At 40.3% G+C, this 52,504-nt stretch carries 51 protein-coding genes and 2 pseudogenes (1 of these 53 only partly in view); 46 read left to right on the top strand and 7 right to left on the bottom strand.

Annotated elements, in window-relative coordinates; translation table 11 throughout:
• Positions 1–58: 58 nt before the first annotated feature.
• The 3 genes and pseudogenes from DW650_RS06510 to DW650_RS06500 all read right to left on the bottom strand — a co-directional run.
• Positions 59–517: pseudogene (locus DW650_RS06510) on the bottom strand (transposase); the annotation flags it as partial.
• Positions 518–601: 84 nt separating this feature from the next.
• Positions 602–1,048: pseudogene (locus DW650_RS06505) on the bottom strand (IS3 family transposase); the annotation flags it as partial.
• A complete protein-coding gene (locus tag DW650_RS06500; RefSeq protein ID WP_006856824.1) occupies positions 1,048–1,389 on the bottom strand; it encodes a transposase in 342 nt (113 codons plus the stop codon). The pseudogene DW650_RS06505 and the gene DW650_RS06500, both read right to left, overlap by 1 nt.
• A gap of 63 nt (positions 1,390–1,452) precedes the next feature.
• Here DW650_RS06500 and DW650_RS06495 point away from each other — a divergent pair, with 63 nt between their 5' ends.
• From DW650_RS06495 to DW650_RS06425, 15 genes are all read left to right on the top strand, one after another.
• Complete coding sequence (locus DW650_RS06495) at positions 1,453–1,764, top strand: hypothetical protein (RefSeq protein WP_118209388.1); 312 nt, start codon at positions 1,453–1,455, stop codon at positions 1,762–1,764.
• 409 nt (positions 1,765–2,173) lie between these two features.
• On the top strand, positions 2,174–3,730 hold the full coding sequence (locus DW650_RS06490; RefSeq protein ID WP_118209387.1) for an AAA family ATPase: 1,557 nt from the start codon (positions 2,174–2,176) through the stop codon (positions 3,728–3,730).
• The gene (locus tag DW650_RS06485; RefSeq protein WP_118209386.1) at positions 3,723–4,559 is read left to right on the top strand and encodes an HNH endonuclease; all 837 of its coding nucleotides are present in this window, start codon (positions 3,723–3,725) and stop codon (positions 4,557–4,559) included. The genes DW650_RS06490 and DW650_RS06485 overlap by 8 nt, the downstream gene beginning before the upstream one ends.
• A gap of 23 nt (positions 4,560–4,582) precedes the next feature.
• Positions 4,583–5,755 (top strand): protein kinase domain-containing protein, encoded by a 1,173-nt coding sequence (locus tag DW650_RS06480; protein ID WP_243102871.1) that lies wholly within the window; start codon positions 4,583–4,585, stop codon positions 5,753–5,755.
• 193 nt (positions 5,756–5,948) lie between these two features.
• Positions 5,949–6,215 (top strand): hypothetical protein, encoded by a 267-nt coding sequence (locus DW650_RS06475; RefSeq protein ID WP_118209385.1) that lies wholly within the window; start codon positions 5,949–5,951, stop codon positions 6,213–6,215.
• Positions 6,212–6,568, top strand: a complete 357-nt coding sequence (locus tag DW650_RS06470; RefSeq protein WP_118209384.1) for a hypothetical protein — start codon at positions 6,212–6,214, stop codon at positions 6,566–6,568. The genes DW650_RS06475 and DW650_RS06470 overlap by 4 nt, the downstream gene beginning before the upstream one ends.
• A 12-nt stretch (positions 6,569–6,580) precedes the next feature.
• Positions 6,581–7,222, top strand: a complete 642-nt coding sequence (locus DW650_RS06465) for an AbiTii domain-containing protein (protein WP_118209383.1) — start codon at positions 6,581–6,583, stop codon at positions 7,220–7,222.
• Positions 7,223–7,266: 44 nt separating this feature from the next.
• The gene (locus tag DW650_RS06460; RefSeq protein ID WP_118209382.1) at positions 7,267–8,346 is read left to right on the top strand and encodes a hypothetical protein; all 1,080 of its coding nucleotides are present in this window, start codon (positions 7,267–7,269) and stop codon (positions 8,344–8,346) included.
• 158 nt (positions 8,347–8,504) lie between these two features.
• Positions 8,505–8,927: a UPF0158 family protein gene (locus tag DW650_RS06455; protein ID WP_118209381.1), complete on the top strand. Its 423-nt coding sequence runs from the start codon at positions 8,505–8,507 to the stop codon at positions 8,925–8,927.
• 17 nt (positions 8,928–8,944) lie between these two features.
• Positions 8,945–10,207, top strand: coding sequence for a hypothetical protein (locus DW650_RS06450; protein ID WP_243102870.1), 1,263 nt, complete (start codon positions 8,945–8,947; stop codon positions 10,205–10,207).
• A gap of 289 nt (positions 10,208–10,496) precedes the next feature.
• Positions 10,497–12,224 (top strand): methyl-accepting chemotaxis protein, encoded by a 1,728-nt coding sequence (locus DW650_RS06445; protein ID WP_118209379.1) that lies wholly within the window; start codon positions 10,497–10,499, stop codon positions 12,222–12,224.
• A gap of 158 nt (positions 12,225–12,382) precedes the next feature.
• Positions 12,383–12,718 (top strand): hypothetical protein, encoded by a 336-nt coding sequence (locus DW650_RS06440; protein WP_118209378.1) that lies wholly within the window; start codon positions 12,383–12,385, stop codon positions 12,716–12,718.
• A gap of 15 nt (positions 12,719–12,733) precedes the next feature.
• Positions 12,734–13,294, top strand: a complete 561-nt coding sequence (locus DW650_RS06435; RefSeq protein ID WP_199654210.1) for a hypothetical protein — start codon at positions 12,734–12,736, stop codon at positions 13,292–13,294.
• Complete coding sequence (locus tag DW650_RS06430; RefSeq protein WP_117920323.1) at positions 13,291–14,502, top strand: MYG1 family protein; 1,212 nt, start codon at positions 13,291–13,293, stop codon at positions 14,500–14,502. The genes DW650_RS06435 and DW650_RS06430 overlap by 4 nt, the downstream gene beginning before the upstream one ends.
• A gap of 111 nt (positions 14,503–14,613) precedes the next feature.
• Positions 14,614–15,978, top strand: coding sequence for an MATE family efflux transporter (locus tag DW650_RS06425; protein ID WP_118209377.1), 1,365 nt, complete (start codon positions 14,614–14,616; stop codon positions 15,976–15,978).
• Positions 15,979–15,983: 5 nt separating this feature from the next.
• Here DW650_RS06425 and DW650_RS06420 read toward each other — a convergent pair whose 3' ends face one another.
• Positions 15,984–16,655 carry a GGDEF domain-containing protein gene (locus tag DW650_RS06420; protein WP_158576211.1) on the bottom strand — a complete coding sequence of 224 codons (672 nt, stop codon included), beginning with the start codon at positions 16,653–16,655 and terminating at the stop codon, positions 15,984–15,986.
• Positions 16,656–16,884: 229 nt separating this feature from the next.
• Here DW650_RS06420 and DW650_RS06415 point away from each other — a divergent pair, with 229 nt between their 5' ends.
• The 24 genes from DW650_RS06415 (at position 16,885) to recD2 (ending at position 43,736) form a co-directional block, all read left to right on the top strand.
• Positions 16,885–17,502, top strand: a complete 618-nt coding sequence (locus DW650_RS06415) for a histidine phosphatase family protein (protein WP_117920328.1) — start codon at positions 16,885–16,887, stop codon at positions 17,500–17,502.
• Positions 17,503–17,530: 28 nt separating this feature from the next.
• Positions 17,531–19,015: a C69 family dipeptidase gene (locus DW650_RS06410; RefSeq protein WP_118209375.1), complete on the top strand. Its 1,485-nt coding sequence runs from the start codon at positions 17,531–17,533 to the stop codon at positions 19,013–19,015.
• 75 nt (positions 19,016–19,090) lie between these two features.
• Positions 19,091–20,014: a TAXI family TRAP transporter solute-binding subunit gene (locus tag DW650_RS06405; protein ID WP_117920498.1), complete on the top strand. Its 924-nt coding sequence runs from the start codon at positions 19,091–19,093 to the stop codon at positions 20,012–20,014.
• A 53-nt stretch (positions 20,015–20,067) separates the two neighbouring features.
• Positions 20,068–21,255 (top strand): sodium/glutamate symporter, encoded by a 1,188-nt coding sequence (gene gltS, locus DW650_RS06400; protein ID WP_118209394.1) that lies wholly within the window; start codon positions 20,068–20,070, stop codon positions 21,253–21,255.
• Positions 21,256–21,276: 21 nt separating this feature from the next.
• Entirely contained in the window at positions 21,277–21,456 is a 180-nt protein-coding gene (locus DW650_RS06395) for a hypothetical protein (protein ID WP_117920332.1), read from the top strand.
• A gap of 20 nt (positions 21,457–21,476) precedes the next feature.
• The gene (locus DW650_RS06390; protein ID WP_118209374.1) at positions 21,477–22,412 is read left to right on the top strand and encodes a PfkB family carbohydrate kinase; all 936 of its coding nucleotides are present in this window, start codon (positions 21,477–21,479) and stop codon (positions 22,410–22,412) included.
• Between the two features lie 165 nt (positions 22,413–22,577).
• The gene (locus DW650_RS06385; RefSeq protein WP_117920336.1) at positions 22,578–22,832 is read left to right on the top strand and encodes an ArsR family transcriptional regulator; all 255 of its coding nucleotides are present in this window, start codon (positions 22,578–22,580) and stop codon (positions 22,830–22,832) included.
• 152 nt (positions 22,833–22,984) lie between these two features.
• Entirely contained in the window at positions 22,985–23,110 is a 126-nt protein-coding gene (locus DW650_RS20305) for a hypothetical protein (RefSeq protein WP_256451903.1), read from the top strand.
• Positions 23,111–23,370: 260 nt separating this feature from the next.
• Complete coding sequence (locus tag DW650_RS06375) at positions 23,371–23,856, top strand: hypothetical protein (RefSeq protein WP_117920502.1); 486 nt, start codon at positions 23,371–23,373, stop codon at positions 23,854–23,856.
• 30 nt (positions 23,857–23,886) lie between these two features.
• Positions 23,887–24,765 (top strand): YitT family protein, encoded by an 879-nt coding sequence (locus tag DW650_RS06370; RefSeq protein WP_243102869.1) that lies wholly within the window; start codon positions 23,887–23,889, stop codon positions 24,763–24,765.
• A gap of 39 nt (positions 24,766–24,804) precedes the next feature.
• Positions 24,805–25,710, top strand: a complete 906-nt coding sequence (locus DW650_RS06365) for a LysR family transcriptional regulator (protein ID WP_117920340.1) — start codon at positions 24,805–24,807, stop codon at positions 25,708–25,710.
• A 381-nt stretch (positions 25,711–26,091) separates the two neighbouring features.
• Complete coding sequence (locus DW650_RS06360; protein ID WP_186899901.1) at positions 26,092–27,129, top strand: methionine ABC transporter ATP-binding protein; 1,038 nt, start codon at positions 26,092–26,094, stop codon at positions 27,127–27,129.
• Positions 27,119–27,778: a methionine ABC transporter permease gene (locus tag DW650_RS06355; protein ID WP_015521960.1), complete on the top strand. Its 660-nt coding sequence runs from the start codon at positions 27,119–27,121 to the stop codon at positions 27,776–27,778. The genes DW650_RS06360 and DW650_RS06355 overlap by 11 nt, the downstream gene beginning before the upstream one ends.
• A 217-nt stretch (positions 27,779–27,995) precedes the next feature.
• Positions 27,996–28,934, top strand: coding sequence for a MetQ/NlpA family ABC transporter substrate-binding protein (locus tag DW650_RS06350; RefSeq protein WP_118209372.1), 939 nt, complete (start codon positions 27,996–27,998; stop codon positions 28,932–28,934).
• 909 nt (positions 28,935–29,843) lie between these two features.
• Positions 29,844–30,221: an SdpI family protein gene (locus DW650_RS06345; RefSeq protein WP_117920347.1), complete on the top strand. Its 378-nt coding sequence runs from the start codon at positions 29,844–29,846 to the stop codon at positions 30,219–30,221.
• 27 nt (positions 30,222–30,248) lie between these two features.
• Complete coding sequence (locus tag DW650_RS06340) at positions 30,249–30,434, top strand: hypothetical protein (RefSeq protein ID WP_118209371.1); 186 nt, start codon at positions 30,249–30,251, stop codon at positions 30,432–30,434.
• Positions 30,435–31,532: 1,098 nt separating this feature from the next.
• Positions 31,533–32,735 (top strand): FprA family A-type flavoprotein, encoded by a 1,203-nt coding sequence (locus tag DW650_RS06330; RefSeq protein WP_199654208.1) that lies wholly within the window; start codon positions 31,533–31,535, stop codon positions 32,733–32,735.
• Positions 32,736–32,924: 189 nt separating this feature from the next.
• The gene (uvrB, locus tag DW650_RS06325) at positions 32,925–34,907 is read left to right on the top strand and encodes an excinuclease ABC subunit UvrB (RefSeq protein WP_117920353.1); all 1,983 of its coding nucleotides are present in this window, start codon (positions 32,925–32,927) and stop codon (positions 34,905–34,907) included.
• A 20-nt stretch (positions 34,908–34,927) separates the two neighbouring features.
• Positions 34,928–37,792, top strand: a complete 2,865-nt coding sequence (gene uvrA / locus DW650_RS06320; RefSeq protein ID WP_118209368.1) for an excinuclease ABC subunit UvrA — start codon at positions 34,928–34,930, stop codon at positions 37,790–37,792.
• A 466-nt stretch (positions 37,793–38,258) separates the two neighbouring features.
• Positions 38,259–39,254, top strand: a complete 996-nt coding sequence (locus DW650_RS06315; RefSeq protein ID WP_117920356.1) for a rod shape-determining protein — start codon at positions 38,259–38,261, stop codon at positions 39,252–39,254.
• Between the two features lie 99 nt (positions 39,255–39,353).
• Positions 39,354–40,148, top strand: coding sequence for a flagellar hook-basal body protein (locus tag DW650_RS06310; protein ID WP_117920504.1), 795 nt, complete (start codon positions 39,354–39,356; stop codon positions 40,146–40,148).
• A gap of 20 nt (positions 40,149–40,168) precedes the next feature.
• The gene (locus DW650_RS06305) at positions 40,169–40,987 is read left to right on the top strand and encodes a flagellar hook-basal body protein (RefSeq protein ID WP_117920358.1); all 819 of its coding nucleotides are present in this window, start codon (positions 40,169–40,171) and stop codon (positions 40,985–40,987) included.
• A 34-nt stretch (positions 40,988–41,021) separates the two neighbouring features.
• Complete coding sequence (locus DW650_RS06300) at positions 41,022–41,375, top strand: hypothetical protein (protein WP_118209367.1); 354 nt, start codon at positions 41,022–41,024, stop codon at positions 41,373–41,375.
• 147 nt (positions 41,376–41,522) lie between these two features.
• A complete protein-coding gene (gene recD2 / locus DW650_RS06295; RefSeq protein WP_118209366.1) occupies positions 41,523–43,736 on the top strand; it encodes an SF1B family DNA helicase RecD2 in 2,214 nt (737 codons plus the stop codon).
• A gap of 115 nt (positions 43,737–43,851) precedes the next feature.
• On the opposite strand, the gene DW650_RS06290 is transcribed toward recD2, so the two are convergent.
• From DW650_RS06290 to DW650_RS06280, 3 genes are read right to left on the bottom strand one after another with little or no spacing between them, the layout of a single operon-like run.
• Positions 43,852–44,646 carry an ABC transporter ATP-binding protein gene (locus DW650_RS06290; RefSeq protein ID WP_186899915.1) on the bottom strand — a complete coding sequence of 265 codons (795 nt, stop codon included), beginning with the start codon at positions 44,644–44,646 and terminating at the stop codon, positions 43,852–43,854.
• Between the two features lies 1 nt (position 44,647).
• Positions 44,648–45,595, bottom strand: coding sequence for an ABC transporter permease (locus DW650_RS06285; RefSeq protein WP_117920366.1), 948 nt, complete (start codon positions 45,593–45,595; stop codon positions 44,648–44,650).
• A gap of 26 nt (positions 45,596–45,621) precedes the next feature.
• A complete protein-coding gene (locus DW650_RS06280; RefSeq protein ID WP_117920368.1) occupies positions 45,622–46,686 on the bottom strand; it encodes an ABC transporter substrate-binding protein in 1,065 nt (354 codons plus the stop codon).
• Positions 46,687–46,884: 198 nt separating this feature from the next.
• Between DW650_RS06280 and DW650_RS06275 the strand changes: the two genes are divergently transcribed.
• From DW650_RS06275 to glmM, 7 genes are all read left to right on the top strand, one after another.
• The gene (locus DW650_RS06275) at positions 46,885–47,631 is read left to right on the top strand and encodes a ComF family protein (RefSeq protein ID WP_117920370.1); all 747 of its coding nucleotides are present in this window, start codon (positions 46,885–46,887) and stop codon (positions 47,629–47,631) included.
• A gap of 41 nt (positions 47,632–47,672) precedes the next feature.
• Positions 47,673–48,071 (top strand): flagellar protein, encoded by a 399-nt coding sequence (locus DW650_RS06270; protein ID WP_186899896.1) that lies wholly within the window; start codon positions 47,673–47,675, stop codon positions 48,069–48,071.
• A gap of 83 nt (positions 48,072–48,154) precedes the next feature.
• Positions 48,155–48,580, top strand: a complete 426-nt coding sequence (locus tag DW650_RS06265; protein ID WP_117920374.1) for a hypothetical protein — start codon at positions 48,155–48,157, stop codon at positions 48,578–48,580.
• 55 nt (positions 48,581–48,635) lie between these two features.
• Positions 48,636–49,634 (top strand): hypothetical protein, encoded by a 999-nt coding sequence (locus DW650_RS06260; RefSeq protein WP_118209365.1) that lies wholly within the window; start codon positions 48,636–48,638, stop codon positions 49,632–49,634.
• Between the two features lie 39 nt (positions 49,635–49,673).
• Positions 49,674–50,579, top strand: a complete 906-nt coding sequence (cdaA, locus tag DW650_RS06255; RefSeq protein ID WP_370775751.1) for a diadenylate cyclase CdaA — start codon at positions 49,674–49,676, stop codon at positions 50,577–50,579.
• Positions 50,545–51,864, top strand: a complete 1,320-nt coding sequence (locus DW650_RS06250; RefSeq protein ID WP_118209363.1) for a CdaR family protein — start codon at positions 50,545–50,547, stop codon at positions 51,862–51,864. The genes cdaA and DW650_RS06250 overlap by 35 nt, the downstream gene beginning before the upstream one ends.
• A 27-nt stretch (positions 51,865–51,891) precedes the next feature.
• A protein-coding gene (gene glmM / locus DW650_RS06245) for a phosphoglucosamine mutase (protein ID WP_117920382.1) crosses the window boundary here: on the top strand, positions 51,892–52,504 show its 5' portion. Its footprint extends 737 nt past the window's final position; 613 of the gene's 1,350 nt are visible here — the first part of the coding sequence; it begins with the start codon at positions 51,892–51,894; the stop codon falls past the right edge of the window.

Genomic DNA, 52,504 nt, shown 5'->3' with positions numbered 1-52,504 from the left:
CTGGAGTTGTGCAGCATTGTCATTCAGAAGTGAGAGTTAATTTTTCGGGAAGTTCACAATCTGATACCATTCCTTCGCTTACCTCAAATCCATAAATGTCCTCTATGGTTTCTGAAATCTGTCGTGTAGTCATTCCCTTTGCATACATGGAGATAATCTTGTCATCAATCGAAGAAATATCTTTTTGACGCTTTGGAAGTATTTGTGGCTCAAAAGAACTTTGGCGATCCTGAGGCACATCTACCTCAAATTCACCGTATTTACTACGGACAGTCTTGGATTTCGTGCCATTACGATAGTTAGGTTCACCTGATCTTTCATAACGATCATAGCCAAGATGTTCATCCATTTCCGTTTCAAGCATATCTTGAATTGTTCCGGAAAGCAGATCTTTTAAAGCATCCTGAATATCTTCAGCAGATTGGATATCATACTCCTGAAGCAGACCTTGGATAAGATTTCTTTTTCCTTCGGTCATTGGTTTTGGTTTGTAAACTTCTTTTTTTCTGTTTGCCATAATAAAAGGCCTCCTATGATTTTAATATTTTATCATAGAAGACCTTTATAGTGTTGAATTTACAGAGATTTTTTCACAGTCTCACAGTTTTCCATCGGAAGCCTTTATTTCAGTCATATCTGTAATACACTTTTCGAGAGGTTTCTCAGCTGAAAAGTCCCGCTTAATTAAATCATCTGATTTCCGAGCTTCTTTATCTGCTTTGGTAATACCGTTAGGCTTACGCTTCGGTTTATGAGTAAGACCAATTTCTTCCATGACACGATAAACAGTTCTCTCACCAGGAATGTCTACTCCTTCCGGCTGTTTGAGCTGCAACGCCTGATACATACGGATCCTTCCATATGTATCATTGCATTCATCTTCACGGCAAATAGCAACCATCGCATCTGCCAACGGCTGATATTTCCAAGGAGTCGCTTTTGTTTTTAGATATTTATTGAATGCCTGTCTGGAAACATGAAGTGCTCTGCAATAAAAAGAATTTTTACCCTTGATCCTGCCGTCATCCGTTTTGATTGCAATAAACATTAATCTCTGTTTTTTGCTGACTTCCGACGGCTGGCTGCGAAAAAAGCACTTGCTTCCTCAAGAAATTCATTTTCTTCCTTTAAACGACGGATTTCCTTATCCTGCTCTTTCACACGTTTTCTGAGTTCGATAAGCTCATCATTAAGTGATAAAGCATTTTTAGGAGTATGGGATGCTTCTGAAGCGCTAAGGCGTCCTTCTTTAAATGCTTTTACCCAGCAGTAAATCGTGCCATCTGGTATGCCCAGTTCTTTAGCTGCTTTGGCTCCGCCTATTTCCTGAGCAAGCTTAACTGCCTGTGCTTTGTATTCGTTGTCATAGGTTCTTTGATTTCGTGCCATAATGTTTTCTCCTGTTCTCGTATTGATTATATCAAAATCCTTGAGAATGTGGTGTCAACTTTTATGATACAACATCATAATGCAATCATGTGGGTGATTGTAATTATAGATGCCAAGCCAAACACCGCAATATATGAGGTCAAGGAAAAGGTGTGGAAATTTAAAAGCTATGAGCCATTTCCAAGTCAAGTGAAAGCTGTAAATACTATAATAGGAAAGAATATAGTTGGAAAAACGTTGACCGAAGCAATTGATGAGCTTAGACATGATAATGACATTAGAGATGGAATGTGTGATTTCGACAAGCTGATAGAAATTATCACTCATTATGTTGATAAAGAAGGCCATGCCGTAGAGATTGAGCCTAAGTTTTAAAAATAAAAATTGCTCCTAAAAAGAGAAGTGTGGAAGAGGATATATGCATAGTAGCAATAGTTTGCTAAGAAATTTTTTGATGGCAATTTGTTATATATATATGAAGCAATATCCTTTTCTTTCTTAGAAGCGTAATTTATTTAAAGGTATCTTATATATATGATTTTAGACCACTTTTTTTATGAGGCAAAAGCCATCAACAATGGATAAATACTGGCATTGAGGGGGATTAGAAATCGGGAAAGGGTTTCCCGATTTCCGATGCTAATATAATGGAGAAATTTATAAGGCGTTATTGGAATAAAATTATGAGCATTAGGCTATTATAAGAAATTTCATTACAAATGTATCTATGCTATAATGAGTATACGCAATAGTTGTTTATGATTGATTAACAAGGGAGAAGAAAATGAATTTTGAAGTTGTATCTTCAGTAAATGATTGCAAAAACAAAGATACTATATATTTGATTCTGAATAATTGGGATGATTGGTTTACATATTCAACATTATTTAAGGTACGATATATTGATAAAAATGGGATTAAACATAAAATGTCAGGCGTGAAAATTGGACAAAAAGGACAGGGAAGGAGCCCTCGTCTGCCAGAAAAATTTAGCACACTCTCGAAAGATTTTTTTTCATTGGGAGCATGTGAAGATTATTATGATTCAATAAAATCTAATTTTCCAGAGGATAAGCAAAGAGAAGAGATATTTTCTGCATTAAATGATATTGCATTTGATTTGGAACTATTTGATAAAGTAAAAAACTTGGATGTTGTTCAAACATCATTAATGAGAGATTATACTTCTAGAGTTATAAAAAATCAGTTTCATAGAATGACAATGGGAGGAGCATGGTTAACACCATATAAATTTAGCTACTTTCCAGATGGTGAAGTGGATGTTTTTGATGAAAATGTAACTGAATTGGAATTTGAAGTGGAACATGAAAAAATGCCGCCATCCAATATACATGTGTTAATCGGAAAGAATGGAGTTGGTAAAACAACTTTATTGAAGGACATGATAAGTGCATTAGAAGAAACAGGAGAAAATCGTGGGAAATTTCAAACTTGGGGAGAAAAGGGATTTGCAAATATAGTTTATGTTTCATTTAGTGCGTTTGACGGATTTTTTGATATAGAGGATGATATTGTACAATATTCATATATTGGATTGGCAACTAAAGATGGAATTAAAAATATTGATATGCTAGCAAAAGATTTTGCAGGAAGCTTGTTTGAAATATCAAAAGGAAATAAAAAGAAACTTTGGAAACAAATAATAGATATTTTGGAATCTGACAATACCTTTATTGATTTGAATATAAAAAAGTGGTCTGAAGAATGTGAGGATAACGTAAATGAATTGCCTTCGGAATGCAGTACGGAGAGCCTTGGGGCAGATAGAAAAAGAATATTAAAAGAATCATTTATAGAAAAAATAATTCCAAGATTCAAAACTTTAAGTTCTGGACACAAGGTCATTTTATTAATTATTGTAAGGTTGATTGAACTAGTAGAAGAAAAAACACTGGTAATCATGGATGAACCAGAAGAACATTTACATCCACCGCTTGTATCAGCATTAATTAGAGCATTGTCGAGTCTGCTTACATATCGAAATGGAGTAGGGGTCATTGCTACACATTCACCAGTTATAGTGCAAGAAGTACCTAAAGATTGTGTTTGGATATTAAGAAGAGTAGGAGAAGAATTAATTGCAGAAAGACCAGAAATAGAAACATTTGGTGAAAATTTGGGAGTACTTACTAGTGAAATTTTCGGGTATGAAGTTACTAATTCAGGATTTCATACAATGATTCAAAATTCTGTAGAAAAATATACAAACTTTAAAAGAGCAATGAATTATTTTCATGGAAAATTAGGAAATGAAGGTAAGGCAATTTTACGTTCTCTTATGTATGAAAAAGAACAGTTAGAGGAAGATGTAGATGATTAAATTAGAAAAACCTGATATAGATGTGGAATCTATAATTACAGATTGTATAGCGAATCTTACAAAACAACCTATTTTAACACATATCAATGCAAGCCAACCCACTATTGTATTAAAAAGTGAAAAATATAATGAACTTGCAGAAAAGGGGCAATTGGGAACATTAGAAACACATACTATAGTTGAGGGTGGAGCAACTAAAGATGATATGGTTTGGTTGTATGATAATAAATTTGTGGCAGATGGTGGTAGAAAGTATTATGACAAAATAAAATCTATTCCTAAATATAGCAAATGTCCATTTTGTGGTGTGGGAACAGTGAGTACATTAGACCATTATCTGCCAAAAACAAAATATCCAACATATGCAGTGACTCCAGTGAATCTTATTGCATGCTGCGCAGACTGTAATAAAAAGAAAAAATCGGAGATTAGTGAAACGAGGAACAATGAATTTATACATCCATATTATGATGATTTTAATGATGAAGTTTGGTTAAAAGTAAAAATAGTATTTGATGAGGAAATAATATTTAGCTTTTACGTAGAGAAACCAAATACATGGGAACAAGAAAAGTATGAGAGAGCAAAAAATCATTTGAAAAAATTGCAATTGAACAAGTTGTATGTCGCTCATTGTGGAGAGGAATTTTCTGAATATGGATATACGGCAAAAGGGTTGTATAAAAGAGGTGGAGAGGAATTAGTTAGAGAGGATTTGATATGCAGAATTGAAGAACGCAGGAGAGTGACTAAAAATAATTGGCGAGCAGCCTTGTATGAAGGGTTGTTAGAGAGCCAAGATTTTTTCGATAAATATTTAATGAGCTAGAAAGAGTGTGGGAGGAAATCTTTATGGATATTGAGTATTTCTTAAGAACTAAATATGAAGAAAATCAAGTGGAAGGTGTATTAAGAACAGAGGAACTATATAAAAATATAAGCAACACTTATTTAAAACATCTCTTTGCGGTTATGCATCAAAGTATTAATGGTTTGCTTAGTTTTATGCAAGCCAAAAAGAAGAATAATGGACATTATAATGCTTTTGAAAGCAGAGAATTGTTAAAAATGATTAAATTGTATGAAGATATGGAATATGTATTGAAACCCACGCATTTAGCATTTAGGTTGGATGAAAAGTATGTTGAAATGTTGAAATTTTGCAAGGATTTTTTACAAGAAAGTGGTGGAAGTGCAATACCCAATGATTTGCCAGAATTTAAGGCGATAGAATATGAACCTATATTTTTTATGACTGAAATAATATCTGTTCCTTCGATAACTAAGGATTATAATTTTACTCTTAGAATGATAGGCGAGGGCTCTTATGCAAAAGTTTTCAGATATAGGGATGAATTTTATAATAAATATTTTGTGTTGAAAAGGGCAAAAAATGACCTTGATGATAAAGAGCTGGAGAGATTTAAAAGGGAATTTGATGTGATGAATGAATTGAAATCGCCATATGTGTTAGAGGTTTATAGATATGATGACAAAAAAAACGAATATTATATGGAATATGCAGATGAGACATTGAAAAAGTTCATAGAAAGAAATAATAGCACATTAACAATAAAGAGAAGACGAGGAATTGCAATGCAGATTTTCAGAGGATTCTCTTATATTCATTCTAAAGGCTATCTACATAGAGATATTAGTTTTACAAATGTGTTGTTACAGCACTATGAAAATGATTTGACAATAGTAAAAATTTCTGATTTTGGTTTAGTTAAGATGGAAAAAAGTGATTTGACAAGTTTCGGTAGTGAAATAAAGGGTTCACTAAATGATAGTAACCTTCAAATTGTAGGGTTTGGAAACTACAATATGGAGTATGAAACTTTTGCGCTTACAAGACTTATCTATTATGTGATGACAGGAAGATATAATTTGGAAAATATTAAAAATCAAAAAGTAAAGGATTTTGTACTGAAAGGTATATCATCCAATTTAGATGAAAGATATCATAGTGTTGCAGAGATGCAGCAGGCATTTGAGGTTGCTTTCCCAATTTCTGGATATTAGTCGAAATTGGGTTACAGACAAAAGGATATAATATGGCATCTATGCAATAAAAATATGCTCCGATAAAATCTAAATTTTGAGAATAAACTTTTCTATAGAAAGTTTTATGTTATAATAAGTTTATACTAATAGAAATGGTAAATAGAAGAAAAACAAAACGAAAACTTAATGAATTTAGATAGGAGCGTTTGTGTTGAGAAAAGATAGTGAAAAATTTTTGGAGATACTTTTGGAAAAAAGAGGAAAGTTAGGTCAAGATGCTATAAGTTGTGGCATAGATGAATTTATGGAAATACCTAATGTTAAATTTAATGCTAAAGCAATATTAGATGATTTGAAAATGTGTGGTTGTATTACGAATGCTAGTTCAATGTATATTAGTGGTAGGTTGGATATTTATTTAACAATGGTAGGGATAGATTATTTTCAGGATAAAGAAAGTATCAGGAGGTATGTATGAGCAGTAATACAAATAATTTTTATGGTAATGTAAGTAATATACAACTTCAGCAAGGAAATGTTAATTCGATACAAACACAAACGGTTACTGCTGTAGAAACACTAGATTTTGATAGGGTTTCGGAGTTCGTTACAAAAATAAAGAAGTATGATTCTTTGTTAGAAGATGAGTTTGGGGATAAAGCAATGGAAGTTAGACAAAAAATAACAGAAATTGATGCTTTAGTCCAAAAGAAAGAAAATCCTAGTAAAGTGAAAATGCTTTTAATGGATTTGAAAAATTTATCTATTGGTGTGACTGGAAGTCTAATTGCGACAGGGATTGTAGAAGGAATAAAATTACTTTTTATATAAGAGGAATGAATTATGAATGGTATTGTTTTGGAACTACAAAAAGAAGCTATGGATAAAAAAGCAGATATAGAATCTTTATTAAGAAAATCATACGTTATTGCACGTAAATTGAAGCTGCCAGAATTTCAAGAATGGATACAGTGTGAGCAAGAAGGATATGGGAAAAAAGAGGTCCCTGAATATAGAATGATACAGGGACAATTGAAAGCATTAAATCCTGTAAGGGGATGGATTCCGGTTGTGATGGATTCTGCAGTAGCTGAAAGCGCTTTTACGAAAACAAAATTGCCAAATTCAGTTTCAGAGCTATATGATTTATACCAAAATGCTGAAAGCTCAATGTTAGTGATGAATTTACCTGCTGAGAGGAATAAGTATGTAGCAAAGTGTTGTGGATTTAATACTCAATTTAGATTAGAATTTGGAAAAAATCAAATATATTCTATTTTAAGTAGAGTGAAAAATAATATTTTAGATTGGGCTTTGACGTTAGAAGAAAGTGGAATAGTTGGGAGAGATTATTCATTTTCAGAAGAAGAAAAAAAGATTGCGCAAGAAAAAACAGAAATAACAAATTATATAACAAATTTTTGGGGAACAGCAACAGATGTGCAAATGCAACAGGGAAACGTAGATTCGTTACAAGATAAGTAGAAAAAACATAAGAAAAATTTTGATTACGAATGAAGGAATAAAAAATGGGAGAAGTTACTAATCAGTATTCTGCAGAAGAGATAATAGAAAAATACCACAAACATATCCATAATTATAATAGTATTATCGAAGAATTAAAAAATATTATGGAAAACGCATATATAAAAAAGCAGAATATTGCAGATTTTTTTGAGTTACACCTTCGTTTTTGTGTAGAAGCGGTTAATGTTTTGAGTGAAGCTATAGAAACAATTCAGAATGATATGGTTGATGAAAGCATGTGTATGCGTTTAGAAGGATTATTTAATAGTTGCGCAAGAGAACATAAGGATTTAGAAGATGTATATAGTAATGTGAAATATAATGATGAAATTTGTGGATATGAAGATGTACTTATAAGATTACGAGATGAATGTGAAGACATGGAATATTGTGATGAAACAGTTAAATTTGTTAGGGCAATAATTCGAAATACTATTAATGCTAATAATTTTTATGGAGATGTTAAAAATATACAAATTCAGCAAGGCACACGAAACTCATCACAAAAAGCTTGCAAATCAACATATAGTATGCGAGACACTATAATTGAAAAGGAAAGAACTTCTGTTAAAGAAATTTTGAAAAGTAAAGCATATGAAGGAATAGTAGCCTGCGTATTATTTGCAGTTGCATCAATACTTTATAATGTACTAACAAAAGAGATGCTTGAAAAAATACAGAGCAGTACAAAAATATTTTTGCTGTTTACTATGGCCATTTTTTTTGTGTTTGGAATAGGTTTATTGATTATATGTGTTTATGATATCATAAATATGTTACCTTTGATGACAAAAGGTGCTTTTGTAGAATTAGAATCTAAGATTGAGTGGCTAGACAAATTCCTTGCTTTTTTTCAAAAGTCAGATGAGTTAGTACAAAAAGATGTAAGAACAACGGGAAAGTGCTACAAGAATATAGATGGAGTAATCTATAGAATAAAAGGGAAAAAGTGTCCATACTGTGAGACGCAGCCAATAGGAGAAATGTTTTTAAATTACTCCAATTATAAGAAAATGTATTTTTGGGAATGCAATCAAAACCAATCACATGTAGTTGAGTTTGATTATAAGAAGAAAATATAGCAATTATTATTGATAACAGCATAGAACTGACAAAATAGTAAATCAACGGTATAATACCCTTGCAAGGTCAAATTCTCCATATCCCAAGGCAACGCCCTTTATCCTCAAGGGGCAAAAATCTTTAGCCTAGGGAATTTTGAAGTCGGAAAAGGATAAAGATGAAAGTAAAATTAGAAGACATAATCGAGGCAATGGAATTTGCCAATATGGAAACAGAATATTATTATGATACCCACAATGAAAAAGTTCTGATGATTTTTGATGGAATGGTGGATGGTGAGGACAATCCGGAACTCTTCGAAGATATTAAAGAGGGATTTGTCGAGGATTATATACCGTTACCGGGACAATACGATATCAATGAGTATCGAATAATGGAAGAGTTTATATACGAGCTTCCGGCGGGAAAGAATCAGGATGTATTGGCAAGGACAATTCAGGGAAGAGGTGCTTTTAGAAGATTTAAGGATAAATTGTATGACTTGAATCTGGAAAAACAGTGGTACCAATATCGTGAAGAAGCCTATGAAAAAATAGCAAGGCAATGGTCTGAAAGACATAAGATTGATATTGTTGAATGAAAGAAAGAGGTGCTGCTATGATACCCACAGAAGATATTATGCCAATAGTGAAAAATACAATCGCTGCATCAATTAAATGTAACACCCATCGGGGATACATTGGTTGGAGCAGCTGCGATAATATTTGTATGGATATGCATGACTGTCTTGATATGTGTGCTGAGACTTTAGAAATGCGTGGTTATATGGTTGCACTTGAGGCGGCTACATATATTTTGGTATCTGGTGTTAAGTTAGCATCTCATGCAGATAGTAGTTCGGGAATGCTTACAGACGTTATCATGTGTACATACGAATTAATAGAAAAATGCGCAAAAGAAGTCGAAAAACAGGATAAACAGATGCGAGATCAAGCACTTGCATTGATTATAAAAGAGGCAAAAAAGAGTGTTTTTGATGGTTGGACTGACTGGCGTTATGATTTGCTGAAATGTGGGATTTGCCTATGCGACGAAAAGAGTGCAAAGAAGCTTGAAAAGGTTTTGGATACCCTTTTGGAAATTTCACGGGAGGATTATTACCCGGAATATACGAAAAAAGAAGATTTGATTGTAAGATACCTTTTACATAGACATTTATATGGCAAAAAGAATACACAGAAGGAACTATATCAGAATATTGCAATAAATGAACTCCGTATTATAGCTATCAAGGATGCTATGGAAAATAAAAATTATGATGAAGCAGAGAAGCTTTGTTTAGAGAAAGCAAACGAAGAAGAGACATGGCATTATCGTAGCAGTAATCCGGAAGATTGGAATAATATGCTATATGACATATATAAGACAGCAAACAGTACGGAAAAGCAAATCACACAGGCAAAAAAGCTGCTATTGATGGGAAATGAGAAGTTCTGGGATGTTTTGAAACAGATTTATAAAAAGTGTGGTGCGTGGAATGAAAATTACGAGAGCCTATTGGATGAATTAAAGGATAGCAAGCGAACTGTTTGCTATCGCAGTGTTCTTATTTCTGAAAATGAAAAGAAGAGATTGCTTGATGATGTAATGGAGAATCCGTATGATTTGTTTTATTATGGGAAATATTTGGTGAAGGAATATCCGGAGCAGGTATATGAGTTGTGTTATAAGGAAATAAGTGAGAGTTGTGCTCAGGCAAAGGATAGACGCGAATATAAGAAAATAACGAAGAATATTGCACAGCTTATAAAATGGAAGGGGAATGATACTGCTAAATCTTTAATTGAGGAATTGATGCAGAGATATCCAAGAAAACCAGCATTGTTGGATGAATTGGAGAAGGTGGAGAAGAAACTTTAGGAGAAAAATGATGTTTTTACATTGACTTTATATAATTGAGTAAATAAAACAAAATATGATAAAAGAAATTTTGATAGGACCAAAGTCGGATGTAGAAGTGGAAGACGTGGTTAATTTTCTGAATTTTTGTGGATATTATTCCAGTACTCCTATTAGTATTAAAAAATCTGATATTTCGTACAGATAAGTAAAGCAGATATTAAAAGCATTGGAATTCCCAACTACCTTCTTGTCTATGCTATCACTAACAGATATAATATTTATATAAGACAGGAAGGGTGGGGATGGCATGACAAAAACGGGATCACAAAAAAAATTTAAAATAAGCATACGTGCAAAGATTTTAGTAGGAATGATCGTATGTGTTTTGACCGTGACGAATCTGATCGGCTGGTTTTTTATAGTACAGGCGAGAGATACATTGTTGGAACAGTGTAAGAAAAATGCCAGAAATTCAGCGAAAATTGCCGCAGAAAGAATTGATGGGGATATTCTAGAAAAGATCAAAGCAGGGGATGAAGCGACAGAGAATTATAAAGAGATACTGTCGCAGCTGCAGGATTTTTTGTGTGGCGATGATATCCAATATATATACACGATGAGAATGAATGGCGGCAGACTGGAATTTATTGTTGATGCTGATACTGAAGAAGGGGCTGCAATTGGTGAAGAATATGAGATATATGATGAAATTGCAGAAGCATTTAAAGGAAATGTCACGGTTGACAGCGAAATGACATCCGATGAGTGGGGAGATTTTTACAGTGCATTTGCTCCGGTTTACGATAGTGCAGGTCAGATTGCAGGAATCGTAGGCGTTGATTGTTCTGCAACTGATATCAGACTTCAGGAGAATATTTTTATAAAAGAATTTTTGATCATTGAACTGCTTGGATTAGTGATAGCAGTAGTGCTTTCCCTTATCATAAGTGGTATCTTGTCGAAAAGTGTAAGTGTGATAGCAGGGAAAATGAGTGAACTTGCAAAGAAGGAGGGAGATCTTACACAGAAGATCAACGTAAGATCAACAGATGAAGTTGGAGATATTGCAGACAGCCTGAATATGTTTTTGGAAAATCTGCGTGAGATCATTCATAATATCAGTGTAAGTGAAAATAAACTTTTAAACAATTCAGAACATGTAAATAATATTGTGACATCCTCTGCCAATGAAGTATCGAAGGTCAATGCGACAATGAACAATATGGAAGGAAAAGTCCTTGAAATGAGTGATCTGGTTCACAAGATCGCCGAAAATGCAAAGAATAATAACGAGATGATGTCATCTGTCATAAATGAGGCAAAATCGCAGGCTGAATATATTGGTGAGGTTGGATCAAAAGCAGAAAAGCTAGAAGAAGATGCGGTATCAGCCAGAGAGCGTATGCAGAATACGATCGTGAGAATTGGAAAAACACTTGAAGATAAAATTGAAGAATCAAAGGAAGTGGAGCGGATACAGCAGCTTACAGACAAGATCCTTAATGTTGCAGACCAGACAAATCTGCTTGCATTGAATGCCAGTATTGAAGCTGCAAGAGCGGGAGAAAGCGGCAGGGGATTTGCAGTTGTGGCCAACGAGATATCCAGTCTTGCGGAGGAGTCGTCAAAGACTGCAGGTGAAATTCAAAAGATAAATACATTTATCGTAGATATTGTAGCTAAATTAGCGGAGGCTTCGTTTGAACTGCTAAACTACGTGAAAACAAATGTTATTTCTGATTATGATGTCCTTGTACATACCGGTGAGGAATATGCAAATGATGCACATAATTTTAAAGAACAGATGGAAAAGTTTGAGGGGTATATAGATGAACTGGGGCAGAGTATGGAGCGTATTCATTATTATGTGAATGGCATCATGGATGGGTTTGACAAACAGAAAGAGGAAGTGTCGGTTAATTCAGAATATATGTCGCAGATCAATGAAGAATTTAAGAAGATCGTGGATGTAGTTTCAAACAATAAAGAAATTGTTGATGAGCTTGAAATGAATATCCGGCAGTTTAAAATCTAACATATCATATAATTCCTATTAACAAAGTAGAAATAAAAGCGTATATTACCAGATAACAAAAGACAAGTGTAACCAGGGGTTATAAAAATGCCAAAAAACATATTATTCAAAGAATATAAAACACAGGATTATATTGAGATCGCAAAATAGACAGAGAGATGGGTGGATGCCACAAAGGAACACCGGGTATCTTAGAGCATTTTATTTCCATGTATAAGATTACCGGTGAGGATGAGTTTTTAGGGTATGCAAAACGGACAGCAAGATTTATCATCAGCCAGTCGTTTGTGAGTGATGAACCGGGAGATATCTATAAACAGCAGAAAAAGAGAAACTGGTATGGAAACTGGTGGAGAACGATACCGCAGAATGTCCACAGCTATACCGGTTTATACATTGGAACAACAGGAAATGCATGGAGTCTGTTATCTTTAGCAGGGGTACTGGAAGGAAAAGAATGGATACAGACAGTAGAATACAATTATTTTAACTAAATTGGGAATGAAAAGATGGCAGAGAGAAAAATTTATCATTCAATCGCAGAATTAGTGGGAGAGACACCGTTAGTCGAAGTTACTAACTATGAAAAAGAACATGACTTAGATGCCACGATACTTGCAAAGCTGGAATTTAAAGATATTCCGGGAGTGCCGGAACTGATCGCAGAAAAAGGACTGGCATTCGATCCGTTTTACGATCTGCTTCAGAAGTATGCAGATGAGCATGGCTGGTATTATATCAATCAGGGCAGAAATCCGGAAAACCCGAATGTACATATCGCAACTACCGGTCCTGAAATCTGGGATGCTACAGGCGGAGATATTGATTTTCAGTATGATGAAGTAGTTGAGGTTAATGCAGATCTTGCATATGAGGTTGGTCGTGATCTGGTAAGAACAGATGGAATCTTTCTTGGTCAGTCTGCTGCAGCAGCGATCAAAGTTGCAACGGATATTGCAAAAGACCGGAAGCAAAGGGAAAGACGATCGTTGCGATCTGTGCAGACAATGCATTCAAATATTTATCGACGAATATTTACAGATAGTAGGAGAAAATTGATCAGATCATGAATCATACATTATTACAGCAGATCACAAGAAAAGATGCAAAGGCATTTACACACGGCGGAAAGTTCCATGCGGACGATGTTTTTTCCTCGGCATTATTGCTCTATCTGAATCCGGAGATTACGATTACACGTGGCAATAAAGTCCCGGAAGATTATGACGGAATCGTATTTGATATTGGGCGTGGGGAATTTGATCATCATCAGAAGGACAGCAGAGTCCGTGAAAATGGAGTGCCGTATGCGGCATTTGGACTGCTTTGGGAGCAGCTTGGAACCGGGATTTTAGGGGAAGAACTCGCGCAGACTTTTGATGAGGCGTTTGTGCAGCCTCTCGATAACAATGATAATACGGGAGAAAAAAACGAGCTTGCAACCTTGATCGGAAACTTTAATCCAACCTGGGATGCGTCAGGCAGCAGTGATGATGCTTTTTTTAAGGCGGTCGGTGTCGCAGGTATGATACTGGAAAATAAATTTGAGCGTTATCTTGGAAATGAGCGTGCCGATAAAAGGATCGAGGAAATTTTAGAGTCACAGCAAAAGGAGTCTGATGCAAAAATACTCGTCCTGCCGGAATTTATTCCCTGCCAGAAAAGGCTTTCAGAGACGGAGATTGCGTTTGTGATCTTTCCATCTAATCGTGGTGGATATTGTATCCAGCCGCAAAAAAGAGAATATTCCATGAATTATAAGTGCAGTTTTCCGGAAAAATGGCTTGGACTGGAGAATGAAGAGCTGGTACAGGCAACAGGACTTTCCAGCGCCGGTTTCTGCCACAAAGGTGGCTTTCTGATGACGGCTGGCACATTAGAAGATGCTGTCGCAGCATGTAAGATCAGTCTGTCCTGCTTTAAAGAGGAACCCGTGATCGTAAATCTTGGCGGTGGAAAGGAAGCAGATGAATTATTGCAGAAATTGCCGGGAATGGAGCATGCCCGCATATCACACTGCGTGCTGCCGGATGTTCCGGAACTTACACTGCAGGGAATCTATGGGGAAGTTTTGATGGAAAAGCAGGAGTGGAAGAGCCGTATCAAAGATCAGGTAAAACAGGTCTTAAAAGAAAAACCGGAAGCTGTTTATGTGGAAGGGGATGTTTTTTTGACTTATCCGATCGTACATCAGCTTCGAAAAAAACATATTCCGGTTTTAACACTGGCAGAATGTGATGGAGAGCGATATATCGTACGTATCCCGTCGGGTTCTTGAAAATTGATTGACGAAGCCCAAAAAAGGCAGTAAGATATGCAATGCAAAACAGGCATTGTATATCTTATTTTATTTTATGAAACAGTGTAAGGAAGAAAGGTGAGAGCAGCAATGAAAAATAATAAATATGAAATTGATATGTGCAATGGCACCATTATGGATAAATTAATATCGTTTGCATTTCCGCTAATGCTTTCTGGAATTTTACAGTTAATGTTTAATGCAGTTGACATCATCGTTGTGGGACGGTTCAGCGGAAGCCAGGCACTTGCAGCGGTCGGTTCGACAACGGCACTGATCAATGTATTTGTGAATCTTTTTATCGGGATCTCACTTGGAGCAAATGTGCTTGCAGCAAGATTTTATGCTGCAGGACGGGAGAAAGAAATGTCACAGACCGTACATACGGCGATTACGTTGGCACTGATCAGCGGTGTGGTGATGGCATTTGTTGGTGTACTGTTTGCAAAGGGAGCGCTGGAACTGATGGGCACACCGGATGATGTGATCGGTCAGTCGACTTTATATATGCGGATCTATTTTATGGGAATGCCATTTTTTATGCTTTATAATTATGGTGCGGCAATACTTCGGGCAGTCGGGGATACAAAACGGCCGCTTTTATTCCTTATTATATCCGGCTGTATCAATGCGGTGCTGAATATGATCTTGGTGATCGTATTTCATTTAGATGTTGCCGGCGTTGCGATCGCAACGATCATTTCACAGTGTGTGTCCTGTATTCTTGTTTTACGCTGCCTTTGTAAAACGCAGGGAAGCTATCAGCTTCATTTATCAAAACTTTCTATAAAAGGTGTTTATTTAAAACAGATTTTTCAGGTGGGAGTTCCGGCGGGAATCCAGAGTACAGTCATCAATTTTTCAAATGCATTGTTACAGTCCTCTGTTAATTCCTTTGGCGCAACAGCAATGGCGGGATATACGGCAGCAAATAATCTGCTTGGTTTCCTGTATGTTTCTGTAAATTCTGTTACACAGGCGTGTATGAGTTTTACCAGTCAGAATTTTGGTGTAGGAAAATATAAGCGTATGGACAGAGTTCTTCTGGACTGTCTGATTTTATCGGTTGGAGTTGCTGCTGTGCTTGGATGTGGGGCATATTTCTTTGGAGCAGAGATACTGACGATCTATACCAAAGAACCGGATGTGGTTGCATGTGGAGTAGAGATTCTTTCAATTACTACAGTGCCATATTTCCTTTGCGGTATCATGGATCTTTTTCCGGGAGCACTGCGTGGAATGGGATATTCTTCGGTTCCGATGATATTGTCTGTGATCGGTACAGTTGGAATGCGTATATTATGGATTTTTGCATTCTTTCCGTATCACAGATCCTTGTATTTCCTGTTTATTTCGTACCCGGCATCCTGGCTGGCTACGATCGTGATGCAGGTGATCTGTTATTACTTTGTACGGAAAAAATGTCTGGGAAAAGCGGTTAAAAAGGATCTGTAAGCTGGTTAAAATACATCTTTATCCCGGTTATCATTCTTTGCACAATATAGTTTTTTGTCGGCGAGACTGTAGAGGTTGGAAATCTCCATTCCATTTTGGTATTGTGCAATGCCGCCATCCGGCAGATACTTTTCTAAAATCCGACTGAAAGTAACCAACACTTCGTCACCGAATACATGCCCATAGGTGTCATTGATTTTCTTGAAAAAATCTAAATCCAGTAAAACAGCATAAAAATCAGTATGATCATTTTGAATCAGCTGCTCTAAATACTGGTTCAGATAACGTCTGTTATAAAGTGCAGTCAGTGTATCGTGGTCAGCGGCATTTTTTAACTGATCTCCCAGAGTTCTTAGATCGCTGTCCTGTTTTTCATATTGAACCTTCAAAAGCAGAGTGACCATAAATACGCAAAACATAGAAATTACCAGAGAACAAAGGGTGGAGTAAAATGCTTCCTGTTCTGTGATCGCAGCCCATGGAACCGGATGATAATAAGAATAAATTACGATAAAAACATCACAGAAAACTGCTAAAACTGCAAAAATCAGGGCGTGGGCGGCCGGGATGAAAATGGCGATGGCAGCGATGCTTAAAATCATGTAAACGATCGTATTTGTATGATAAATATAATAAAGAAACGGAAATTCTATAAAAGTAAGCAGTGAGACTACCAAATAGGAGGCCCGTTTTGTATGTCCAAAATGGACGCCATAAAAACTGCTCAGAAGGATGAGCAGTGCACACATGCCGCAGAAAAAGGTACCTGGTCCGAATCCATAAATACATTATTCTTTTCTGATTAAGATGAGAATAGTATATAATGTTTTTCGGCATATTTCAAATAAAACAACGTTATGGTACAATAGCTATCGCATGAGATTAAAATACAGAAAGGCAGAAAATATGAAATTATACATAATCAGACACGGTGAAACATCGTGGAATAAAGAGAAAAAACTGCAGGGACAGCATGATATCATGTTAAATGACGCAGGTGTGCGTCTGGCAGAACTGACAGGTGAAGGAATGAAAGACATTGATTTTGATCTTGTCATTTCCAGCCCGCTGATCCGAGCAAAACAGACAGCAGAGCTTGTGATGGCGGGCAGACATCTTCCGATGATCACAGACAGACGTATCATAGAACTTTCTTTTGGCGACTGGGAGGGAGAATGTGTGAAAGACAGCAAAGTTCTTCCACCGGATTTTATTGATAAATTTTACAATGATCCTTATCACTGCATGAAAGCACCGGGCGGAGAAAGTTTTAAAGATGTTTTAAAACGGACCGAAGATTTTTATCAGTCGCTGGTACAGAACAAGGCATATGAAAATGCCACGATCTTTATATCAACACATGGGGCAGCCGGGCGCTGTCTTTTAGCTAATTTTTATGAAGACAAAGAGGATATCTGGCGTGGCGGCATTCCGAAAAACTGTTCTGTCTGCATCGTTGAAGTAAAAGACGGTGTTGGGACAGTATTGGAAAAAGACAAAATTTTCTATGATGAAGCAGAATAGATAAAATACGCGAGAGGAGATAATAAAAATGGCGTGTACTACAATACTTGTTGGAAAAAATGCATCCTATGACGGATCTACAATGATCGCGAGAAATGATGATTCCGGTTCCGGACATTTTACACCGAAGAAATTTGTTGTCGTCCATCCGGATGAGCAGCCGAAAACATATAAATCTGTTCTTTCGCATGTGACGATTGAACTTACGGATGATCCGATGCGTTATACGGCAGTGCCGAATGCCGTGGATGGGGAAGGTATCTGGGCAGCGGCAGGTGTCAATGAGGCAAATGTTGCGATGACGGCAACGGAGACAATTACATCAAACCCGCGTGTGCTTGGCGCAGATCCTCTGGTTGAACTTCAGCCGGCAGAAAACGGGAAAGAAGAAGTCCCGGGCGGAATCGGTGAGGAAGATATCGTATGTATTGTTTTACCGTATATCCGCAGTGCAAGAGAGGGCGTGAAACGCCTTGGATCGTTGCTGGAACAGTATGGCACATATGAGATGAACGGAATCGCATTTCAAGATCAGAATGAGATCTGGTGGCTTGAGACGATCGGTGGGCATCACTGGATCGCAAGAAGGGTGCCGGATGATGTGTACGTTGTCATGCCAAATCAGCTTGGTATTGATCAGTTTGATCTTGAAGATGCACTATCTGAACAGAAAGAATATATGTGTTCTTCTGATATGAAAGAATTTATAGAAAAAAATCATCTGAACCTCTCAATGGATGGCAGCCTGAATCCGCGTGATGCATTTGGCAGCCATGATGATGCAGATCACGTATACAATACACCGAGAGCATGGTATATGGAGCGTTGTTTAAATCCCCATACAAAAGTCTGGGATGGAGAAAATGCGGACTATACACCGCAGTCGGATGATATCCCGTGGTGCATGGTACCGGAAAAGAAAATTACGGTGGAAGATGTAAAATATGTACTGTCCTCCCATTTTCAGGGGACACCGTACGATCCGTATGCGGCATACGGAGAGAAAAATATGCGTGGCGCATACCGCTCGATTGGGATCAACCGCAATGACTTTTTGGCAGTGATCCAGATGCGCCCTGAGATGGAGCATGACTGTAATGTGATCGAGTGGATCGCATTTGCATCCAATGCGTTCAACGTGCTGGTTCCATTTTATGCAGATATTGATGAGACCCCGGATTACCTTTGCAATACCACAGATGAGGTTTCTACAGATAATTTTTACTGGTCGAGCAGAATGATCGCGGCAATGGCTGATGCGTCTTACCGGAGTTCGGTATTCCATATTGAAAGATATAAAGAGCATGTACTGGCAAAAGGTCATGAACTGATCAACCGGTATGATGATTTGCTTTCAAAAGAAACCGATGCAGCAAAAAGAAAAGAGATCCGGCATGAGGCAAATCGTGCAGTTGCAGGAATGTTAAAGAAAGAGACGGCAGACACGCTCGATAAAGTACTGTTTGAGCTGAGTGGTCAGATGAAGAATGCATATGCCAGATCGGATGCATAACCTGCAGATAAAAGGAAATGGAAAAGGAGAAGAGATAATTTGAAAAAAGGTCGTTATATTTTTCTTGGGCTGGCAATGATTTTATTGTTGGCAGGATGCAGTATGAACCGGAAAACGATCCGTTTTGGAGCTGCGGGCATTGGTGGAATGTATGATTCATTTTCCAATGCATTTGTCAGTCTTGCAAATAAAGAGGATTTTTCTTATAAACTTGAAACGAGAAATACTGCCGGATCGGCAGCAAACATCAGACTTCTTTCCGGAAAATATATAGAACTGGGAATTGCGCAGGCAGACCTGGTGGAGGAAGCCTATCATGGAACAGGGGAATTTCGTGATAAAGCATATCAGGGATATAAAGCGGTTGCAGCACTTTACCCGGAGGCATGTCAGATCGTGGTGAGAGCAGATTCGGATATTACATCATTAGATGATCTCCTTGGAAAAACGATCAGTATCGGAGCGGAGGAGTCAGGAACAGAGCGGAATGCAAAACAGATCCTGCTCGCACAGGGGATCAGCACGGATATGGCAGAGACTGTTAATTTAGATTATACGGAAGCGGCAGCAAAACTTGCAGCGGGTGAGATAGATGCATTTTTCTGCACTGCAGGCACACAGACAACGGTGATCGGGGAACTCGCAAAGGAATGTGGAATACGGCTTTTAAGTATCGATGTAAAATGCAGGGACAGATTAAAGGCTGCATATCCGTTCTATTCCGAATATACGATCCCGGCAGGTACCTATAACGGTCAGACGGAAGATGTAAAAACACTGTCTGTACAAGCAGTGCTGTTAGCTGGTGACAGTTTATCCGCGGATACGGTAAAGGAGCTGACGGCACTTCTGTTTTCTCATGAACAGGATATCAGATATGCGACATCGATCGGACTAAAAGAGGATGAGCAGTCTGCGATCGGGGGAATCACGATCCCATTTCATAAGGGGGCGGCGGCATACTATGCAGAGTGCGGCATCGAGGTGCCGACAGAGTAGATACGGATCTGAATATCAGATATGGTTTGGAAATTAAGATTGAAAGGATAAATATGGAAGTTCAGTTGGATATGTATCAGACACTGGCAGCTTCAGTGCTGGTGCTGATGCTCGGTAGTTATTTAAAACAAAAAATACATGTTCTGGAAAAATTCTGTATCCCGGCACCGGTTGTCGGGGGACTTTTGTTTGCAATCGTCACCTGCATCTGTTACAGCAGCGGAATTATGGAGATTTCTTTTGATGATACATTAAGAGAAGTGTGTATGGTATTCTTCTTTACTTCGGTAGGATTTCAGGCAAATCTGAAAGTATTAAAGAGCGGAGGAAAGTCACTGGCAGTATTTTTAGGACTTGTCATTCTTCTGATCGTTTCACAGAATTTACTTGCGATCGGAACGTCACGTCTGCTTGGCATTGATTCGCTGATCGGTATGTGTACCGGTTCGATCCCAATGGTAGGCGGACATGGAACGGCGGGTGCGTTTGGCCCGGTTTTAGAGGATCTGAATGTGGAAGGTGCAACAACGATCTGTACGGCAGCAGCGACCTTTGGACTGATCGCCGGAAGTCTGATCGGTGGACCGCTGGGGAAGCAGCTTATTGAGAAAAAGAACCTGCTTGATACGGTTGTGCCGGAGGATGACAGTCTTTTGGTGGAAGATGAGAAGAAACATGAGCGTCATACAAATATGTATGCATCGGCAGTATTCCAGCTTATTCTGGCAATCGGACTTGGAACTGTTTTTTCCTGGCTTCTGACAAAAACAGGAATGACATTTCCGATTTATATCGGTGCAATGATCGCTGCGGCTCTGTTTCGGAATATCGGAGAGTACTCTGGTAAATTTGTGATCCATATGGGTGAGATCAATGATATCGGTGGTATTTCCCTGTCACTGTTTCTTGGAATGGCAATGATCACATTAAAACTCTGGCAGCTTGCATCACTTGCGCTGCCGCTTATCATATTGTTAGCAGTTCAGGCGATACTTATCTGTGTATTTGCAAAATTTGTAGTATTTTATGTGATGGGAAGAGACTATGATGCAGCAGTAATTGCAGCAGGAACCTGTGGATTTGGAATGGGAGCGACACCGAATGCTATGGCAAACATGCAGGTACTTTGTGAAAAATATGCCCCTTCCGTAAAGGCGTACCTGATTATTCCGCTGATCGGAAGTTTATTTGCAGATTTTATCAACAGTCTGGTCATCACATTTTTCATTAATATATTATAAATAGAAGAAACGGAGATGTTTATGTTTAAATTCAGAAAGAAAAGAGAGAAAGGTCACGAATATAATCTGACTTATGATAATCTTGCAGTCCCGGAGATCCATACACATGAGCCGGAAGAAGCAGCAGAGGAAGAGGACAAAAAGCCGGGAATCACCTATGACAGTGTGGCAATCCCGGAGATTCATATCAGAAAAAAATAGCAGAAAGGTAATTTTAACAGATGGCAGTAAATAAAAATGGAATCGTAGTAATTGGTGCGGTATTTGTGGATATTAAAGGATTTCCGGAAGATATTTATATTCCGGACGGAAGAAATGCAGGAAGAATTGAATATATCCATGGAGGTGTCAGCCGTAATGTTGTGGAAGATATCGCCAATATCGAACTGCGGCCTACATTTCTGGGAATCGTGGATGATTCAGCACTTGGAAGTGAGGTCATTCACAAACTACAGAATCATAAAGTAAATACAGAATACATGCTGACGATTCCAAATGGAATGGGAACCTGGCTTGCGGTATTTGATCATCACGGAGATGTTGCCGGTTCGATCTCGCAGAGACCGAATCTGATGCCGATCCTTGATGTGCTGGAAAAATCAGGGAATGAGATTTTTGAAAATGCTGATTCCGTTGTGATTGAAGTGGATATGGATAAAGAGATCGTCAAAAAAGTCGTGAATCTGTGTGAAAAATTCAAAAAACCGCTTTACGGGGTTGTCAGCAATATGAGTATTGCGGCAGAGAGAAGAGATTTTCTGCGGAAATTTGACTGCTTTATCTGCAACCAGTTAGAGGCAGGAATGTTTTTTTCTGATGATTACAGTGAAAAGACACCGGAAGAACTTGCAGAGATCCTTGCAGGCTGTGTAAAACGTGCCAATATTCCTTCCATGGTCGTTACCATGGGCGGCAAGGGTGCAGTATATGCGGACAGGGAAGGTATTTATGGAGTGTGCCCGGCAAAAAAGGTACAGGTAAAAGATACGACAGGAGCGGGTGATGCGTTCTGCGCAGGTGTGGCAAGTGGACTGACATATCAGAAAACGTTGGAAGAAGCAGTAGAGATTGGAACACGTCTGGCTGCATCCGTGATCACATCATCCGAAAATGTCTGTCCGCGATTCCTCCCTGCGGAACTTGGAATTGAAGCCTGAGGATAAAAAATCTTATAAATTAAGAATGTAGAATACAGAAAGGACGAGTTAAAGAGAATATAGAGCATTTCTATTTTAATGCCGTCAAATCTATGCTAAACTCATGGGCAGAAAGCAACGGTTTCAATAAGTGCCGGAGCATTACGAAAGATGAGGAGCAGAGTGATGGAGTTGGAAAGTGTATTTTTAGACAATCTTCCGGACACAGCAAATATGATCTTAAATATCCTGTGGGACAGAAATGAGGAAATGTGTACCGCTGAATTAACAGATGCAGTGAATGAAGTATATAACAGACGCTGGGAGAAGAACATGATACAGGAATTTATTAATCTGCTTATCCGGATGGACTATGTGGAGAAGAAGCGGCATGGATTTCGTGTATATTATGCTGCGTTAGGTGCAGATTATGAATTGTAAAAAAATTCTGAAAATTAATAAGAAATGATAAAATATCAAAAAAACAGATGGATAATACTTGACTTTGCTGATTTATAGTGCTATAACGTAACAGAAGCAAGGAAATAAAGTAAAAAGGATGAAAGATGATATGCAGAAAGGAAGCGTATAGTATGTCAGATAAGAATCCAAAACATCCATTAAAAAAGAAAAAGGTGGCAGCCAAGATCAATATTGCAGATCATGCCGCAGTAGAAGAGGCAAGAGAGACACATAAGTCAAAGAAACATGTATATTGATGAGTGGTTACAAAGTAGATGAGAGATACCCGGAGTCTTAAGATTCCGGGTATTTTTATGTAATAGCAAAATTCGTTGAAATACTCTATTATATAAAAAGCCCTCCGGGCAGGATTCTGCCTTTACAAATTAAAAAAGATATATTACGATAATTTCCGGCAGAAAGAGATCAGTGTGAAAATAAGATATTTCACACACAAGATTTGTGCTTACACACAAACTTGATATGCGCAAAAGACAGCGCAAGAATGGAGATTTTTATGAAAGAATTACTTTATGGTATCGTGGAACTGCTCGCAAAGATACACAGTTATCTGCTTCGTTTAAACGATGCATATGAATACAATTTCAGCGACAAGGAACTGCATTTTTTGGTCATTGGAATTTTGGGAATGATGTTTATTTTTGTGGTGTATCCGGTTTTTAAATGGCTTGCAAAACACGATCATGTCATGGTGATCGCATGGATTTATGTTTTTACGCTGATCATCGTGATCACGTTTGCGATCGAGATCGGTCAGAAGGTAACGAACACCGGTAATATGGAGTTTGCAGATATTGTCTTTGGTGTAGTCGGGTTTATTGTGATGTTTTTTGTCTTTGCGATTATACGTGAGATTTACAAGGGAATCTTAAGTCTGATCCGTGATACGACACATCAGGATCAAAACCGCAGTAAAAAGAGACATCAGAGAGCATATGACGAATACGAAGAAGATGTCATGGATGAAGATCGCGAAGAATAAGATTTTTCACATGCAGAAATGAGGATTTTTATGAAGCAGATTTTAAAAAGAGTAGTGGAAACGCTCATCGTAATATTTGGAAACTGTATTTATGCGTTTGGAATTGCAATGTTTATTTTACCAAGCGGGCTTATCACAGGTGGAACGACAGGTATCGCATTGTTTGTCAATGATGTTTTTCACACACCGGTCACCGTGTTTGTGCTTGTGTTTAATACGATTATGTTTCTGATCGGTTTTTTTGCATTTGGATGGAAATTTGCGGCAAATACGGTCGTGAGTACGTTCAGTTACCCGATCGCACTCGAATTGATCACGAGACTGCTTGGTGGTTACCGTATCACAGATGATCTGATCCTTTGCACGGTCTTTGGAGGTATCTGTATCGGGGCAGCGATCGGACTTGTCATCAGAATGGGAGCTTCCACAGGAGGTATGGATATCCCGCCTTTGATCTTAAATAAGTATTTTAAGATCCCGGTTTCAAGTTCTGTTTATGTATTTGATATGCTGATCTTACTGCTTCAGGTATTTCACAGCAGTGGAGAGCAGGTGCTTTACGGTATCCTGCTTGTGATCGTATACAGTGCAGTACTGGATAAATGTCTGATGCTTGGTACTGCAAAAATGCAGATCAAGGTTGTCAGCAGCCATATTGATGAGATCCGCACGGCAGTGTTAAATGATATCGACCGCGGTGTGACGCTGTTAAACAGTGAGACCGGATTTTTAAGAAACAATACAATGATGCTTCTGACTGTGGTATCTATGCGTGAGCTTGCCAGAACGGAAAAACTGATCCATGAAGTAGACCCGGATGCCTTTGTGATTATCAATAAAGTCAGTGAAGTGTCCGGAAGAGGTTTTTCCAGTAAGAAGAGATATTTAAAACAGGAAAATACAGATTAGTGTGAAAAATATTTTTCACACGCAGGAATGAGGATTAGTATGACACTGCAGCAGTTAAAATACGCTTTGACGATCGCGGACTGTGGATCGATGAACGAGGCGGCAAAAACGTTATTTCTCTCCCAGCCGAGTCTGTCAGAGACGATCCGGGAATTAGAGACAGAGATCGGATTTGATCTTTTTGTGCGTTCTAACCGTGGAATTCTTGTGACACCGGAAGGGGAAGAGTTTTTAGGATATGCAAGACAGGTTACGGAGCAGTTTCATCTGCTTACTACCCGCTATATTGATAAACAGGTTAAAGAAAAGTTCAGTGTATCCATGCAGCATTATACGTTTGCAGTCAAGGCATTCGTGGAGACGGTAAAACAGGCTGGAATGGAACGGTATGAATTTGCAGTCCATGAGACAACGACATATGATGTGCTTGAAAATGTAAAGAATTTTCGCAGTGAGATCGGGGTTTTATATCTGAATGATTTCAATGAAAAAGTCATGAATAAGATCATCAGGGAACATGGACTGGAATTTATCGAACTGTTTTCCTGTGATACTTATGTTTATCTCTGGTCGGGACATCCGCTGGCAAAAAAAGGAGAGATATCGATGGAGGAGCTGGATGCATATCCGTGTCTTTCTTTTGATCAGGGAGAGCATCATTCCCTTTATCTGGCGGAGGAAATGAAAAGCACTTATGATTATAAAAGACTCATTAAGGCAAATGACCGTGCCACGCTTCTGAATCTGATGATTGGATTAAATGCCTATACGCTCTGTTCCGGAATTATCTGTGAGGAACTAAACGGCAGTGACTATATGGCAATCCCGTTAAAGGAAACGGAGAAAATGCGCATTGGCTATGTGAAGCGGAAAGGGGCAAAAGTCAGCCATATCGGGGAGATCTATATCGGAGAATTAAAAAAATACAGGGAAAATGTGATGTGATCAGCTATAGGCGAAACCTATAACCAACTCAAGGTTTCCAATATTAACACTTTCTGTAACTACCTGTTATAATAAGGACTATCAAATCAAGACAGAGCAGTAGGAGAAAGGAGAGATCAGATATGCGTACAGAAATTAAGACCTATACAACAGCAGACAAAATGATGATGACAGGATCCATGTGCGGCATGATGTGTATGTGCTGTATGGGACGATTTCGTGTGCGGGAAGATATCTGATTTTATGCGTTGATAGAAAATGTAAAACAGATGTTTCCGCGAGGGAGCATCTGTTTTTTTGCCTTAATGCCAGATTTGTGATAAGATGGAGCGCGGAGCACACACAGGTGCTCACATAGGGCAGGAAGAAAGGAGAACATGTATGGCAGCAATTGAGGTCAGACATCTCTATAAAAAGTTTGAACAAAAGGGAGTGACCGTTGAGGCATTAAGTGATATCAATCTGACGGTGGAGCAGGGCGATATCTACGGAATCATCGGTATGTCGGGAGCTGGAAAAAGTACACTGGTACGATGCTTAAATTTCTTAGAGAAACCGACAGAAGGTCAGGTGCTGATCGAGGGTCAGGAATTAGGAGCATTGACAGAGAAGGAATTAAGAGGGCAGCGCAGCGATATTGCGATGATTTTTCAGAATTTTAACCTTCTGATGCAAAAGAGTGTACTTGACAATGTATGTTTCCCGATGCAGATCCAGGGAAAGAAAAAGAAAGAGGCGCGGGAAAGAGCGAGAGAGCTTTTAAAGACGGTCGGGCTTTCCGAAAAGGAAAAAGCGTATCCGGCACAGCTTTCCGGAGGACAGAGACAGAGAGTTGCGATCGCAAGAGCACTTGCTTCGGATCCGAAGATCTTACTTTGTGATGAGGCAACCAGTGCCTTAGATCCACAGACAACCGCTTCCATTCTTTCACTTTTAAAGGAGATCAATGAAAAACTTGGCATTACGATCGTGATCATCACACATCAGATGTCAGTGATCCGTGAGATCTGCAGTCATGTGGCGATCATTGAACACGGTATCCTTGTGGAAGACGGACTGGTAGAGGATATTTTTTCCCATCCAAAATCAAAAGCTGCAAAAGAACTGATCCTAAGAGATCAGCCTGGCAATAACAATGCACCGTTAGCGGGTGCAGTTCAGGAGCGCATGCAGGGGGATAAAAAGATCAGGGTCGTCTTTTCAGAGAATTCCGCATTTGAACCGGTCATTGCAAATATGATCTTACAGTTTAAAACGCCGGTAAATATTTTAAGGGCAGACACCAAGAATGTCGGTGGTGTTGCAAAGGGAGAGATGATCTTAGGACTTCCGGAGGACAGACATTTACAGGTAGATATCGAGGAATATTTAAAAGAAAAAGGACTTGCAGTTGAGGAGGTGACCGAAGATGTGGAATGAGCAGATTATCATGATGCTGTTAGAGGGTATCAAAGACACACTTTATATGACGTTGACATCTACGCTGATCGGTTATGTGATCGGACTTCCGATGGGAATCCTGTTAACGGTCACTGACAAAGATGGAATCCATCCGAATGCAGCAGTTTACAAGGTATTAGATGTCATTGCAAACCTGATCCGAAGCGTACCGTTTTTAATTTTACTGATCGTGCTGATTCCGTTTACGAGATTTCTGATCGGAAGAAGCTATGGACCGACGGCGACGATCGTTCCGCTTGTCATAGCAGCAGCACCATATATTGCACGAATGGTTGAATCTTCTTTAAAAGAAGTGGACGCAGGTGTCATTGAGGCAGCACGTTCCATGGGGGCTTCTAATTTTACGATTGTGACAAAAGTTATGTTAGTGGAAGCACGCACATCCCTGATCGTAGGGGCAACCATTTCACTTGGAACCATTTTAGGATATTCTGCAATGGCTGGAACTGTCGGTGGAGGCGGACTTGGAGATATCGCAATCCGCTATGGTTATACCAGATGGCAGACAGATATTATGATCGTAACCGTTATTTTACTGGTAATCTTATTCCAGATATTCCAGACGATCGGTATGAAACTTGCGAGCAATTTAGATCGCAGAAAATAAACGATAACAATGTTTTTTAACATTATTATAAATTTAGGAGTAAAACAAGGAGGAAAATCCTCTCCTCGCCAGAGGACTCGCATTTTGCTCCGCAAAACAAGGAGGAAAATCCTCTCCTCGCCAAAGGACTCGGATTTTTCTTCGAAAAACAAGGAGGAAAATCCTCTCCTCGCCAAAGGGCTCGGATTTTTCTTCGAAAAACAAGGAGGATTATATTATGAAGAAAAGAGTACTTACAACAATTTTAGCAGGCGTTTTAGCAGTATCTGCATTTGCAGGCTGCGGAAGCAGCAACACAGCAGACAATGCAGCGGCAGACAACAACGCAGCAGCAGAGACAGACAATACGGTAGCAGTTGCAGATACTACTGCAGCAGAAAGTGAAGCAGCAGAGAGCGTAGCTGATACACAGACAACAGAGGGTGGCACGATCACAGTAGCAGCTTCTGCAACGCCACATGCAGAGATCTTAGAGGAAGCAAAGAAGATCCTTGCAGATCAGGGATGGGACTTAGAGATTACCATTTTTGATGACTATGTACTTCCAAACGAAGTAGTAGAGAGCGGTGAGTTCGATGCAAACTACTTCCAGCACATCCCGTACTTAGAGAACTTCAATACAGAGAAAGGTACACACCTTGTCAATGCAGGCGGCATTCACTACGAGCCATTCGGAATTTATCCGGGAACAAAGAAGGATCTCTCTGAGTTAGCAGACGGAGATACGATCGCAGTACCGAACGATACCACAAACGAGGCAAGAGCATTATTACTGTTACAGGACAACGGCATCATCACTTTAAAAGATGGCGCCGGTTTAGAGGCAACTGTCAACGACATCGCTGAGAACCCGCACAACGTAAAGATCGAAGAACTCGCAGCAGAGCAGGTAGCAAGAGTAGCACCGGAAGTTGCATTTGTTGTATTAAACGGTAACTATGCATTACAGGCAGGTTATTCCGTAGCACAGGATTCCTTAGCATATGAGACATCTGATTCTGAAGCAGCAAAAACTTATGTAAATGTTATCGCTGTAAAAGAAGGAAATCAGAACAACCCTGGCATCCAGGCACTTGTAAAAGTATTAAAATCTGATGATATCAAAAAATTCATCAACGATACTTATGATGGTGCGGTTATTCCATTTGAGGACTAATTGATTCCTAATCAGAAATGAATATAAAAAAGAGAAAGGACATGGCGGAGACGTCATGTTCTTTTTTTGTACCTTGTGGATGGCTTAGAATGTAATAAAATGAGTTGTCTGATAAATGATGGTTTGTGGGTGACATGAGTTTCCCTGTGTAGGGTGGTTACGGGGGTTTACGATTGGCAAATTGCATCAAGCCGGGACTGTTTTGTTCCGTTGTCCGAAAATAAGAAAGTCTACGTATGCCTGATTTAGTTTTATGCCGGAGTGACGTGTGCGTCCTAAATGTGCCGTCCGGGCACATTAGGACTTGTGCTGCCGTCCATGGCAGCACAACACTGTATTGTGAACAGGCATACTAAGACTTTCTAATTTTCTCCCAAAGTCACAAAACGAATCCCGGCTTGATGCGATTTGCCAGCCACTAAGTTGTGAACCACCCTTCGCCGGGGAACTCATTTTACAACCTTGAGGGACGTAAATTTTTAGTGTTTTGTGTCTGAATCTGATTAAAAAAATATTTCCAAATAACTATATTCAATAGTTTATTATTTTTGTCCCTATTTACATTTGTGTGTCTGATGTATCAACAGTATAATTATACATTTCACGAATTGCGTATGCAATTAGAAAATCAAGTAGTCCAAATTCAAATACAAACCAATGAGGCTTTTCAGATAATCTGGGAAGCCTTTTTAAGAGGTTGTGATTTTAAGGTAATGAGTACAAGCATTAACCAATGTCTATGAGGCTGTTTTTCAAACACCAAGATATAGAAAATATAAAATATTTTTGAAAGGAAACTATTATGGAAAACAAATCACAAATCACAGACATTAGTTTGGATGTAGTACTTTTTATCAACATGTGTTAGACTACTGTTATACAATCGGTACGTGAAGGGAGGAGCTGTTTATGTGGTTTTGGTGGTTTATGTTAATATGTGATCTGATAATTCCTATTGCTATGGTCATTGGTGGAAGAATGATGTGGAAACATTGTCCAAAAAATATAAATAGTATGTCAGGCTACAGAACAACTCGCTCAATGAAAAATATGGATACATGGAAATTTGCGAATGACTACTGCGGAAGAATTTGGTGGAAAATAGGATGGGTAATGATTATACCATCTGCTTTGATACATATTCCATTATATCATAGTGATAAGAATACGATTGGATTTGCAGGGTTGATTCTTGTGACAATTCAATGCTTTATTATGATTATATCAATTTATCCGACAGAGAAAGCTTTAAAAAAACATTTTAATGATGATGGAACACGTAGATAACTACAATTTGACGAGGAGATGATTTACATGAAAAAGAGTATATCAAGGATTATCGGTTTGATAATGCTGATTATAGCTATTGTATTTATAATGTATGCATTGAACCATCCAGAAATGAGTTTTCCATGGAACAATACTATTACGTGGTTGCTGTATGGTGTATATTTTCTTGTGACAGTAGTGTTGCTTATTGCACCTAAAATGAAGAAGTGAGAAATTCCAGTTTGTCAATTACAGGTGACATTGAAAGAGCCAGTCCATTCAAGGTGCTGGCTCTTTCAAAATTCCATTCTAATAAATTGCACGACAACTTAGAGTAAAAATGAATACCCATTAGTAAGAAGTGAATAGAAAATGAATAAAAGAGTGGTGTTTCGTATAATTATGAGCTAGTATGCATCAGACACACTTTTGTAAATAGGGAGTTATTTTTTTGATTACACTGGCAAAAACCTCGATATATAACACTATGCTCATATTTATTGCCATACACATTTGAAAATATTTTGTGTTATTGGTCTGGAAATTTACGAAAAAATTCATGTAATACAATGTAGCAGATGGAAAATCTGGGGAGCCATTAGGTTGAATATTAATGATACAGCACATTAGCATTTTAAGCATATTTCCATTTGTGCGAATATCGAAAATTCGCACCTACGCCCCCAGTTTCGAGATGAACCGCCCACCCAAATGGTGTTCATAACCTGACGGCTGGCATCTTGCGCAAAGCCGAAGCTAATTTTGTGACTTTGGGAGAAAATTAGAAAATCTTAGTGTGTCTATAGGTACACAGTGATGTTCTGCCACGGATGGCAGAACAAGGCAGCATCGAGTCATGGATGACTCGTTGTTGCCGGTCACGTCACTTCGAGAAAATCTAACCCAGACACACTTAGACTTTTCTTATTTTCGTACAACGGAACCAAAATTAACTCCGGCTTTGCGTAAGATGCCACTCACAAGCCTGCGACACACCATTTGGACGGGCGACGCATATCACCCACAAACCATCATTTGTCGGGGTGATTGTAGGATGTTATCATGGAGAAATAGCATGGAAAAACATTTGACAAAAACTGGAATATTTGATATCATAATAACAGTAATGATTACTATTATTGTATAGGCATAATTATAGAACATTCGAGAAACATGTATTTTATCATTTGAAATCAGATTTTGATATGAGAAACGGTGAAAATAAACAATTTATAAAATCACATTCTGTTCGTTGAAACCCAAATAAGCATGTGGTATGATTTCACCGGAAAAGCCAATAATAGAATGGAAAGAGAGAGGGATACGGATATGTATAATATTAGAAAAGTTACGGATGACATTACATGGATCGGAGCGAGTGACCGCAGACTGGCATTGTTTGAAAATATTTTTCCAATCAGCCGCGGCGTATCTTACAACTCCTATATTCTGCTGGATGAGCAGACCGTTCTTTTTGATACTGTAGATGCTTCCGTTGCAGGACAGTTTTTTGAAAATCTGGAGGCGGTTTTAGAGGGAAGAACATTGGACTACCTGATCGTAAATCATATGGAGCCGGATCATTGTGCAATGATCGGTGATATTGTACGAAGATATCCGGATGTTAAGATCGTTGGAAATACGAAAACATTTGGGATGATGAACCAGTTCTTTGGAACAGATTTTGCAGAACGTTCCATTGTAGTAAAAGAGGGTGATACATTATCAGCCGGAAAGCATACGCTTCATTTTGTGATGGCACCTATGGTACACTGGCCGGAAGCGATGGTAACTTATGATGATGTGGATAAAGTGTTATTTTCGGCAGATGGATTTGGTTCTTTTGGCGCATTAAATGGCAATATTTTTGCGGATGAAGTTGATTTTGACCGTGACTGGCTGGATGATGCAAGACGTTATTATACGAATATTGTTGGAAAGTACGGAGCCTCTGTACAGACATTATTAAAGAAGGCAGCAGGACTTGATATTGCCATGATCTGTCCGCTGCATGGACCGGTCTGGAGAGAAAACCTGCCGTATATTCTGGAAAAATACCAGAAATGGAGTACTTATGAAGCAGAAGATCAGGCGGTTGTGATCATGTATGCGTCTATGTATGGCAATACGGCATCTGCTGCAGATGCACTTGCAGGTGCGCTTGCAGTGCGCAGTGTGAAGAAAATTGCAGTTTACGATGTATCCAATACACATATTTCTGAGCTGATCAGTGAGATCTTCCGTGCAAGCCATCTGGTGTTTGCAGTACCGACTTATAATGCCGGAATTTATCCGGTTATGGAAAACCTGCTTTCTGATATGAAGGCGCTGGCTGTTCAGAAAAAGACGGTTGCGGTCATGGAAAATGGAACCTGGGCACCAACAGCCGCAAAGCAGGTAAAAGAAAAACTTGGCGAAATGAAAGATATGACGATACTCGATGCCGGACTTACCATTAAATCCGCAATGCATGCTGGTCAGAAGGCAGAGCTGGATGCATTGGCAGATGAGATCGTAAAGAGTATGATGTAGTAAGATTGCAGGGCGAAGCATAGGATAAAACAATGTCCTATGCTTTGTTTTTACAGAAAAACAGAACAAAAGTTCGATTTTTGCTGTACATTTTTTTGATTGAATGATATACTGGAAACAGAATCATACTAAATATTGATGTCAGATGTTCCCAGATAGAAAAATTCATTGGGAGAAATGAGGAATACCATGGATCATTTCAAATTACATTCAAAATATAAACCGACCGGGGATCAGCCTCATGCGATCGAAGAACTGGTAAAAGGATTTGAGGAAGGCAATCAGTTTCAGACTTTACTGGGTGTTACAGGTTCCGGTAAGACTTTTACAATGGCAAATGTGATTCAGGCACTGAATAAGCCAACACTTATCATATCCCATAATAAAACACTGGCAGCGCAGTTATATGGGGAGATGAAAGAGTTTTTTCCGGAAAATGCAGTGGAGTATTTTGTGTCCTACTATGATTATTACCAGCCGGAAGCATATGTGCCTCAGACGGATACCTATATCGCAAAAGACTCGGCAATCAATGAAGAAATAGATAAACTGCGCCTTTCTGCGACAGCTGCACTGGTGGAGCGTAAGGATGTGATCGTGGTGGCGTCTGTTTCCTGTATTTATGGTCTGGGCAGCCCGGAAGATTATCTTGGAATGATGGTTTCCTTAAGACCTGGGATGGAGAGAGACAGGGATGATGTACTCCGTGCCCTGGTTGATATCCAGTATACAAGAAATGATATGGATTTTCACCGCGGTACGTTCCGTGTGCGGGGGGATACGTTAGAGATTTTTCCGGCAAACTATGGAGATACGGCAGTACGCGTGGAATTTTTCGGTGATGAGATCGACCGTATTACAGAGATTGATGTGCTGACCGGAGAGATCAAATGTGAACTGGAGCATTTTGCCGTGTTCCCGGCATCCCATTACGTTGTGCCGCAGGAGAAGATCTTAAAGGCATGTGAAGCGATCGAACAGGAATTGGACGAGCGCATCCGGTATTTTAAAGGTGAGGACAAGCTGCTTGAGGCGCAGCGTATTTCGGAGAGGACTAATTTTGATATAGAGATGCTGAAAGAAACGGGATTCTGCAGCGGCATTGAGAATTATTCAAGGCATCTTGCAGGACTTCCGGCAGGGGCGACACCGCATACGCTGATGGATTATTTTAAGGATGATTATCTGATCATTGTGGATGAGTCACATATCACAATCCCACAGATCCGCGGCATGTATGCGGGAGACCAGTCGAGAAAGTCAACGCTGGTCGACTATGGTTTCCGTCTGCCATCAGCGAAGGATAACCGTCCGCTTAATTTTGAAGAGTTTGAGAGCAAGATAGATCAGATGCTGTTTGTATCGGCGACTCCGAATGTATATGAAGATGAACACGAACTGCTCCGTACAGAGCAGATCATCCGTCCGACCGGATTACTTGATCCGGAGGTTGTGGTACGTCCGGTGGAGGGGCAGATTGATGATCTGATCGGCGAGGTTAATAAAGAGATTAAAGATCATCATAAGGTGCTGATCACAACACTGACGAAGAAGATGGCAGAAGATCTGACCGATTATATGCGTGAGATTGGTATCCGCGTGAAATATCTTCATTCAGATATTGATACATTAGAACGTGCTGAGATCATAAGAGATCTGCGTCTGGATGTATTTGACGTGCTTGTCGGCATCAACCTGCTGCGAGAGGGACTGGATATACCGGAGATCACGCTGGTGGCGATTTTAGATGCTGATAAAGAGGGATTCTTAAGATCGGAGACATCACTGATACAGACGATCGGACGTGCTGCGCGTAACAGTGAGGGACACGTTATCATGTATGCAGATAAGATCACAGATTCCATGCGTGTCGCGATAGAGGAGACAAAGCGGCGTCGTGAGATACAGCAGGCATATAATGAAGAACATGGCATTACACCTACAACGATCCAGAAATCTGTGCGGGAACTGATCAGCGTATCTAAGAAGGTAGCAAAGGAAGAAATGAATTTCAAAAAAGATCCGGAATCCATGAACCGGGACGAGCTTACAAAGCTGATCGCAGATATCCAGAAGAAGATGCAGAAGGCTGCGGCAGACCTAAACTTCGAGGCGGCTGCGGAATACCGCGACAAGATGGTGGAATTAAAGAGCATGCTGCGTGATATGTAATAAGAAAAGGACAGTAAATCATGAAAAAAACAAGTGAAAGAAAATACATTAAGATCAGAGGTGCAAATGAGCATAATCTGAAAAATATTGATGTAGATATTCCAAGAGATGAATTTGTCGTGCTGACCGGACTTTCCGGTTCCGGAAAATCATCGCTTGCGTTTGATACAATATATGCGGAGGGACAGAGACGGTATATGGAGTCACTTTCCTCTTATGCAAGACAGTTCTTAGGGCAGATGGAAAAGCCGAATGTGGAGAAGATCGAGGGGCTGTCCCCGGCGATCTCCATTGACCAGAAGTCCACGAACCGCAATCCAAGATCTACCGTTGGTACGGTTACGGAGATTTATGATTATTTCCGCCTTTTGTACGCGAGAGTCGGTATCCCACATTGTCCGAAATGTGGCAGGGAGATCAAAAAACAGACGGTAGATCAGATGGTAGATCAGATCATGACACTCCCGGAGCGCACAAAGATCCAGCTTTTAGCACCGGTCGTGCGCGGAAGAAAAGGGGAGCACCAGAAGCTCTTAGAGCAGGCAAAGCGCAGTGGTTATGTGCGTGTGATCGTAGACGGCAGCATGTATGAGCTGACGGAGGAGATCAAACTTGACAAAAATAAAAAACACAATATCGAGATCGTGGTAGACCGTCTGATGGTCAAGCCGGGGATCGAGAAGCGTTTGTCTGATTCTATCGAAAATGTACTGGAATTATCTAAAGGGCTGATGACCGTGGATGTGATCGACGGGGAACCGATCCAGTTTTCGGAGAGTTTCTCCTGCCCGGACTGTGGAATCAGTATCGGGGAGATCGAACCGAGAAGTTTTTCTTTCAACAATCCGTTTGGCGCCTGTCCGACCTGCTTTGGACTGGGATACAAGATGGAGTTTGATGTGGATCTGATGATCCCGGATAAGCACCTTTCCATTGCGGAGGGGGCAATTCAGGTTATGGGCTGGCAGTCCTGCACAGATCCTTCCAGTTTTACCTACGCGGTGTTAAAAGCATTGACAGAAGAATATCATTTTTCACTGGAGACACCATTCCAGGATTATCCGGACGAGATAAAATATGTGATCCTGCACGGAACAGATGGCAGGGAGTTAAAGGTACATTACAAAGGCATGCGCGGCGAGGGTGTTTATGATGTGGCGTTTGAGGGACTGATCCGGAATGTACAGCGTAAATACCGTGAGACAGGATCTGATACGATGAAGCAGGAATATGAGCAGTTTATGCGCATCACGCCGTGTGAAACCTGTAAGGGACAGCGTCTGAAGGCGGAATCCTTAGCGGTCACAGTTGCGGACAAGAATATTTATGAGATCACATCCATGTCCGTAAAGAATCTTGGAAGTTTTCTAAATGATATGGAGCTGAGCCATCAGCAGCATCTGATCGGAGATCAGATCTTAAAGGAGATCCGTGCGCGTGTCGGATTTTTAAATGAAGTCGGACTGGATTATCTGTCACTGTCCCGCGCAACCGGAACACTTTCCGGTGGAGAGGCACAGCGTATCCGTCTGGCAACACAGATCGGTTCCGGACTGGTTGGTGTGGCATATATCTTAGATGAGCCATCGATCGGTCTGCATCAGAGAGACAACGATAAACTGCTCGGCGCATTAAAGAACTTAAAAGACCTTGGAAATACGCTGATTGTTGTGGAGCATGATGAGGATACAATGCTGGCTGCGGATTATATTGTGGATATCGGTCCCGGAGCAGGTGCGCATGGTGGACAAGTGGTGGCATGCGGAACAGCAGAAGAAATCATGAAAAATAAAAATTCTGTGACAGGTGCTTATCTGAGCGGCAGAATCAAAATACCGGTTCCCACAGAGCGCAGAAAGCCGACAGGTTTCCTGACTGTCAAAGGTGCAAGGGAGAATAATCTTAAGAATATCGATGTGAAGATTCCACTTGGCATTATGACCTGTATCACCGGTGTGTCAGGATCGGGAAAGAGCTCACTGACCAATGAGATTTTATATAAGAGACTTGCAAGAGATCTGAACCGTGCGAGATGCATTCCAGGGAAGCATGACGATATCATCGGCATTGACCAGTTAGACAAGGTGATCGATATCGACCAGTCCCCGATCGGAAGGACGCCGCGTTCGAATCCGGCGACATATACCGGTGTATTCGACATGATCCGTGATCTTTTTGCGGCGACGCCGGATGCGAAGGCGAAGGGATACAAGAAGGGCAGATTCAGTTTCAATGTAAAAGGCGGACGCTGTGAGGCATGTTCCGGTGACGGAATTTTAAAGATCGAGATGCACTTTTTGCCGGACGTGTACGTCCCGTGTGAAGTCTGTGGAGGAAAACGTTATAACCGTGATACGTTAGAGGTCAAATACAAGGGCAAGAGCATTTATGATGTGCTTGATATGACGGTGGAAGAAGCATTGAAATTCTTTGAAAACGTGCCTGCGATCGCAAGAAAGATACAGACACTTTATGACGTGGGACTTTCCTATGTCAAGCTTGGTCAGCCGTCAACGGAGCTGTCCGGTGGGGAGGCACAGCGTATCAAACTGGCAACAGAACTGTCAAAACGCAGCACAGGCAAGACCATTTACATTCTGGATGAGCCGACGACGGGACTTCATTTTGCGGATGTCCATAAACTGATCGAGATCCTGCGAAGACTCTCAGATGGGGGAAACACTGTAATCGTGATCGAACATAATCTGGATGTGATCAAGACCGCTGACTATATCATCGATATGGGACCGGAAGGCGGAGATGGCGGTGGAACCGTGATCGCACAGGGAACACCGGAGGAAGTGGCAGAAGTGCCGGAATCTTATACGGGTTATTATGTGAAGAAGTATCTGGAGAAAGATAAAGAAAACCGTCAGGAATCCTGAAAAATGTACGAGTGGTAAAAATATCTAAAAAAGGATAAACTACATCACAAAAGGCGCTGCAATCGCAGCGCCTTATCACGTTCGGGGAGTACTCCCCGGAAATTCTTGCGGAAAACCGGGAAGCATGAGTTATGAAAAATTATACTGCCCGTCAGTAATTCTGACGGTTGGGTCCGTTTGTATCGGACTTATTAGCTAGTACTCTTAGAATATAAAATAAAAATGTGATGAAAATGTGATGATAAAATGAAAAATAAACAAAATAAATAAAAAAGAATGAAGATTTTCTTATTTTTTTTAAAAATGCAGTCCTGCCATAAAAAAACCTTTGAAAAATCCCATTTTTTGTATATAATAGGACTGTATATGTAAAAATAGGTTTAATGGCATTTCTGTGTCCGGGAGGACATGGGAATATTACCCATAGATTTTAGGAACAGAGAGACGAAAGGGGCAAGTATTTAAAATGATGAGTACAGATATTGGTATCGATCTCGGTACTGCCAGTATATTAGTTTATATCAAAGGAAAAGGTGTTGTATTAAAGGAGCCGTCAGTTGTGGCTTTTGATCGTGATACAAATAAGATAAAAGCTATCGGAGAGGAAGCAAGATTGATGCTTGGAAGAACACCGGGCAATATCGTAGCAGTCAGACCACTTCGTCAGGGTGTTATTTCAGATTATCAGGTTACAGAGAAGATGATCAAGTACTTTATACAGAAAGCACTTGGAAAAAAAACATTCCGCAAGCCACGTATCAGTGTATGTGTGCCAAGCGGTGTTACAGAGGTTGAAAAAAAGGCTGTTGAGGATGCAACCTATCAGGCAGGAGCAAGAGAGGTTGCGATCATTGAGGAGCCGATCGCTGCTGCAATCGGAGCGGGTATTGATATTTCAAGACCATGTGGAAATATGATCGTAGATATCGGAGGAGGAACAGCAGATATTGCAGTTATTTCCCTGGGAGGTTCGGTTGTCAGCACTTCCATCAAGATCGCCGGAGATGATTTTGATGAGGCGATCGTTCGTTATATGCGTAAAAAACACAATCTTCTGATCGGTGAGCGTACCGCAGAGGATATCAAGATCCGCATCGGAAGCTGTTTTCCACAGGCACAGGCTGAGACGATGGATGTGCGTGGACGTAATCTTGTGACAGGACTTCCGAAAACGGTAACAGTTTCCTCAGAGGAGACAGAAGAGGCACTCAGAGAACCGACGCTTCAGATCGTGGAAGCCGTACATTCCGTACTTGAAAAAACACCACCGGAACTTGCAGCAGATGTTGCAGATCGTGGTATCGTGCTGACAGGTGGTGGATCACTGCTCAGAGGTTTAGAGGAATTGATTGAGGATCGCACGGGAATCAATACAATGACTGCAGATGAACCAATGACATGCGTTGCGATCGGTACCGGAAAATTCGTAGAGTTTTTAGCCGGAAAACGTGATGATGATTAATTTTATGAAAGATTTGCCGATACAATAAATGGAAGATATGCTTTGTGCACGGAAGATGTGATAAAAAGAACAAAAGCTGTGCAGAAATGGAGAGTTTACATGGTAAAAGGATTGTATACAGCGTATACAGGAATGATCAATGAACAGAACCGTCTGGATATTCTTTCCAATAACCTTGCCAATGCAGATACCAATGGTTATAAGAAAGAAGGAGCTACCAACCAGACATTTGCAGATGAACTTGCAATCAAGATTAAGGATACTTCCTATTATGGTATGCCACAAAAACTTGGAACCATGAGCATGGGGGTACACATAGGAGAGACTTATACAGATTACAGTCAGGGAAATTTCCGGGTAACCGATAATTCTACAGATTTTGCCCTGGATGGCGATGGTTTTTTTGCGATCGCTTATACAGATAAAGCTGGAAATACATCTGTGAAGTACAGCAGAGATGGAGCTTTTGTGGTAAATACAGCAGGTTATCTTGTCACGAAAGATGGCGATTATGTGTTAAACCAGAATGGCGCAATGAATGCAGATGCAGGAGCACGTATTCAGGTAGATCCGAATTTACCGATCACCGTTGATGAAAAGGGAAATATTTTTCAGAACAACCAGCAGGTCGGAACGATCGGTGTTGTAGATATAGAAGATTATAATTATCTGGCGAAGTATGGCGAGAATATGTATGATCTGGTAAATGGTGGGGTTCGTCAGGCGTCTACTGCGAAAGTAACACAGGGATGTATCGAATCATCCAATATCAATGTTGTTTCGGAGATGGTTAATATGATCACGATATCGAGAGCTTTCCAGGCAGGACAAAAGGTGATCAATGCTGTGGATGAAACACTCGATAAAGCGGTAAATCAGGTAGGAAAGGTATAAGCAGGAGGTAAACCGGAATTATGATGAGAGCTCTTTATACTGCGGCAACCGGTATGATTGCACAGCAGTCAAATGTGGATAATATTTCAAACAACCTTTCAAATGTTAATACAGTTGGATATAAACAGGAGAAGATGGAGTTTAAATCTTTGCTCTATCAAACCATTCAGACAAGAACAACCAGTGCAAATGGAGAGGAAAAACCGATTTCTGCACAGGTTGGACTCGGTACCAGGGTGGCATCTAACACCTCCATTTATACACAGGGATCACTGATGGCAAGTGAGAATGCTACTGACTTTGCAATCAGTGGAGATGGATTTTTTGCAGTGCGCGGAGCAGATGGAAAGACTTACTATACCAGAGCCGGTGATTTTGTATGGTCTGTAAATGCAGGTAATACATTGACTCTCTGCACAAATGAGGGCTATCCTGTTTTAGATTCCAATAACCAGCCGATCAATCTTCCGGCAGGTATCAGTGCAGAAAAAGTGATCGTCAGCGAAAATGGAAAAATTGGATATACCAATGCTGCCGGTAATTATGTAGATATGAATCAGACTATCGGGTTGTTCCAGTTTAACAACCCAAGTGGACTTGAAAAGGTAGGAACGAATCTTCTTGCGGTGACACCGGCATCCGGGAATGCCATGAATGAGTCTACGACGGCAAATCTTACTAAGAGTAAGGTTTTACAGAATTATTTAGAGGGGTCGAATGTTCAGGTTGCAGATGAAATGGTAAACCTGATCATCGCACAACGTGCATATCAGCTTAATTCCAAGGCAATCACGACATCAGATGAGATGCTTGAGCAGGCAAATAATCTGAAACGCTAAGGACAGACAGCGGATATAGGAAAGGAAAAATGATATGATTTCCATGGACAGCATTTCATCATTGATCGATACAAGTAAGAATACGGCAGCTGCAAATCAGGCAAACTCTCTGCAGAACTCCTTAAACAGTATTTCTTCGGATACTTCCGAGGATGAACTGATGCAGGTATGCAAAGATTTTGAATCATATTTTGTGGAAGAGGTTTTAAAAGAGATCAAGGAGAGTCTGATGGATGATGATGAAGGGGATTCTTCTACATCAACGATGACTGATTATTATATGGATAATGTGATCGAACAAGTTGCTGATCAGGTTGTGGATGAAGTTGGAACCAGTTTTACACAACAGCTCTATGAGCAGATGAAACGTAATTATAATATTGAATAAAGGCGCGCAGATAAAATACAGTTTTGTAAAATCGGCGCAGCGAAGTAAGGTGTGCAGATAAGTACATAAATCAGTGCAGTTTTAATGGGAAAATGAATCTCTGCTTCAGAATCCCGTTAGACTGCATTTTTTAAATTAGTTACTGGAATGGAGAAAAAAGTGGAAAGTCTTGCAGGATATGTGGAACACATTATATATCGAAATGCGGATAATGGTTATACCGTCTTAAATCTGGTAAGCGGAGAAGATGAGATCACCTGCGTAGGGGTATTTTCTGCGATTGCAGAAGGAGAAAATATTGAGGCACAGGGAGAGTATACAGAGCATCCGACCTATGGACAGCAGTTTAAGGTGGCAAGTTTTGAGGAGAAAGCACCGGAGGATGAAGAGGCAATCGAGAGGTATCTTGGTTCCGGGGCGATCAAAGGAATCGGACTTGCCATGGCTGCGAGGATCGTCAGACGTTTTAAGGAGGATACTTTCCGGATCATAGAGGAAGAGCCGGAACGTCTTGCGGAGATCAAAGGAATCAGTAGCCGGAAAGCAATGGAGATTGCCAGTCAGGTGAATGAAAAAAGGGATCTGCGTCAGGCGATGATCTTTTTGCAGCAATATGGAATCACAATGAACCTTGCGGTTAAAGTATATCAGGCATATGGACAGGATATTTACAGTATTATCCGGGAAAATCCATACCGCCTGGCAGATGATATTGATGGAGTCGGATTCAGGACAGCGGATGAGATTGCAGCAAGAGTCGGGATACGCATGGATTCGGATTTCCGTGTGCGCAGTGGAATACTCTATACACTGCTTCAGGCAAGTGGGGAGGGACATACTTATCTGCCTGAAACGGAGCTGACACCGCGTGCAGCTAAATTATTGAATGTTACGGCGGAACAGGTGGAAAAACAGTATATGGATCTGGCGATTGAGCGGAAAATCATATTAAAGCAGATGGAAGATCAGACGCAGATCTATGCTGCATCCTTTTATTACATGGAAGCAAACACAGCGACCATGTTGAAACGTCTCAATGTAAGCTATGATGTGTCTGATATGGAGATAGAACAGCGAATCCGGGGAATTGAAAAGAAAAGCGGAATGACGCTGGATGAACATCAGGTAACTGCAGTCAAAGAGGCAGTGCGCAACGGACTGCTTGTGATCACGGGAGGACCGGGAACCGGAAAGACGACAACGATCAACACGATCATCCGTTATTTTGAACTGGAGGGACTTGAAATCTATTTGGCTGCTCCGACCGGGCGCGCTGCAAAACGTATGAGCGAGACGACCGGATTTGAAGCACGGACAGTTCACCGTATGTTGGAGTTGAATGGAGGAGCTGAAGGAAGCGGAGGATTTGAAAGGGATGAGAGCAATCCGCTGGAAACAGATGTGATCATTGTAGATGAGATGTCGATGGTGGATATTTCTCTGATGTGCTCATTGCTTAAGGCAATTTCCGTTGGGACAAGGCTGATCCTTGTCGGGGATGTCAACCAGCTTCCGAGTGTCGGACCAGGCAGTGTGCTCCGTGATATCATTCAGTCACATGCCTGCAATGTGGTCATGCTGACAAAGATTTTCCGACAGGCATCCACCAGTGATATTATTGTCAATGCGCATAAGATCAACCATGGAGAAGAAGTGGTGCTAGACAATAAGAGCATGGATTTCTTTTTCTTAAAAAGATATGATGCGGATGTGATCATAAATGTGGTTTTGCAGCTGATCAAACAGAAATTACCTAAATTCGTAGATGCCACGCCGTATGATATCCAGGTGCTGACGCCGATGCGCAAAGGCTTGCTGGGAGTAGAGCGTCTGAATGGAATTTTGCAGCGTTATATGAATCCGCCGGCAAATGATAAGGTAGAGAAAGAGTATGGCAGTACAGTGTTCCGCGAAGGGGATAAAGTTATGCAGACGAAGAATAACTATCAGCTGGCGTGGGAAATTCGTACAAAATATGGTCTGACTGTGGATAAAGGCCTCGGAATTTTCAATGGAGATATGGGGATCATAAGACAGATCAATGATTTTGCAGAGCAGATGATCATTGAATTTGACGAGGGAAGAATGGTGGAGTATCCTTATAAGCTATTGGATGAACTTGAGCTTGCCTATGCGATCACGATACATAAATCGCAGGGAAGTGAGTATCCTGCAGTTGTTATTCCTCTGCTCAGTGGTCCTATGATGCTGATGAACCGGAATCTTTTGTATACTGCGGTCACGCGTGCGAGAAAGTGTGTGACATTAGTCGGCAATGAAGTGACTTTTCAGCAGATGATTCAGAATACCTCGCAGCAGAAGCGGTATAGCGGACTCTGCGACCGCTTAAAAGAAAATTAAATAATAAAAAGCTGCCATACAATTAGCAGTCGATGAAAAGTTTTTAACACCGGTCATATTGTATGGCAGCTTTTTGATTCATTACATAAATACATGCGGAGTATGTAAGCGGTTGCTATGAAAGCAACGCTTTATCATTGGCAAATTCTTCGCCGCTGACTTTCTCAAACTGATGGAGAAGATCCTCAACAGTCAGTTTCTTTTTTTCTTCCCCGGAGATATTTAAAATCACTTTTCCCTCATGCATCATGATCAGACGATTGCCATGTACGATGGCATCCTTCATATTGTGTGTGACCATCATGGCGGTCAGATGATTTTCTGAGATAATCTTATCGGAAATCTCAAGCACTTTTGCGGCAGTTTTTGGGTCAAGTGCAGCAGTGTGTTCATCTAACAGTAAAAGTTTTGGCTTTTTGATCGAAGCCATTAAAAGTGTGATCGCCTGGCGTTGTCCACCGGAAAGCAGACCGACTTTGCTGGTGAGACGGTCTTCAAGTCCGAGATCTAAGGTTTTGAGCAGCTCCCGGTAAGTGTCACGTTCCTGATGGGTGATACCCCAGGAGAGCCCGCGTTTTTCTCCACGTCTTGCTGCAATTGCCATGTTTTCTTCAATTGACATAGTGGTTGCGGTTCCGGTCATTGGGTCCTGAAATACACGTCCGAGATATTTGGCACGTTTGTGTTCGGATAACTTAGTAACGTCATCGCCTCCGATATATATTTTACCGGAATCGATCGGCCATACACCGGCAACTGCGTTTAACGTAGTTGATTTACCGGCACCATTTCCTCCGATGACAGTGACGAAATCACCTTCCTCTAAGGTCAGGTTGACACCGTTTAGTGCAACTTTTTCATTGATGGTTCCTGGATTAAAAGTTTTATGGATATTATCAAGTTTTAACATTTCAGCCATTGACAGACACCCCTTTCCTGCCGTATTTGGACTTGAGATACGGGAATGCAAGGAAAATCGCCACGACGATGGCGGAAAACAGTTTTAAGTCATCAGACGGAAGTTTCAGCCACAATACGATATTCATTACAATATAGTAGATGATCGCTCCACCGATTACAGAAAACATGGTATACGCAAATGCTAGATGCTTTCCAGCACATAATTTTCCAAAGAGGACCTCACCGATGATGACAGCGGCAAGTCCGATTACAATGGCACCACGTCCCATGTTGACGTCTGCAGCTCCCTGATATTGTGCGTAAAGACCACCGCACAGACCGACGAGACCATTTGAGATCATCAGCGCAACGACAGTATGGAAATCGGTATTGATACCCTGTGCACGCGCCATCTGGCGGTTACATCCGGTTGCACGGATCGCATGTCCCTGTTCTGTCCCGAAATACCAGTATAAAAGTGCTACGACTGCAACACAGAACAGGACACAGGTGATAAATAAACGGATTTTTGTGGAAGAAGAATCCGAAATATACCGCAGGGAAACCACTAATGGATACTTGTCAACACTGACAGCCTGATTGGAACTTCCCATAATATTTAAGTTAATGGAATAGAGGGAGATCTGTGTCAGAATACTGGCAAGGATTCCGGGAATTCCGAGTGCAGTGTGCAGGATTCCGGTAATAAATCCGGCTGCCATGCCTGCTAAAAATGCAAAAATAAGTGCTGCCCATGGGTGCATGCCGGAGCGGATCAGCATTACGGCAACGGCACCGCCGGTGGCAAGAGAACCGTCTACGGTAAGGTCAGCAAAATCCAAAAGTCTGTATGTAATATATACACCCAGTGCCATCAGCCCCCAGACCAGCCCCTGCGCGAATGCGCCGGGCATGGAGCGGAAGAGAGCCATCGGGTCTAAAGACATAAGTATTGTCATAGGAAAACCCCTTATCAAAAATATTTTTATTCAGCAGCGATGGCTGTATAGTCATCCGGAACAGTGATGCCAAGCTGTGAACAGATATCTGCATTGTACTCTTTTGTAACATTTTCTGCATACTGTACATCCATGGTAGAGATATCAGCGCCGTTTACTAAAACATCGTATGCCATTTTACCTGCAGCATATCCGATGTCATAGTAGCTGATGGAAAGGGTGGCTACACCACAGCCGGAGCAGATACCTTCCTCACCGGCAATGATCGGAACACCTGCCGGAAGGGCGATATTGTTGATGGATTCAGTATTGCCTGCCATGGTATTGTCAGTCGGAATATAGAGAACATCACAGTCGCTGACGGCACTCTGTACGACAGAAGCAATGTCGTTGGAATCCGATACAGTGTATTCTTTATAGGAAATATTGTCCTCATCGAGGGCTTTTTCAAACTCTGCTGCCTGATAAGCGGAGTTCGGTTCTGCGGAGCAGTAAAGAATACCGACATTTTTGGCATCCGGGAATAATTCGACAAGCATGTCTTCCTGCTGGTCGATCGGGGCAAGATCTGCTGTTCCGGATACGTTTGTTCCAGTGGAACCTGTCCAGTTGTCAATATCAAGTGCAGTTGCATAGTCTGTGACAGAAGTTCCGATAACAGGGATCGTGCTGGTCGCTGATGCTGCACACTGCAGTGCAGTTGTTGCATTTGCCATGATCAGATCATAGTTGTTAGATACGAACCCGTTATTGATGGTTGCGCAGTTTGCCTGCTCGCCCTGTGCATTCTGCAGATCAAAGGTAACATTGTCAGCGCCGAGTAATTCGGTCAGAGCGTCTTCGAATCCCTGTGTTGCCTGATCGAGAGCCGGGTGCTCTAACTGCTGGCAGATACCGATCGTGTATTTTTTACCATCGGAAGAGGTGCCAGCAGCGCTTTCGGTGGCTGCTGCATCAGATGTCTGTGCTGCATCGGAAGATGATGCATTTGTTGTACTGCCTGTGTTTGTTGTGCTGTTTCCGCATGCTGCAAGTGAAGCAGCCATGGCTGCTGTCATTACGACAGATAAAATTTTCCTGTAGTTTTTCATAGAATCCTCCTTTAGGACTTTAAAGTGTTATCGCTTTTAATAAACAAATTATAAAGACCTGAATCGTTTTCGTCAACTATTATTATTCAGTATTGTGTATCCGTTTATCTGTATAGTAAGAAAAAATTAAGAAAAACTTTATGGTATATATGATGTAAAAATGATATCCTTTGCAAGGAGAGATCGGGAAAGGATCTTATGAAAACCGGAAAAAATGGAATTTCCTCATATGGAAGAAAAATAATATTTCAGATACTTGAAATCCTTTACCCCCGAAGGTGTGCAATCTGTGATGAAATCGATGCGGCAGGAAATGGAATCTGTTCGTCATGTAAAAACAAAGTACATGTGGCAGGAGAACCTTCATGCAAAAAATGCGGAAAACCACTTGTGGATGAGCGGGAAGAGTTTTGTCCGGATTGTGGGAAAAAGAAGCATGTGTATACACAGGGAAAGGCAGTGTTTGTTTATGAGGGTGGTATAAGAAATTCAATGTACCGCTTTAAATATGGAAATAAAAGAGAATATGCAGAGTTTTATGCGGATGCTGCAATAGAAAAGTATGGGACATGGCTGAAGCGGACAGAGGCAGAGGTGTTGATTCCGGTTCCTATGTTTCCACGGAAAAAACGACTGCGTGGATACAATCAGGCCGAAGTATTTGCGCAGGCACTTGGGAGAAAGACGGGGATTCCTGTTGAGAGGCATCTGATAAAAAGAGTGAGAAATACAACACCCCAGAAAGAGTTAAATGATTTACAGAGACGCAGTAATTTAAAAAATGCTTTCCAATTGACATCAGATATAGTAAAATATAAGAAAGTCGTACTTGTGGATGATATATATACAACAGGAAGTACGATGGACGAAATATCAAAAACCCTGAAAGAGTCAGGTGTGAAAAAAATATATTATATCTGTATTAGTATCGGAGAAGGGTATTGACAGATTGACAGAATGACAGAATGACAGGAGGTCATGCCAGTATGGAAGTAAAAAATTGCAAAGGTTGTGGACGTTTATTTAACTATATGGGGGGCGCACCGTTATGCGATGCCTGCAGAAAGAAACTGGAAGAAAAGTTTCAGAAAGTAAAACAGTATCTTGATGATCATCCGGATGCTTCTGTGAATCAGGTTTCCGAGGATAATGATGTGTCGGTGAAACAGATCAAGCAATGGATCAGGGAAGAGAGACTTTCACTGTCAGAAGCATCACTTGATGGGATTACCTGTGAACATTGCGGCAGACCGATTCGGACAGGACGTTTTTGTGAAAAGTGTAAAGCTGCAATGGCAGATTCATTCGCAAACTCGATCGAAAAACCAAAGCCTATAGAACCACCGAAAAAAGAGCGCGACGGAAACAGAATGCGTTTCTTATAAGAAGAGAGCAGGGCCTGACAGGTGGTCCTGCTTTATTATCATGTGATATAAAATACAGCCTGGTATGAGAAAGGAAACGCAGCATGGTCAATGAACAACGACTGCACAGTATGATAAAAATAGCAAAATTTGATGCAAACGATGGAAAAAGCTGCAAACCAATGATCCAGTATGCAAGGAAAGATTATGTGGCATTACAGCTTTTAAAAAGTTTTGTGATCGGCACGATTGCCTTTTTTATAATGTTAGGACTATGGGTACTCTATTCCATGGAAACACTGATGAAGCAGATCAATAATATGGATCTTATACAATCTGCCATTACGTTGGGAATATTATATGGAGTTTTTATGGTAATTTATCTTCTGGCTACATATATTATTTTTAATGTGAAATATACTTATGGCAGGAAAAAGGTAAAAAAATACTATGCGGGTTTAAAAAAGATCAATGCAATGTATCTGCGGGAAGAACGGTTGAAATCAAACGGAAACAAAGACTGGGAATGACAACAGAAAGTAATGTGGAAAATGAGAGTTTTCGCATGCAGGAATGGAGATTAGTATGACAACCTTATTGGAATTAAAAGAAAAGTTAACGCGTTTTTATGGAAAATATGATATATACATTACACCGGTTATAAAATTTGCTGTTGCACTCACAGCATTTTTAATGATAAATCATAATATCGGCTACATGGAAAAAATCAGCAGTACACCAATTGCGCTGATCCTGGCACTTATCTGTTCGATCCTTCCGGTCGGAGGAATTGTCTTTATTGGTTCTGTGCTGATTCTTGCGGATATGTATGCACTTTCTCTGGAAGTATGTATTGTAGCACTTATCTTGTTTATTCTGATCTACATTCTGTACTTTCGTTTCTCTCCAAAAAACGAATATGGAGTGTTTTTGACACCGATCTGTTTCGGATTAAATATTCCGTTTGTGATGCCGGTTGGTATGGGACTTTTACGGGAATTATATTCCATGTTTTCAATGGTCTGTGGAATCATTCTCTATTTCTTTTTAAATGGTGTAAAGCAGAATGCGACAACACTTGGTGGAGTGGATGAGAAGGAAGCAGAAACGTCAAAGATCGTTGTTGCATTAAATCAGCTTCTGGGCAATAGGGAAATGTATCTTGTACTTGCAATTATGGTAGTTACTCTTGTCATCGTTTACATTATACGTAGAATGTCTATTGAACATGCATGGGCGGTCGCAATTATTTTTGGTATTCTGTTCGAGGCAGTTGGCATGATTGCAGGGGATATGGTACTTGGAATCAGCGGGAAAACGGTTACAATCCTGGTGGGAAGTATTATTTCCTGTGTGATTGCGTTTGTGATCCAGTTCTTATTTTTTAATCTGGATTATTCAAGGACAGAGAGACTTCAGTTTGAAGATGATGAATATTATTATTATGTAAAAGCTGTGCCAAAAGCGATTGTTGCAGGTACGGATAAAAAAGTGACCAGATTCGGCGGAAAAGAAGAGCAGGACCGTATGACAAAAAAGCGTTTCGCAGAAGAAATGGAGATTGACGAAGATCTGCTGGATTAGTTGTTTTAAATACAGATAGCGGAAAGGAAAGTGAAGCAGGTGCAGAATGCGATGGCGACCATGGGCGCATTTTGGGAAAAAGCGTCTATTTATTTAAATTTACCAAAGATTACAATGACAGATATTGTGGAAATTCTTATCATAACATTTCTGTTTTATTATATGCTTGTGTGGATCAAAAATACAAGAGCCTGGGTACTGTTAAAAGGTATTATGGTAATACTGCTGTTTGTTCTGGTTGCGGCTGTATTTCAAATGAATACGATCATCTGGATCGCAAAGAACACATTAAGCGTCGCTATTACTGCCATAGTTATTATTTTTCAGCCGGAGATCAGAAAGGCACTGGAAAATCTTGGACAGAAGAACTTCCTTACTTCTTTTTTCGCGTTTGATTTTTCAAAAGGGGAAATTGCAAAATTTACAGATAAAACGATCAATGAACTGGTAAAGGCATGCTATGAGATGGGAAAGGTCAAAACAGGTGCACTGATCGTTATTGAAGATGAAATTGTCCTGTCAGAGTATGAAAGAACAGGAATTGCGGTGGATGGAATACTGACAAGTCAGCTTCTCATCAATATTTTTGAAAAAAATACGCCGCTTCATGACGGTGCAGTGATCGTGCGGGGAGACAGAGTGGTTTCTGCAACCTGTTATCTGCCGCTTACAGATTCCTTAAGTATCAGCAAGGATCTTGGAACAAGGCATCGTGCAGCAGTCGGAATCAGTGAAGTAAGTGATTCACTTACGATCGTTGTTTCAGAGGAAACAGGAAAAGTTTCCATTGCCATGGGTGGTGAATTGTACCGCAATGTGGATGCAGAGTTCTTAAAAAATAAACTTGCATACATACAGCGGCGTGAAAAGAAAGTAAGCAAAATTGAATCATGGAGAAGGAGGCTTAAGGATGTTAAAGAATCTCGTAAAAAAACTGACGAATAATCTTGGCCTCAAAGTACTGGCTTTATTATTTGCGATCGCTTTGTGGATTGTGGTGGTCAATATTGATGATCCGGTCAAACCCGCACAGTATACGATCAGTGTGACGCAGGATAATATGGATTATCTTACTTCAAATGGAAAGTATTCCGAGACACTTGGTGGAAAAAATACTGTTACGTTTACGGCATCTGCAAAACGAAGTATTCTGGAAAAGCTATCCAACACGGATTTTACCGCTGTTGCAGATATGGAAAAGATTGAATATGTGGAAGGGGACGGCATTTGCCGTGTTCCGATTACAATTACGTGCAGTAAATATAACAGTAATACGGTTACCATTTCATCCAAACAGCAGTATCTGGATGTAACAGTGGAAGACCTTGGAAATGTACAGAAAAAGATTACTGCAAACACGGAGGGTACGGTCATGAACGGCTGTGCACTCGGAGATGTTTCAATCGTAACATCGAATCTTTTGAAAATATCAGGACCTTCTTCTGTTACAAGCCAGATCAGTACGGTGGTTGCAACGATCAATGTTGATGGAATGTCATCGGATGTGACGGATACGGTGGTACCGGTTTTATATGATGCGGATGGCAATGAGATTGATGCCTCAAAGTTAAAAATGAATATCAATACCGTTACGATCACGGCACAGATATTAAATACAAAAGATGTAGATCTTTCGTTCCAGACAAAAGGAAATGTGGCATCCGGGTATACGTTAAAAGGAATTACCTACAGCCCGAAAAAAGTCCGGATCAAAGGAGAGACAGATGTACTTAACAAGGTGACTAAGATCACGATACCGGATGAGGTATTAGATATGAGCGGTGCGACGGAAGACGTTGAGACAACTGTGGATATTACATCTTATCTTCCGGATGGAACTTCACTTGTACTTGCAGCAGATGCAAAAGTGGAAGTGAAGGTAAAAGTAGAACCGATCACAACAAAGACGTTTGAGGTGGATGCATCGGCATTTACTCTTGAAAACATTCCGGATGAGGCAAAGGCAAAGATTACAGAAGAAACGATCGAGGTTGAGATCACCGGAGCTGAAAGTGATATTAAAAAGTTGTCAGCAGATGATATTACAGGTACTGTCAATCTGCAGGGATATGGAAATGGTGAACATAAGGTTGCTGCAGATATAGATGTTGATAATGAACTTTATCAGGTGAAAACCGTACGGATACCGGTTGATATTACTGTCGAAAATACGGAAAATGAAACAAAAGCAACAGAAAGCAGCAAAAAGAATGCTTCTAAAACAGAATAAAAGAAAATGATAACTGGAGGAAATACAATGGCAAGAATGTTTGGTACAGATGGTGTGCGTGGAGTAGCAGGATCAGAACTTACGATCGAGCTTGCAACAAAACTTGGACAGGCGGGAGCTTATGTGCTTACGAAAGAGCAGGAACATCAGGCAACTATTATTGTTGGCTGTGATACGAGAATTTCAGGAGGAATGCTTGCGAGTGCACTGATGGCAGGAATCTGTTCCGTTGGAGCGAATGCTATTTTTGTTGGGGTAATGCCGACACCTGCAATTGCATATCTGACAAGAAAACATAAAGTGGATGCCGGAGTTGTTATCTCTGCGTCTCATAACCCGATGGAATTTAATGGAATCAAGTTTTTTAACGGTGAGGGATATAAACTTTCTGATGAGCTTGAAGATGAGATTGAAGCACTGATCCGCAATAATATGAAAGATGTTAATCTGCCGATCGGTTCCGGAGTGGGTAAGATTGATTACCGTTTTGACTTGCGGGATGAATATGTAGAGTTCATGAAAAAATGTGTTCCTGTTGATCTGACAGGCATGAAGATCGTGGTTGACTGCGCAGAGGGAGCTGCTCATTATACATCCGTGAAAGCATTGAAAGATCTTGGAGCTGATCTGGTGGCGATCC

It is taken from the genome of Roseburia sp. AM23-20 (assembly GCF_003470905.1).
Lineage (GTDB): Bacteria > Bacillota > Clostridia > Lachnospirales > Lachnospiraceae > Roseburia > Roseburia rectibacter.
The sequence above is the reverse complement of the archived record's forward strand: the minus strand, read 5'-3'. Positions and strand labels throughout refer to the sequence as shown.

What these genes read in the sequence shown, in the direction of transcription:
- DW650_RS06500 (WP_006856824.1), bottom strand. Translation starts at nt 1,389, where the DNA reads ATGGCACGAAATCAAAGAACCTATGACAACGAATACAAAGCACAGGCA.
- DW650_RS06495 (WP_118209388.1), top strand. Translation starts at nt 1,453, where the DNA reads ATGATACAACATCATAATGCAATCATGTGGGTGATTGTAATTATAGAT.
- DW650_RS06490 (WP_118209387.1), top strand. Translation starts at nt 2,174, where the DNA reads ATGAATTTTGAAGTTGTATCTTCAGTAAATGATTGCAAAAACAAAGAT.
- DW650_RS06485 (WP_118209386.1), top strand. Translation starts at nt 3,723, where the DNA reads ATGATTAAATTAGAAAAACCTGATATAGATGTGGAATCTATAATTACA.
- DW650_RS06480 (WP_243102871.1), top strand. Translation starts at nt 4,583, where the DNA reads ATGGATATTGAGTATTTCTTAAGAACTAAATATGAAGAAAATCAAGTG.
- DW650_RS06470 (WP_118209384.1), top strand. Translation starts at nt 6,212, where the DNA reads ATGAGCAGTAATACAAATAATTTTTATGGTAATGTAAGTAATATACAA.
- DW650_RS06465 (WP_118209383.1), top strand. Translation starts at nt 6,581, where the DNA reads ATGAATGGTATTGTTTTGGAACTACAAAAAGAAGCTATGGATAAAAAA.
- DW650_RS06460 (WP_118209382.1), top strand. Translation starts at nt 7,267, where the DNA reads ATGGGAGAAGTTACTAATCAGTATTCTGCAGAAGAGATAATAGAAAAA.
- DW650_RS06455 (WP_118209381.1), top strand. Translation starts at nt 8,505, where the DNA reads ATGAAAGTAAAATTAGAAGACATAATCGAGGCAATGGAATTTGCCAAT.
- DW650_RS06450 (WP_243102870.1), top strand. Translation starts at nt 8,945, where the DNA reads ATGATACCCACAGAAGATATTATGCCAATAGTGAAAAATACAATCGCT.
- DW650_RS06445 (WP_118209379.1), top strand. Translation starts at nt 10,497, where the DNA reads ATGACAAAAACGGGATCACAAAAAAAATTTAAAATAAGCATACGTGCA.
- DW650_RS06440 (WP_118209378.1), top strand. Translation starts at nt 12,383, where the DNA reads ATGGGTGGATGCCACAAAGGAACACCGGGTATCTTAGAGCATTTTATT.
- DW650_RS06435 (WP_199654210.1), top strand. Translation starts at nt 12,734, where the DNA reads ATGGCAGAGAGAAAAATTTATCATTCAATCGCAGAATTAGTGGGAGAG.
- DW650_RS06430 (WP_117920323.1), top strand. Translation starts at nt 13,291, where the DNA reads ATGAATCATACATTATTACAGCAGATCACAAGAAAAGATGCAAAGGCA.
- DW650_RS06425 (WP_118209377.1), top strand. Translation starts at nt 14,614, where the DNA reads ATGAAAAATAATAAATATGAAATTGATATGTGCAATGGCACCATTATG.
- DW650_RS06415 (WP_117920328.1), top strand. Translation starts at nt 16,885, where the DNA reads ATGAAATTATACATAATCAGACACGGTGAAACATCGTGGAATAAAGAG.
- DW650_RS06410 (WP_118209375.1), top strand. Translation starts at nt 17,531, where the DNA reads ATGGCGTGTACTACAATACTTGTTGGAAAAAATGCATCCTATGACGGA.
- DW650_RS06405 (WP_117920498.1), top strand. Translation starts at nt 19,091, where the DNA reads ATGATTTTATTGTTGGCAGGATGCAGTATGAACCGGAAAACGATCCGT.
- gltS (WP_118209394.1), top strand. Translation starts at nt 20,068, where the DNA reads ATGGAAGTTCAGTTGGATATGTATCAGACACTGGCAGCTTCAGTGCTG.
- DW650_RS06395 (WP_117920332.1), top strand. Translation starts at nt 21,277, where the DNA reads ATGTTTAAATTCAGAAAGAAAAGAGAGAAAGGTCACGAATATAATCTG.
- DW650_RS06390 (WP_118209374.1), top strand. Translation starts at nt 21,477, where the DNA reads ATGGCAGTAAATAAAAATGGAATCGTAGTAATTGGTGCGGTATTTGTG.
- DW650_RS06385 (WP_117920336.1), top strand. Translation starts at nt 22,578, where the DNA reads ATGGAGTTGGAAAGTGTATTTTTAGACAATCTTCCGGACACAGCAAAT.
- DW650_RS20305 (WP_256451903.1), top strand. Translation starts at nt 22,985, where the DNA reads ATGTCAGATAAGAATCCAAAACATCCATTAAAAAAGAAAAAGGTGGCA.
- DW650_RS06375 (WP_117920502.1), top strand. Translation starts at nt 23,371, where the DNA reads ATGAAAGAATTACTTTATGGTATCGTGGAACTGCTCGCAAAGATACAC.
- DW650_RS06370 (WP_243102869.1), top strand. Translation starts at nt 23,887, where the DNA reads ATGAAGCAGATTTTAAAAAGAGTAGTGGAAACGCTCATCGTAATATTT.
- DW650_RS06365 (WP_117920340.1), top strand. Translation starts at nt 24,805, where the DNA reads ATGACACTGCAGCAGTTAAAATACGCTTTGACGATCGCGGACTGTGGA.
- DW650_RS06360 (WP_186899901.1), top strand. Translation starts at nt 26,092, where the DNA reads ATGGCAGCAATTGAGGTCAGACATCTCTATAAAAAGTTTGAACAAAAG.
- DW650_RS06355 (WP_015521960.1), top strand. Translation starts at nt 27,119, where the DNA reads ATGTGGAATGAGCAGATTATCATGATGCTGTTAGAGGGTATCAAAGAC.
- DW650_RS06350 (WP_118209372.1), top strand. Translation starts at nt 27,996, where the DNA reads ATGAAGAAAAGAGTACTTACAACAATTTTAGCAGGCGTTTTAGCAGTA.
- DW650_RS06345 (WP_117920347.1), top strand. Translation starts at nt 29,844, where the DNA reads ATGTGGTTTTGGTGGTTTATGTTAATATGTGATCTGATAATTCCTATT.
- DW650_RS06340 (WP_118209371.1), top strand. Translation starts at nt 30,249, where the DNA reads ATGAAAAAGAGTATATCAAGGATTATCGGTTTGATAATGCTGATTATA.
- DW650_RS06330 (WP_199654208.1), top strand. Translation starts at nt 31,533, where the DNA reads ATGTATAATATTAGAAAAGTTACGGATGACATTACATGGATCGGAGCG.
- uvrB (WP_117920353.1), top strand. Translation starts at nt 32,925, where the DNA reads ATGGATCATTTCAAATTACATTCAAAATATAAACCGACCGGGGATCAG.
- uvrA (WP_118209368.1), top strand. Translation starts at nt 34,928, where the DNA reads ATGAAAAAAACAAGTGAAAGAAAATACATTAAGATCAGAGGTGCAAAT.
- DW650_RS06315 (WP_117920356.1), top strand. Translation starts at nt 38,259, where the DNA reads ATGATGAGTACAGATATTGGTATCGATCTCGGTACTGCCAGTATATTA.
- DW650_RS06310 (WP_117920504.1), top strand. Translation starts at nt 39,354, where the DNA reads ATGGTAAAAGGATTGTATACAGCGTATACAGGAATGATCAATGAACAG.
- DW650_RS06305 (WP_117920358.1), top strand. Translation starts at nt 40,169, where the DNA reads ATGATGAGAGCTCTTTATACTGCGGCAACCGGTATGATTGCACAGCAG.
- DW650_RS06300 (WP_118209367.1), top strand. Translation starts at nt 41,022, where the DNA reads ATGATTTCCATGGACAGCATTTCATCATTGATCGATACAAGTAAGAAT.
- recD2 (WP_118209366.1), top strand. Translation starts at nt 41,523, where the DNA reads ATGGAGAAAAAAGTGGAAAGTCTTGCAGGATATGTGGAACACATTATA.
- DW650_RS06290 (WP_186899915.1), bottom strand. Translation starts at nt 44,646, where the DNA reads ATGTTAAAACTTGATAATATCCATAAAACTTTTAATCCAGGAACCATC.
- DW650_RS06285 (WP_117920366.1), bottom strand. Translation starts at nt 45,595, where the DNA reads ATGACAATACTTATGTCTTTAGACCCGATGGCTCTCTTCCGCTCCATG.
- DW650_RS06280 (WP_117920368.1), bottom strand. Translation starts at nt 46,686, where the DNA reads ATGAAAAACTACAGGAAAATTTTATCTGTCGTAATGACAGCAGCCATG.
- DW650_RS06275 (WP_117920370.1), top strand. Translation starts at nt 46,885, where the DNA reads ATGAAAACCGGAAAAAATGGAATTTCCTCATATGGAAGAAAAATAATA.
- DW650_RS06270 (WP_186899896.1), top strand. Translation starts at nt 47,673, where the DNA reads ATGGAAGTAAAAAATTGCAAAGGTTGTGGACGTTTATTTAACTATATG.
- DW650_RS06265 (WP_117920374.1), top strand. Translation starts at nt 48,155, where the DNA reads ATGGTCAATGAACAACGACTGCACAGTATGATAAAAATAGCAAAATTT.
- DW650_RS06260 (WP_118209365.1), top strand. Translation starts at nt 48,636, where the DNA reads ATGACAACCTTATTGGAATTAAAAGAAAAGTTAACGCGTTTTTATGGA.
- DW650_RS06250 (WP_118209363.1), top strand. Translation starts at nt 50,545, where the DNA reads ATGTTAAAGAATCTCGTAAAAAAACTGACGAATAATCTTGGCCTCAAA.